The organism is Bartonella sp. TS82HLJMH (genome assembly GCF_042193495.1).
Taxonomy (GTDB): domain Bacteria; phylum Pseudomonadota; class Alphaproteobacteria; order Rhizobiales; family Rhizobiaceae; genus Bartonella; species Bartonella grahamii.
Map to the genome: position 1 here is coordinate 1 of NZ_JBHILU010000005.1, position 57,671 is coordinate 57,671.

The window sequence follows — 57,671 nt, forward strand, 5'->3', positions numbered from 1 at the left end:
AAGTTTTTATTTTTAAGCGGAGATAACTTACCAGCACTCGACATCCATAAGCATGACTGTTCTAGCTGGGAATTCACATTAGAGCCACGCACGCAATATGGCACCATTGAAGCTGCTTATTTTGATCGCTCAAAAGGGCAGCAATGCCAAGTCAAGCATCAGACAGGGTTTACTGGTCCCGTGCGTCGTCTACGCACTTGTTACACCAGTAAGGAAGAGGCTTTGGCTGCTGCTGCTTCCGAGTCGGACAGGTTGTGTCGTGCTGTGGGCAGTGGCTCCTTAACCTTCGAGGGACGCCCTGAAATCATGGCGGATCAACCTCTGCTTCTTCAAGGGTTTCGTGGGCAAATCAATGGTCCATGGAAAGCCGCTACCGTCACCCACTGCTATGAAAAACAAAGCGGATACACCACAGAAATTACACTCGAAGCGCCAGACAAGGGAAAAGAAAGCAACAAAGAATAGAGGCTGGTGGAAACAGAAAATCAAAGGATCAACTTGATCCTATTGCTCAAATAGAGGGAGAAGAGAGCAAAATCAAAAGTTCGCATTTTGGTGTGGAGGTAAGGAATAGGTGCAACTTGCACCTATTCCTTAAATCAGCAATAGGATCAAGTTGATCCAATTGCATGGATACAGCAATAGGGTAATGTTTACCCAATTCCTTAAAGGAGCAATGGTGCAAAGATTGCACAATTGCAGACTGAAGAGGAATTCGGTCAAGTTGACCGAATTGCTTAAACGCTTCTTCTTCTTTTAATAATGTGCTTAGGATACAGAAAAACTATCACTCAATTTATGCTAAAAGAAGTCATACCATTTTATGCATGCTGCTTCTCAAATAATGCGATTCCAACTCAAGGAGTTGATCATCTCAAATTGCGATTTTGAGCAGAAAAGAAAAAGGGGCTTTAAATACCCTTTGAAAGGTCTTTGAAGACCCTTTGAGAACCCCTTTAAAACCCTTTGAAAAAAAATAAATTGGTACAAAACCTAGTGGCAAAATATACAAAACCTGGCGTCAAGCTACAACCGCTGACAAGCTACAAAGCTACATACATATAACCAAATTCTCTAAAGCACTATGATAAAAACGGTAGCGGAGGAGGGATTTGAACCCCCGACACAAGGATTATGATTCCTCTGCTCTAACCTACTGAGCTACTCCGCCAAAATAAGCAATCATAATTGTAAAGAATTACATCTTTTGCGGATATAAGGGGTAGAATAGTAAGATGTCAAGCATCGTTTTTAAGCTTTTCTCTTGTCATTCTATTTTATCCTCGATATGTAAAAGTGTAATTTTATATGATAAAGTAAGGTAAGGCATGAAAATGGTGCCACGTGTAGCGGTTTTAGGATGCGGTCATTGGGGTGAAAATCATATACGGACACTCCACTCTCTCGGGGCTTTGGCAGCAGTTTCTGATATTGATAATGATCGTGCTGCTAGTTTTGCAACGATGTATGGTGTAGAGCTTGTTACACCAGATGATCTTTTTACGCATCGAGATATTGATGCGCTGGTATTAGCTCTGCCGCCACAATTGCATACGCAAAATGTGCTCCGTGCTGTTAAAAATGGTAAAGATGTTTTGGTGGAAAAACCAATAGCCTTGAATATTTCTGATGCTAAACGCCAAGTTCAGGAGGCTGACGCTTATGAGCGAGTTTTTATGGTGGGCCATATTTTACGTTTTCATCCGGCTTTTGAAAAAATGTGTGAATTGGTGAAAAACGGAGAAGTGGGAGATGTGCGATATATTTATTCTCATAGATTAGGCTTTGGAAAATTTCACACACACAGCGATGCTTTATGGGATCTTGCGCCTCATGATCTCTCAATGATTTTGGCGTTGACAGGGTGTGAACCTTCCGAAATTCGTGGTGAGGGGGCTGCTGTCGTTGATCAGATTTCTGATTTTTCTCATATTCATATGACTTTTCCAAATGGTGTGCGTAGTCATCTTTTTACTTCACGCTTGAGTTCTTATCGTGAGAGACGTTTAACTGTTGTTGGAACAAAAGCTATGCTCGTTTTTGATGATATGGAACCGTGGAGTCGTAAATTGGCAATGCACTATTTTGCCGTTTGGAAAGAAAATCAAGAGTGGGCTTTTAGCATGGATGAGCTGAATTATATTGATGTTTGTGAAGATTTGCCGCTTACTTGCGAATTACGGCACTTTCTTCATTGTATTGAAACGCGTCAATCACCTCGTACAAATGGTGATGATGCTATTGCGGTTTTACGGATTTTAACAGCTGCTGGTGTCAATTATGATAGATAAAAGAGATAGGTAGCGCTTTTGCATTCTTGTGATGATCAATGGAGTTAATATGCAATTCATCGACCTTGGGGCGCAGCGTGCGCGTATTGAAGATAAAATTAATTCTGCAATTGCACATGTGGTCGCTAGTGGTAAGTATATTTTGGGACCAAAAGTAACAGAGTTTGAAGAGAAATTGGCAGAATATCTTGGCGTTAAACATGTGATTGCATGTGCTAATGGAACAGATGCTTTGAAGATGCCTCTTATGGCTAAAAATATTGGTCCAGGGGATGCTGTGTTTTGTCCTAGTTTTACATTTTCAGCAACGGCTGAAGTGGTTGCTTTGGTGGGGGCTAAGCCTGTTTTTGTTGATGTTTTACCTGATACATTCAATATTGATGTTGAAAAACTTTCTCGCGCTATCGAAATGGTAAAAAAAGAGGGATGTTTAAAGCCAAAGGCTATTATTGCTGTTGATTTATTTGGGCTTTCTGCTGACTATGTGCAAATTGCTCAAGTGGCAGCAAAGGAAAATCTTTTTGTAATTGAAGATGCTGCTCAATCTATGGGTGGAAGAAGCGGTAATACTATGTGCGGTGCTTTTGGTGATGTGGCTGCTACAAGTTTTTACCCTGCAAAACCATTAGGATGTTATGGCGATGGAGGAGCTATGATGACCAATGATGATCATTTGGCAGAACTTTTACGATCTATTTTGTTTCATGGTAAAGGTGAAACGCAATATGACAATGTACGTATTGGCATGAATTCGCGCTTAGATAGCATTCAGGCTGCAATTTTACTAGAAAAGTTTGCGATCTTTGAAGATGAAATGGAAAAGCGTGTAGAAATTGCTCAACGCTATTCCAATGGCTTAAGAGATATTGTTACAGTTCCAGAAATAGGAGAAAATATTCGTTCTGCTTATGCACAATATACGATTAAGGTAAAAGAACGTGATAAATTAAAAGATTTTTTACAAAAAAATTCTATCCCTACAATGATTTATTATAAAACTCCTTTACATCAACAGCCAGCTTATAAACACTTTCCTTATGTAAAAGATTCCCTTTCTGTTTCAGAGTCTTTAGGAGAGTGTGTTTTAAGTTTACCAATGCATCCTTACTTGACACAAACGGATCAGGATATGATTATCCAAAAAATAAGAGATTTTTATCACTCTTGAGAGCGTGTTTTATCCTTTAAATTATCGTAAGAGTTCTATTGGTGACCCATCTTAGAAGGTATTTTTTGTTAGAGTGTGTGACCAATGTTTTTGGTATTATTTACTTTCTAGGACCGATGAAATGTTGTCCTTTAGGGCGGTGATATGATTAGCAAGTGGAATCTGCTAGACAAGAAGATGCTTTTTAACAGAACGGTATGGGTTAAGAAATTTTGTCCTTTAGCTTAGCAAGAAAGTTACGTTTAATAAAAAGGATTTGGGTTATGAAAGTTACAATGAACCTTTGTTGGTTTTACTCTTCAATTCAAGGTGTTTTAAAAGATAACCTATTTAACGGGGCTTTTGGAGAGACAAGTGATTTTTTTGCGAATACGTGATGCGAGGTCATTTTTGCTTTTTGATTTTTGAATCAATGTATTGATGGGTGATGTATTCCCCTCTTGTAGCGCTATTTGAGCTGCCAATGTTGCTGCAAGTTCTTTTGTTTCTTCACGGAGTTCTTCCAGCAATTGGTGGTTAGCAGTCGTGTCAAGCTCATGAGTTTGGATTTTTTGTAAACGTTGCTGATAGTGTGCGATTTTTTCACGCATCATTTTTCTTTCCTTTGAAAGTGTGTATTGTGGCGAGATTTTGTTTGATTGCTATCGCTTCTTTGGTGAGAGTGTCTTGTGTGGGGAGGCATAGCCGATAAAATTGTTCTGTTATTTGGCTCAGTTGTATTTTTTGTTGGGCGTATTTTTTTTGCAAAAACTCGTACTTTTGTTGGTTGTTTGCTAATTCTACAGCATGTTGTGCACGAAGAAAATCGTGATTTGCTTCTATTTCCGCGAGTGATAATGGCATTTGCGCACAAACATCTTTATACGCAAAATGAACGGCTTTACGCCAAATAAAAGGAGACAAAAGGACTAGTACCCAAGAAGTGAAAGCAACTCCAAGAATAAAAAAAAGAAACAATTGAATAAGCATAATACCTCTTTTCAAATAAGAATACGTTTAAAACGGATTCCATGTCGGCCTAGGTGTTAATTTTAAATATCCTATATTGATACCAAGGCGTGCGCCGATTCCTGTACGTATTGGGATTAACAAGGTATTATGGTATTTGAGGACATGAAAACCAACACCTGCAATTAAATAGGCCGAACCTGAAATACCACCATAGCGTTTCCATAAATTATTTATGCTATTAAGGTTGTAAACTAAGATCATTAAACGGGAGCCTTGGCCACCAAAATCCCATCCTACTGAGGGACCTTGCCAAAAAACTTTATGTTGACCATAGCTTTTGGTAAAAACCTTTCCTTCGCCATAGGTTAATCCAGCAAAAAAGGCACCAGAAGCTTCTTCTCCTAAAATATAGGCATTGGGATAACCGTATTGTGAAAAAATATTTTGAATTGCAACAGCCAGACCACTAGCTGTTTTTCCAAAAAAAAGATGACCAGAATCAATAATTTCTTGGAGTGAATAATGGGGTTCGTTTTGCTCTATTGGTTGTAGTTGAGCATGTGCAGTGTTTATGGTGATGAATAAAAGGAAGATTAAAGATATAAAATTTTTGTACCAGTATTTGAGCAGAGAGAGAGCCATGGAGTTTTCTCCTTTTATTAGTGATAAACAAAAAGATAATATTAGAATTTTCATTCTATTCAAATAAAAAATAAGATATAAGATTATTTAAATTCTTGAATTTATTTCTGATTTTTTTTTAGCATTATTGTTAATGTTTCCTATTATGCATCAGATATTAAGAGTTTTTCTTTAAAATAAAGTTTGTTTTTTTGAATCTAGGAGTTTTCAATCATTATGACGTTAGATATTTCTTTGAAGCCTATGGATCTTGCTGCTTTACTTTGTAGTCGTATTTGCCATGATTTGATTTCACCTGTGGGGGCTATTCAAAATGCAATGGAGCTTTATGATGAAGGAGGAGCTGAAGAAGATGCTTTACAATTGGTGCGTTTATCCGTTGCGAGTGCTGCTGCACGTCTACAATTTGCACGATTGGCTTTTGGTTTTGCTGGTGCAAGTGGAGGACAAATAGATACACGGGCTGCAGAGCAGGTTGCTCAACAATATATGAAAGAAGAAAAAGCAACTTTAAAATGGCAAGCTTCTTCTTTATTGTTACCAAAAGATGAAGTTAAACTTTTGCTTAATTTATTATTGATTGCAAACGCAACAGTTTCTCGTGGTGGTGAAATTGTTGTTATGATTTTGCAAGAAGAAAATAAACGTTCTTTTCGATTTGAGGTTTTCGGTAAAACTCTCCGTATACCCCCTCATTTTCTTGCGTTATTTCGTGGAGAAGTTCAAGAAGAGCTTATTGATGCACATGTCATCCAATTTTATTACACAATGTTACTTTCTCAGATGACAGAGATGAAAATAAATATTGATGAAAATGATCATTGTATTGTTTTAGAAAGTGTAAAAAAGCTTTGAATAAGAGAGAAGCGCTTAAGCCGTGTTGGGAAAAGTGGCTTCGATTGAACTTATGAGCAATAGGGTTATATGTGTAAATTCTGTGTGGTTACTTCTTAAGCTTTAAGCGCTTTCTATATGAGATTCTTGGTGTGCGAGTTTTCTACTTTTTTTAACAGAGAACAGATCTCAGGAAAAAATCTCGGCCCGCTACACTCCGAGATTTTACAAAGTGCATGTTCACTGCTTAAGCGGTTTTTCGTACGTTCTCTTCAACTGGATCACGTAATACATAACCACGTCCCCAAACTGTATCAATGTAATTTACACTAGAAGAGACTGCTTCCAATTTTTTCCGTAATTTACAGATAAAAACATCGATAATCTTTAGTTCTGGTTCATCCATTCCACCATAGAGATGATTGAGAAACATTTCCTTAGTAAGGGTGGTACCTTTACGTAAAGAGAGAAGCTCTAGCATTTGATACTCTTTTCCGGTTAAATGAACGGGGCGCCCTGCAACTTCGACGGTTTTTGCATCAAGGTTAACAGTGAGATCACCGGTAACAATAACCGATTGTGCATGTCCTTTAGAACGACGAACAACTGCATGGATACGTGCAATGAGCTCATCCTTATGAAAAGGCTTTGTCATATAGTCGTCAGCTCCAAAGCCAAAACCACGGACCTTGTCTTCAATGGCATTCATACCAGAAAGGATTAGGACAGGAGTTTTTATTTTTGCCAACCTTAGAGTCCGCAAGACATCATACCCTGACATGTCAGGGAGATTCAGATCAAGCAAAATGATATCATAATCATAGAGTTTTCCTAAATCGATACCTTCTTCACCCAGATCAGTGATATAAACATTAAAGTTAGCTGACTTTAACATTAACTCAATGCTTTGAGTAACTGCTCTATCATCTTCAATTAATAATACGCGCATTTTAGATCCCTCACTTCGCTCCTTCACGAATCATAAGGAGCATTTCTATTTTATAATCAGTTAGCAAAGCCACTGTTATAAAAACAATTCATGAAATCAAACACTTATAACAAAGTGTTTATGTATATTTCAGTAGTACGCGTAACAATCACTACTAAATTCCCCACTATCCATGATAGTGGTTAACAAAATATTTTTATTTTTGAAAGAGGCTACAAAATTATTTTAGAAAAATCGCATATTTTTTAACATAATAAAAAAAGAAGGGCTTTTTCTATAAACTTTAACTTAAAAAAATTTGTAAAAGAGCATTATAAATTACTTTTTTACAATTTCAGTGTTTGTTTACTGAGCTTTAAATTTCTTCATTTTATAATGTGGGGAAAAGTAAAGAAATAGTTATTGCTGCTTTAAAGCAGATTGTATTTTCAGACGCTTTAATGAAAGGCAAAAATTATTATAATTTCAAGTCAATAGACTGTTTTTGTCGGATAGACATATAACTAAAAGATATTTATTGGGTGTGAATGCGAGTTTTGAGTTGGCGCAATCAAGGAGTAATGAGTATGAAGCCACGAGAAAATATGGTGCGATTGAGGATGTTTCAAGTGCGTGGAAAACGCCGTGAAATTGCACAGCTTGAGATGATGATCGCAGAATTTGAACGAATGGTGTTAGAGCTGGAAGCACAGATTACTCATGAAGAACGTAAATCTGGAAACAATGATGTTCACCATTTTGCTTATTCTGCTTTTGCGCGTGCAGCGCGGCAAAGACGTGATAATCTGATCAATTCAATTCGTGATTTACAGCTTCAAAAAACAAACGCTGAAATTGCTCTCCATGAAGCTAATACAGAGCTGCAACGTGCACAGCTTTTGGAAGCACGAGAAAAGAAGATTGCTGCGGATGATGAGGATATTTTGATTCAATCTAATTCAATGGTTGGCTAATTTAACGGTTGGATGATAAAAGCAATTATTGAAAAATCCATTCTTTTAGATTTATCTTTTGGGTATAGTATAAAACAGCCAAATTTTTATCAAATTTGGCTGTTTTATAAGTTTTTTTATGTTATCGAATCGTAATCAATGGCAACTTAATGCCTGTAGTTTTGAATCTTGGTCGTTCGTAATCCCGCTAAACCGTGTTCATCGATCAAACTTTGCCATGAAAGAAATTCTTCTACAGTCAAAGTATAACGTTGGCACGCTTCGTCAAGACTTAATAATCCACCTCTGACAGCCGCAACAACTTCAGCTTTGCGACGAATCACCCAGCGTCGTGTTGTTTGCGGCGGTAGGTCGGCAATTGTAAGCGGACTTCCATCTGGCCCAATAACATATTTCATTTGTGTTTTTATCAAATTGGTCATTCGTATCCTCTACCTTTAGTCAAGGACTTGATTCGTTTATAGAGCATGAAATTTAAAAAAGAGCTAAACACGCTGAAAGAAAAAATTAATAAAGTGATTGAGCACGTAAAAAGAAGCTTAAGTGAAGTGTGTAGAAGAGCTTCTTGTAATATTTTTCAGATTTTAAAAAGAGCAAAAAAGGTTTTCTCTCAAACGATTGCCATTATGCCTTATTTCTATCATTCTTTTTTGTTTGCAGCAGCCTTTAAGAAAGTAATGCCTATGGTTGTGGAAAAGATAAAAAAACAATATAAAGACAATCAATCGTGTAAAAGTGCTGAAGAGCGTACATCAAAATGTTAACATATGGGTAGCCATTAAACAGAGCATTAAATAGAGAATGAATACATGTTTTTAAATAGTCTTGATTTACCAGGACAACCTGAGGATTCTCGCATTGTTGTTGCAATGTCGGGAGGGGTTGATTCATCGGTTGTTGCAGGTCTTTTGAAAAAGGAAGGGTATAATGTTATTGGCATTACGTTGCAGCTTTATGATCATGGGGCAGCAACGCATCGGGTGGGGGCATGTTGTGCAGGACAAGATATTGAGGATGCTCGCCGCGTTGCAGAAACATTAGGAATACCGCATTATGTTCTTGACTATGAAAAGCGTTTTCGCGAAGCTGTTATTGATCCTTTTGCAGAAAGCTATGCTCATGGAGAGACACCAGTACCATGTATTGCATGTAATCAAACGGTTAAGTTTGCTGATTTATTAGCAACAGCACGTGAATTGGGGGCAGATGCTTTGGCTACGGGACATTATATTCGTTCGCGTTCCCACGGAGCGCATCGAGCACTCTTTCGTCCTCTCGATAATGATCGTGATCAGAGTTATTTTCTCTTTGCAACGACACAAGAACAGATTGATTATTTGCGTTTTCCACTTGGTGACCTTCCAAAAGCCCGCGTTCGTGAAATGGCAGCAGAAATGGGATTTGTGGTTGCCAATAAGCATGATAGTCAGGATATTTGTTTTGTTCCACAAGGAAAATATTCAGATGTTATCGCAAAACTGCGTCCAGAAGCCGCTAATCCTGGCGTTATTGTCCATATTGATGGAAAGATTTTAGGTAAACATTCGGGAATTGTTAATTATACGGTTGGTCAACGGCGTGGTATTGGGGTGTCAACGGGTGAAGCGCTTTATGTAGTTTATCTCGATGTGGAAAATGCACGTGTTATTGTTGGACCGCGTGAAATGTTAGAAACACATAAGCTTTTTTTACGTGATGTGAATTGGCTTGGTGATGAGTCGTTAGATAATTTCCCTTCTCAAGGTATTGAGGTAGCTGTAAAGGTGCGTTCAACGCGTCCTCCTCACCTTGCGCGCTTACATTATAAAGAAGGTATTTTTTCCGTTGATTTATTGGAATGTGAAAATGGTGTGGCACCAGGGCAAGCTTGCGTTCTTTATGATGGAAATGGTCATGAGGCGCGTATTCTTGGGGGAGGATTTGTAACACATTCAGAACGTGCGGCCGATACTGAAATGATGTTGAAGCGCGTTTTATGCAATCTTGAAACAAAAGATTCTGTTTCCTCTGAACTAAAACAACAGCTTCATAAAACATAGTTGATTGATTTATAACGATAATTTTCAACCTTAAACTTGAATGAGAGACTTCCAGAAGGTTTTTTCATTGAGAGTTTGTTTTATGATTGGATCCATCAAAATTATGTCTTTTGCACGTCATGAGCGGGGTTAGGGGGTGGAAAGTATTGATAAGAAAAATATAAAATGTTTTTTAATCAATGCTTTCAAATGCTAGGGAACAGCAACATTATTGGGACTGATAGATAACATACAACATCGGATATGTTTTACAACTTAAAGTGTTATCATCTTTAGTGGTCAAAGTTGGTAAAATGGGCAAGTGCAATACCTGAGGCTGTGGCAACATTAAGGCTGTCAAAACCGTTAGTCATGGGAATACGTAAGGTTTTTGATTGTTGTAGTATATGGGGCGGTAAGCCATCGCCTTCTGTTCCAAAAATAAGTGCCATTCTTTTAGTTTTGTTGGCTTGCTTGAGAGTGTGTGAAGCAGAAGGGGAGAGTGCATAAAGATGAAAGTTTTTATCCTTTAGAGCAGCTATAATGTCATTTATATCAGCGTTTTGCGTATAGGGTACTTTTAAAGCAGCGCCGGCAGAAACTCTTATTGATTTACGATAAAGTGGATCGCATGAGGTTTTGTCGACAATAATGCCATTACTGGCAAAGGCTGCTGCATTACGAAAAATTGATCCCATATTATCGTGATTCGAGATACCACATAAAACAAGAATCAAAGCTTTTTCTGGAAGATGTTGTAGAAAACTTTGTAAGGATGGCAGTGTTTTGCATTTACCAATACCCAAGACACCACGATGAACATGGAAGCCGGTGATATTATCCATGACTTTTTGTGGAACACAATAAATGGGACATAGAGGCTGTGTTTTTTCTAAAAGCGGTAGAAGTCCAGAGAGACGGTTTGCTACGATGAGCAGTGAGATGGCAGAAAAATCTTTCGAGTGCAGTAATGCGGACAATGTTACTTTGCCTTCAGCAATAAATTGATGTTGCCGTCCAACAAGATCTTTTTCACGGATATTATGATAGGCTTTTAGGCGTGGATCATCTGTTTCATTGATTGTTATGATATTCAAATGCATGCGAGATTTTTAGTGTTTTTTTCTTATGATTTCTAGATGTTAGAATTTATTTTATTTTAAAAAAAGAGATAAAAAAAACATTATTTTAAAACTTATGGTAGAATTTGTGTTGACAATACACAACCGTAGGTATAGTATAAGAATACTGATACGGAATCATATATTTTTTCTCGTATCGGGTGCAGTGTCTTGGGTCCCCGCTATTTCCCAAGTTCTGTATGCCCTTAATTTCTAAGGGAAAAGAATCTGGGTCCCCAATGCCCAGATTCTTTTTTTGAGGGTAATCATTGTTCTTCTTTTTTATATCTCAATTTTTTAGTAAATCATATTTTAAAATGCAGTTGACCTGTAAAGTTACAGTAGAGTGCTAAGATATTTTTCTAAGGTTCAAAGATGGCTTATAGATGGGTTATAATGCGCATCATAAGACTGAAAAGCAATGCATGATCATGATACATTTGAGCAAAAAAGTTTTTCGTTTATGAGATGTGAGATGGCTTTAAGTTATTCAGAAAACGATTAATAATGAAGGTGATGTGTTTGATTGCTCTTGGGAAAGCTCTTTGTTTATTCTGTTCCTCTCTTCTTCCTTTATTGATTCTGTTTGTGTAACTGAGCAGTTTTTACGATAATAATGTGAGCTGAAGCGTTTATTGTATGCTGAAGCTTCTGTAATATTGAGGAAATATTGTCGATATGCCAAAAGTATAATTATATGGTTGAAAATATTAATCCCTTATTTCGTGAAGAAAAGGATGAGGTTCATGGATGTAAAAATCAATATACAAAGCTTAACTTTATACTCTATTTTTATTGCGTGTATTGTTTTTGCTTTGAAATATTGGGCATATCACATCACAGGTTCGGTTGCACTTTATTCTGATGCATTGGAATCAATAGTTAATATTCTTGCGTCATTGGCAGCATGGTGGGCTGTTAAAGTGAGTATGAAGCCAGCGGATCAGGATCATCCCTTTGGGCATCATAAAGCAGAATATTTTTCCGCAATTCTTGAAGGGATACTCATTATTATTGCGGCAATTGTTATTTTAAGAGAAGCATGGATAGCTCTTTCTACCGTTCAATTATTGCAGAAGCCTGGAATATGGCTTGTTATTCATCTTATTGCAACTGTCATAAATTGTATGTGGGGAATGGTCCTTATTTGGCAGGGAAAACATCATCGCTCACCGGCTCTTAAAGCTGATGGAGTCCATTTTATAACAGATGTTTTTACTTCGCTTGCAATTTTAATTGGTCTGATTGCTGGTTTTGTAGGAGGATGGGGAGTTTTAGATCCAATTTTAGCGATAATCGTTGCCGTTAATATTCTCTTGCAGGGATGGAAGGTGATTAGAAATGCTGTTCAGGGATTAATGGATGTCGGCGTTGAATTGAATGAAAGCATGCGGATTCGGGAGCTGATTTCTGCAAATGCATCTGGTGCGCTTGAGGTTCATGATTTACGGACGCGTGTTGCTGGGAGGGTTACTTTTATAGAGTTTCATTTGGTTGTGCCTGCTGTAATGCAGGTAGGAGAAGCACATAAAATTTGTGATAAAATCGAAGGTGTTCTTCAAAAAGAATTTGATAATGTGCGTATTTCTATTCATGTCGAGCCTGAAGATGAGGCAAAATTGCCTCCCGGTACAACGGTGGTACCTTTTATATAAAAAGATTTTTTTCAAATTGCCTGTCATGTTATGGAGATTGTTTTTTATGATGGGGCGATTCATACCTCTCGAAAATACAATGATACTCTTTCGTTGATTTTATTTTTGCATCAATCAATTATAAAAGGTTAAACAGAGTATTTAAGGCAAGATTTATTCTATTTCGTTAAAACACTATCATTTAAGGTGGGGTGAGATAAGGTATATAAAATTTGATCTATTAAGTGTTTTTAGAGTGTGGAGTAAATATTCAAAATAGGGCTTGCCGGTATATTCTTGTGTAAGTGAATCTCATGAAATGGTTCGCCGCTTAAATTCACTTAAGAGAACGGATTGTTTACAAACTGTCGGGAGTAGATGTTTTGTTTCTTAGGGCGAAGAGGAATGAAGCTTTCGTAATAAGTTTGATGAGATTTAATTATAAATTTTATATAAAAGTTATGAATAGAATTTTAAAGTCTGTGATCATAGATTAATCATCATTATTGTTGCTAATAAATGTGTTTTTTATCGATAAAATGTATTCTGTTTTGAGTGTTCTTTATTGTATGAAGGATGGGGGACTCATTAAAGAATAAAAAAACAAAAAATAATGCTCATAGCTCTACTCTTTAAAAGATATTATTGTCGTTGCTTTAGAAAATCGCAAAGCTGAACTAAAGAATTATGCTAAAAATAGAAACTGGTTTTTAATTGATGCCTTCATATTTTCATTCCAATCTAGCATCAAAAATTTTGCAATGACTTGTACAGTATTGGTGCATCCTAATCATAAATATGCTATCCTATCAGGGCTATTTTAATGTATAGATAACAAGAAAAAGCAAAGACTTTATGAGGAAAACAATGCTATAAAGTCAAAAATTTATACGCAATAAATTAGAAAGATAGATCGAATTTTTATAAAATACTTTATGAGACAACAACCAAACATATTTGGCTTTACTTTTACTTATTTTTACAAACGTTCGTCTATGTCTTTTACGTTATATTCGTAAAGACCAGATTAGTGGTAATCTATAGATACCCCTTGGTTGAGAATATGAAAGGAAAGCGTGATACTATAATAGAGTTTTGCCTATCTTTATCATTCAATTAGTAAAAGTGATTACAAATTCGTGATTTCTTCAAAAGTGGTTTTTTCATACCTATAAACAAAGTTAGATCAAAACGACTTTTTTCTCTAAAAATTGTAAACAAATATATTGTATCCATATAGCTTGAACGAAGTTAGATGTTGACATGAATAACTACAGTATATATTTGAAGAATAGGGAAGATATTTCATATCGCTATAATGTTATTAAAGAGCTCTTAAAACAATGATTCCTGGTGTTTTTTCAACATAATCCATAAAAGGAGAATCAACGACTTTTTCGTTTGCTTTTCGTGAAGAAGTATTTCTTAACATTGGACCTTTATCTGTCATGATAAAGAAGCCCACATGTGTTACATCCAATCCAGAAAGTTTCGTATAAATACCAATGAAATCACCAGACTGTAAACGACCTATAACCGCCTCATTAATAAAGTTACTTGGAATATATGTAATCGTGCGTTTCACAACTGGCAACCCAGGTAGATAGCTTCCACCATCAGCTTTTTTATTGAGATATTTTTCTATTTTTATCGCATGGGGACTTATTTCAGCGGTAATATCAGTAGCGAGTTTATATTCTCTATAAGCCCAGTCTGTAAAAAAATGTTTACGATTTAAAAAATGAATATTGCCGTTAATATAACGCGTTTTTATGACGTTATTTATGAATTCCGTTTGGGATGTTGATTTGCGCAATGCTTCAACATAATCTAGATAAGTGAAGCAATCTAAGCCTCTAAAATCAATAATCAGTTTTTCTGGTATATTTTCTGAGCCATGTAACATATTTGCTTGGTAAGGTGTCCCTAAAAAAGCTTCAGAAAGAAAGTCAATTAGTGCTCCTTTTTCCTGATAATTTGTTTCTGAACGTTTTTTGAGAAGAGCGTTTAATTTATTTAGAGTATAAGGATCTAGGTTTACGTTGGTTGTTTGTTGTGTTTTTATTTTATTTCCTAAAATACTCTCTTGTGAATCAGAATCCTGAACATCACATCCCGTTAGCAACATTACAATGAGAACTAATAGGGATATTTTTCGCATTCTATACACCATTTTTATATTAACAATTCATGACTAACTATTTCTAAAAGTGCCATTTTTTTAAATGCGTATCATGATCATCGTTAGATTTAACGGTAGCATATAATCATGGTTTTTAAGGTTACACAAATTGCAAGCAATATGAATAGTTTCTAAGATTATAGAATATTTCTCTATAATATACTTATTTTTTAAATAAAATGATTGTCAAATAAATATTTTTAAAAATATGACGAGCTTTTTATGTTGTTAGGCTATTCGGGTAATGCTGCTTTAACCTTATAGCACATTCTGAGGGTAAGAAAATTTTTTAATAGCTTATCGTTTAAAAGGTTTCAATTGCTATAGGATATCTAACGTATCAAATGGAATTGAGATTCCTGAAAACGGTGGTATGAGAAGGGGAAATGATGTCTGATAAAATCCATTATAATGTCTCTAAAACTATTGGAAATACTCTGTGTTTCATGAAGTCTTGTTTATGAGTTTGTCGTACAAATATTTTTTATGCATTGATAATGATACACCAATTAAAACGTAATTTTATAGTTTTATCTTGACAATTACTTAAATTTTTACTTTGTTATTATTTTGTATGTGACAAGTATATGGTATAGAATACTTTTAAAAGGAAAAGGGAGTAAAAAGATAGCGGGGGAGTAATTGTATGCGTAAAATAGTGTGTATGTTATGCAAGACCAAATGCTCAATCCGAATTTTGTTCAGCGTGGGCTCGTTTTAGTGTTCATCACTTTATTGTTAGATATTCTTGGCATTGCAATCATTTGTCCTGTTTTGCCTGAATATTTTTCTCAATTAACTGGAAAAGATGTCAGTACATCTTTTGTAGAAAGAGGAAAATTACTAGCAGCTTATTCAGTGATGCAGTTTTTGTTTGCTCCTTTTATTGGCAATCTCTCTGATCGTTATGGTCGTCGTCCTATTTTGCTTCTCTCTATTATCTGCTTTGCTCTTGATAATCTCATATGTGCTATAGCATGGAGTTATTCTATGTTATTTATCGGGCGTCTTTTGTCAGGGATGAGTGGTGCTAGTTTTGCAACTTGTACAGCTTATCTTGCGGATATATCCGATGATAAAACCCGTACACGCAATTTTGGCCTGTTAGGCGTTGCATCCGCATTGGGGTTTATTTTAGGATCGTTTATTGGTGGTTTTTTAGGTCAGTTTGGTCCGCGTATTCCGTTTTATTTTGCTGCTGGTTTTTCACTCATTAATTTTATTTTTTCTTGGGTTATGCTTCCAGAAACTCTTTCTCTATGGAATAGGCGCTTTTTTGATATTAAGCGGGCAAATCCCTTAGGCGCTTTTTGGCACCTGAAACAATATCCGATGGTTCTTTGGGTGTTATTGGTCTTTTTTCTTTATTGGTTAGCGGAATCTGTATGGTTAAGCATTTGGGCTTTCATTGCAAAAGAACGCTATGATTGGAGTTCTTTTTCTATTGGGCTCTCCTATAGTGTTTTTGGGGTAGGCCAATTTATAGTAGTCGCTCTCATTTTGCCTTATTTTTCTAAACGATGGAGTGATTGGCATATTGTTATAGTGGGGCTTTTGTTTGCCTCCGTTGCTATGCTAGGCTATACATTCGCGACGCAGGGATGGATGGTTTATATGGTTTGTGCGTGTACAATGCTTGAATATCTTGTTCATGCACCTATACGTGCTATTGCTTCAGCGCGGGTACCGACAAATGTACAAGGAGAACTGCAAGGAGCGATGACATCTGTTATTTCGTTAAGTTTAATATTTGGTTCTGTTTTTTATGTGTTTCTTTTTGAATGTTTTACAGATAAAAATGCACAGTTTTATTTTTCTGGTGCTCCTTTTGTTGGTGGCTTTTTTCTTCTTGTCGTTGCGACAGTTATTTTTGTCTTGCGGGTACGTTAATTTGTTGAGGGGAGCTGGTACGTACTATTTTGATAGAGAATGCACAAGATAAATAAAGTACATCATTTTATAGGCAAAAAGTTTTTTGTGATATTGTTTGTATAGTAGAGTCCGTATTTTTTCTATTGCTTGCAAATTAATATCCAGTGCTAATGCAGCAGCATATTGAAAAAAGAGATTAAAACGTATCTGCGTTAGATATATCAGTACTGTGCGAACAATTCCAAATTTTATATGGCAAATTGGAAGTAAAATATTGCGTATATTTGTTTGCATCACTTCTGGAATCGAAAGAAAAACTCATTTTTGAAGAATATAAAGTTGCAAAATTGAAAAGTCGTTTCCTGTTTTGCCATCACTTTTTTATTGGGCGTTACAGTTTTCAAAACCATCTACGGTAATATCTTTAAAAAAGTAGAGATTTGTTGCATGGTCTCACACTTTAGTTTTTTATTCTTTAATAGGAATTATGCTTCTCATGCAAAATAGAATGCTTAAAATTGTATTGTGAATCCAATACTTATTTGAAGCAATAGCTTTCAATGCGTTTGTGCCAATTTCATGATAGTGCCAATAAAGAATATAAGGTAAAAGTCACGGTTAATGGTATAAGATCTGCTGTACACTGCTTACTTTACGTATATAAAAGATGCAGCACCAATCATTCACTTTGCTAGTTTCCAATGTTCCGATAGCTCTGAGCTCTTGGTACGGTTAGGTGCTTTACTCTTTTTAAAAATGGTTTTTATCGACACACTTATCTTGCTTAGGGGGAAGCCAATGATTTTGATGAATACAATTCTAAGAGGAGAGGTCATGAGAAAAATTTAAGTTATTCAGTGCTCTCATCTTAGTTGCAAAATGATAAATAATAACACTTATTCAATAAGTTGTAGGTATACAAATAATATAGTTGTGTATGGGAAGATGATATAATTTAAAGGAGAGAAGCTAGAAAGTGAGATATTTTATTTTAAGATATTTTTTTATAATTCATAATGAGATCACAGAAATGCTGAAAGAGGTAGTGGCTATCTTGTGGTCCAGGAGAAGCTTCGGGGTGATATTGAACAGAAAAAACTGGTTTTCCAATGATTCGAATACCACAGTTTGAACCATCAAAGAGAGAAATATGTGTTTCTTGAACATGTTGTGGTAAAGAGGCAGAATCTACGGCGAAACCGTGATTCATCGATACAATCTCAACTTTTCCAGTGTTGAGGTCTTTAACTGGGTGGTTGGCACCATGATGTCCTTGGTGCATTTTCACGGTTTTTGCACCAACCGTAAGAGCGAGAAGTTGGTGACCAAGACATATTCCAAAAATTGGTAAATTATGATCAATTAATGTTTTGATCGTTGGAACGGCATATTGAGCCGTAGCTGCGGGGTCCCCTGGTCCATTAGAAAGAAAAACGCCATCAGGGTTCATTGCTAGAATTTCTTTTGCAGTTGTGTGGGCAGGTACAACAGTAATGCGTGCTTTTTGTGTTGCCATAAGGCGAAGAATATTGCGTTTAATACCATAGTCAATTGCAATGATATGAAGATTGTGCACATTATTTGTACCGTATCCTTTATTCCAGCTCCATGGTTTTTCATCCCATTGTATTGATGATTGAGATGTCACGTCTTTCGTAAGGTCAAGATTGACGAGACCGTGCCATTTTTGCGCACGTTTCTTTAATGAAGGAATATCAAAAATTCCATTAGAATCATGTGCAATGACAGCATTTTGCGCACCTTTTTCACGAATAAGAATTGTGAGCGCACGTGTATCAATACCACAAAGTGCAATAATTTTACGCGTTTTAAGCCATTGATGAAGATTTTCATTGGCACGATAATTTGAGGGATGTGTAATGTCTGCCTTGAAAATAGCGCCAACAGCACCATGACAATTGAGAGGGGAGAGATCTTCAATATCTTCACTATTTGCCCCTACATTTCCTATATGAGGAAAAGTAAAATTAACGATTTGTTGTGTGTATGACGGGTCTGTGAGGATTTCTTCATAGCCTGTGATAGCGGTGTTAAAACACACTTCAGCTTCAGCGATACCTGTAGCACCTGCTCCTTTGCCTTCAATAACGGTTCCATCTGCTAAGACTAAGAGGGCTGTAGGTTTTTTGATACTCCAAGGGTGGCTGGGTGAAGTCGTTTGTATCATAGTATGTATCCACAATTTATTCTCTGAAAGGTATAATGATCAACTTTACACAAAAATCATACCTTTAACAGATGCTGTGTATATTATTCTGGTAATGTTTCGCTTGAAATAGGCAGTATAAGTACATTCCATGAAGAGGTAAAGTCTTGTTTTAGCTTTTCGAAGATCGAGTCCTTAATTATTTTTTTATCCTCCATTGCAAGATGGATAAAGATTGGTTAAAAGGCTTTTTTTCTTGAACAAAATTGGATAAATTTATGTTGCGTAACCAGATTGATGGGGCTCTTAGGGCTGCTTTGAAAGCGCAAGATAGTGCGCGTCTTGCTACACTTCGTTTAATGAATGCTGCAGTTAGGGATCGTGATATCCTTTATTATGATCAAGGAAAGTTAGAAGTGGATGATCAGCAGATACAGTCTGTTTTCACTAAAATGCTTCAACAGCGTGAAGAATTGATGCGAGTCTATAAAGAGTCTGGTTGCTTGGAATTGGCAGAGAGAGGACAAGCAGAAATAGAAGTTATTCGTGAGTTTCTTCCTTATCAACTTAAGGAGATGGAAGTAGAACAGGTTCTTTGTGAAGCTTTGGCACAAACAAAAGCTGAAAAATTACGCGATATCGGCAAGGTGATGGCATGGCTTAAGGAACGGTATGCGGGGCAAATGAATTTTTCTAAAGTGTACAATAGTCTTCGTAAAAAATTGCAATAGATTTTATTAATTCAAGGGGATTAGAAAATATTTTTTATTGTGCGTCGCCTTTGTAAGTCAGTAGGATGTTGATAAATCTCATTTATCTTGTACATACATACTATTATTAAAAAATATTTTTTTGAAATAAACGAATCTTTTTTAGAGTCCATAGAGCAATAAAAACATCTTTTATGTATTATATTTTTCCTGTTCTTCAAAGCTGTTAGATCATTAACAAAAAAAAATTATAGAGTCTCTACTTTTTAAAAAAGATCTATTGTCTGCACTGTTAAAAATTTTAAAATAGGACGATTAGCTAATTGATACAGATTTCCAATTTTGGGAGTGTGTTGTTGTCTTTTTTGCTGTTTCAAAGCATTTTTTTGATAAAGAGTTGCCGTATTTTTTAGAGTGGTGATTATTCGGCAAGAAATTTAAATGTAGATGATATTTATCAATATGGTGTGTATCTTCTTAATTCAAGCGCTGGTTTTAATGATAAGAAAATCAGAACTTTAAAATGTTTTTTCTATAGAAGATATTTTTAAACTGAGGGATGAAATGAAAAGATATTTTTAAAATAAGTCTTTGTTTGTAATGTGTTTTGAGCTGATTTTGAAATTCTTTTCTCTGATTAAATCCCTTATAAGCTATATAAAATCTATAAATTATGCAGAATAAGATGAGTACCCTTTATTTGTGGGGATACAGTGGTGAATCTGTTAAAAATAGTTCAGTTAGCAACAATGGCTTACCCGTTAACCGCAAACGGGAACGGCGTCCCCATAGCACACCTTGTTGACCAATATGAATGTAATCGCGGGTTAATTTGTCATGGTTAAATAAATAATGTCCTAGAGGTACAGTTCCCAAATGCATCAAGGTCTGATTGTGTAGGAGGGTTTCTTGCGGAATTACAGTGCGTCCAAGGAGCCAAGGTTTATTATCTCCCATCAATATGATTTCGCGTAGCCAATAACGCGCACTTTCGGGGAGATGTTCTGCTTCGTCTGTTAATTTATCTCGCGTAATAAAACATTCGCGTTGTGGTTGAACTTGGAGGCAGGTACAATATTTCTTTAATCGAAGCGTCATTGAGCCCGATTCCATGAGCCAATCGCGAATGTTTTCTGGTATTAGAGGATTTTGATCAGAGAGCCACTTTAGAGGTGGTAAGATGAAATCTTCGAGATCAAACATCATTTTACTCCACATTTAAAGTCTTACTCCATATGTTATGTTGGGCGAACTAAATAGATAGCTCTATTCTAATACAAGGAGTATAAAAGCAGCAAGATTTTAACAGGAAGATATGCGGGAAATACATATTATAGGATCATTTTCATTAAAAAAGCAAAATAAGGTATTATGTTTTATCCAAGGCGCTTTCACACAATGCATTACGGAAATTTCTTTATTGCATGAGAGCAATGGGAAAAGTGTTTTGTGCTTTAAAATTCGTTTGTAATGCATATAAAAAATCATCTATGTCAGATGATATAAAGAGGAAACTTTAAGAGACACAAAACTTTATTTTATACTTTAGAAAGTGAAGAGATATTCAAACCTTTTGAATTGAGATGTAAAGGAGATCGTATTCTTTATAATCAAGAATTTTATAGTAAGCATATATTTTTGAAAACTTTAAAATAGATTATATTATTGAAATTGTAATAAATTACTTCATATTACAGAATGTGTAGTCATTTTATAATAAATTTATATTCATATGTATTTATAGTATATCTACTTTAGATATTCTTTTATTTCACAGGTTAGAGAGAATTTCTTTATCATTTTTTGCTTACCTTCTCTCTTTACTTCTTAAGAATGCAAAAGAGCTCTTCGATTTTTTCGGTAAAAAAGGTATTATTGATAAAGTGTATAGGATTTAAGTGCTGTGCGGTAGAATCTTTAATCATCGTTAGTGATTTTTGTAACCTTATGGATTGTTATTACAGTGAGATGAGCTAGATTTGCGCACACGGTACAAAAATAAGTTCGTATTTCGTTAAAATAACGCAACATATCTCTCCTGATATGCGTAAGTTTATATAGGTATGAAATGGTGCGTTATAAAGGTTTTTACTGCATTTCGTTTTAAAATACGGTGATGGTGTATGCCCAAAATTGCAGCTTAAGCATCTCACCATCATATCAAAACTGGTAACAACGAGTTACAGGGAAATATTTCAAACTTTTCTAGTTGTTTCCCAGTTTTTTATTGAATCCCTAAAAAGGTGTAAAAAAATAAATGCTCTATGATCGAATTTTTTGTCCTATCCATATAAGAATACAGGCTCCTATAAAACCTGAAATAAGATAGCCAAGCCAACCAGCAAAACTTACACCTAAAAGACTAAAAAGAAAGCTTGCTAGCGCAGCGCCAATAATCCCTAAGATGATATTTAACAATATTCCTGTTTGGCTTTTCATAATATACTGTGCAGCCCAACCTGCGATCCCGCCGATAATAATAGCTGCAATCCAACCGATGTTTGCATCTTCCATGATACTCTCCTTTGCCTGAATTTAAATTGTAACTAGAGTAAACTTTATAAAAATCAAGATTTATCCCTTTTTTATCCAGTGGAAAGGATATTTCTGTTAGAAATTTTACTTATTATTTTTCTTTATATTAAAATAATATTTACATTTATATCATAATAATACTTAACAAGCGTAAATATATAACACATTTTAATTTATAAATAAATTAATTAATTGAGAAATATGAATAAAAGAAGAAAATATTAGTGAAAATGCTTTAAGAAGGCATAAAGTTTATTTATAAGCTTTTTTAATCTCTCTCTTAAGTTAAAAAAAACAATTGTGATTAAAGCAATAAATAAGATGGATATTTAAAAGTTTGGAGCTTGCCAATTGATATCAATGATGTTTGAAATGAAATTAAAACTGTTTTGTTGACACGTTATAGAATGGCTGTATAGGTTGAGCTTCTACCAATTAGGCACACCAAAACGCAATTCTCTTGATATAAATGTTGCATTTTTGTGGGGCTTTGCATTCCTTATAGAGTATTTCTGTTTTTGCTGCTACTGTGGGGCAATTCCTTTTTACAAGGCGATTTTAGGTTGGAACCATTATACTCTTGACTTTCTCTTTGTGTGTTTAACAGTCTTGGTTTTGAGATGATGAGGCATTTTTACGTCTTTCTTCAAGAGTTCTATTCTACATGCTGCTTTGTTTATAATGTGCAAGCAAATGACTTTGAGTAATTCATCATGAATAGATTTTAAATGAAAGAAATTTACGATGAAGAAAGCTCATTTAAATTGTCAAATAATAAAATATTTTGATTAAATCAATATCTTGACCATATTCAAAATCGAGTAATCGATATGATGTCTTTCTTATTCAAGTTATTTAAAAGTTTAAGGTTTTTCTGTTTGTTCTTCAGCAGGGTTGCGTAGGCGAGAACTTTTAAGAAGCCCCTGTTCTTCTAAAATGGGGTAGATCATTGAGGTCAAAAGAGAGTTGATTTGTTTGAGGTCGCGGACAGTGTCGAGATGAAGACTGGATGATTCTATATTTTTGAGACCCCCTTCACGCAAACGTTTAAAATGTTTTAAACTCATCTCCTTTTCTAAGTTTCGTAGTTGATCTTTTTTTTGTACCAATAGGTGTGCAGTGTGTGTATCACGTGAGACGAGAACGTTAAATGCTATGTGCGCGTTGGCTAGTACAATGGCGTGGAAACGAAGGAGATCATTCCAGCCCTCACTGCTGAACTGTAAACCTTTTTGTTGTTTCTTTTTAACCAGCATCAGCATATTATGAATAATGATATCGCCTGCTTGGTCTAATTTTATACAGGCGCCTAGAAGTTCTTGCGTTTGAAGAGCTTCTTCGTCAGATAATTTTTGTCCCGCTAATCGTGCAAGATAAAGTTTGATGGCGATATGTTTTTTGTCCAATATGGTGTTGAGTTGGTTGAGTTCACGAATAATATTGGGATCAGGATTTTCATAAAGTCCCATGATTTTTTCTAGCATGATGTCTACAAGATCACAAATATGAATGACTTCACGCATGACATTCGAGAGAGCGAGAGAGGGGCGTTCAAGCACACTGTCATCAAGAGCTGTTTGATCCGATAAATTGAGCGTTTTGTCGGCTTGCGTTTTTTTTGCACTTATATGAACAATTTGAGTGGTTAATTTTAAAACCCATTTTGAAAGCGGTATTCCAGCAAGGAGAATAAAAACATTAAAAATAATGTGGGCGTTGATCACTTGAGTAGGGGCGTTATTGCCAAGCCATGTGATGGGAGGGCGAAAGGAGAGAAATAAGATAAGTACAAGGATTGAACCGGCCCCACGCATGAGTAAATTTCCTAAGGGAACGAGGCGGGTATTAGGAGAGGCGTTGCGCGTTAAAAGTGGTGCTATAAGAGAAGAGCCAAAGTTGACACCAAGAACCATGACAACACAGAGTTGCGTATGGATAAGATCGTAGTTGGCAAAATTGACCAGCAAAATGATTCCTGCAATAGATGAATGTAATAGGTAGGTTAAGCCAGCAGCCAACAAAAAAGTGGAAACAGGATCGGTTGAAAGATAACGAATGATGCTAGGCAAAATTTCGCTTTCACGTAAAGGTTCTGTCGCTGTACTTATCATCTCTAAAGATAAAATTAACAGACCAATACCGATGACAATACGTCCTATTTGACGCCACTCACGTTTTTCTGTTGTCATGAAGATACAAGTGCCAATTAAAAGACAAAGGGGTACAACAAGTGTGAGATCATAGGTGAGAATTTTAACAACGATTGCTGATCCTAATTCTCCTCCGCGTACAGCCATAAGTCCCGCTACTCCAGAGACAAAACCAGATTCAACGAAAGAACCAACAAGGAGCGTTATTGCTGTAGAGCTTTGTAAAATCATTGCTGTAAAAAGCCCAAAACTTACCGCAAACAATGGTTTTGAAATGACGTGGCACATTTTATATTTAAGTCTGTCACCATAGGCGCGTTCAATTCCTGTGCGCACCATGCGTGTGGCCCAGAGAAGCAAAGAAATAGCGCCGGCAAGATGAAGGAGTACCAATGAACCATTCATGATACTTTATTCTTTCTCTGTTATTATGAGTATGTTTGCCTCAAAATTGATAAATTAAAGTTTATCGTTTTTATTTCGTTTTTGCTTTTAATACTTGATTAAAATCATAACCGCTTGGATTTTGAAAAACCTTTAGACCAAAACAGGGAAGAATGGAATAAAGGTGATCAAAAATATCACCTTGAATTTGTTCGTAGTCTATCCAAACGGTGGTGTTCGTAAAGCAATAAATTTCCAAGGGTAAACCATTTTCTGTAGGAGGTAATTGCCGTGCCATAAAGGTCATATTAGGGTTGATGTTTATATGTTGTTGTAGATAAGCAAAAACATAAGCACGAAAAGTTCCAATGTTGGTTAGACGGCGCGTATTGGCTAAGACATCATGATTTTTATCTAATTGAGCGTTCCATTGGTCAATTTCTGCTACTTTTTGCGTGAAATAATTTTCTAATAAATTAAATCGGGAAAGATATTTTTGTTCTTCTTCTGTGAGAAAATGGATACTTGATTGATCAATAAAAAGGGAGCGTTTGATGCGTCTTCCACCCGATTCTTGCATTCCACGCCAATTTTTAAAAGGGTCGGTCACAAGTTTACGGATAGGAACTGAGGTGATGGTGTTGTCGAAATTTTGAACTTTAACAGTATGCAGGGCAATTTCAATAACATCACCATCGGCACCGAGATTGGGAATTTCAATCCAATCACCAACGCGAACCATGTCAGTGGATGAAATTTGAATACCGGCAACAAGAGAAAGAAGCGTATCTTGAAAAATTAACATGAGAACCGCGGCCATTGCACCAAGACCGGAGAAAAGAATAAGAGGGGAGCGGTCAATCAATGTAGCGACCATTAAAACTGTCGCAACAGCAAAAAGTGCAATTTTAGCAATTTGAATATAACCTTTTATTGGTTTTAACCGTGCTGTTGGTCGTTGTTCGTAGAGGATGTTAATGACATTCAGACAGGCAGAAATTGTCAGAACAACAAAAAAGATAATGAAGGCGTTAGCAACATTACCGATGACAGTACTGAATGCATTGGGCAATGTTGGTATAAAATTAACACCAACCGAAATAATAAAGGCTGAAATGATATTCGCTATGTATTGAATAGCATTATTAATATCGATCGTTGTATTTTTGGGGAGAAAAGAAGAGAGTTTTTTTGCTCCGTGAATAAGTAATTTTCGTCCTAGAAAGTTGACTAAAAGGGAAAATATAGTAAGAATAATAAGCCAAGAAATAGCCTCTAACCACGGATATTGAACAATAAATTCGATCACTTTTCCACTCTCCATTTCTAAAATTATATGCAGTTAAGAGTTTAAAATTTTACAACTGCTTAAGAGGAAGTATTGGAATTATGCTCTAAAGTCGTTAAATATGCAAAAAAGAATTTTCAAACTCTGTGAGAGATAATGCGTTTTCCGCCCGATTTCCTTAATGAACTGCGTACTAGACTCCCAATTTCAACAGTGATTGGTCAACGGGTGGATTTTGATCCTCGAAAAAGTAAGCCTTCACGGGGAGACTTTTGGTGTTGTTGTCCATTTCATGGTGAAAAAACGCCAAGTTTTCATTGTGATGATCATAAAGGGCGCTATTATTGTTTTGGTTGTGGTGTAAGTGGAGATATTTTTACCTTTTTGTGTGAGCTTGATGGATTGCACTTTTCAGAAAGTGTAGAGCGTTTGGCTGATTTTGCGGGAATAAAACTCCCTATTTTGGATTCACAAAGTCATAAACGTCAACTGGAAAAAGCTGAGCTTTATGATGTGATGAAAATTGCTACAGATTTTTTTCAATATAATTTACGCGATAAAGGAGGTGCGCAAGCACGTCGTTACCTGGATGCACGTGGTGTGACACCAGAGCTCGTAGAGCGTTTCCGCATTGGTTTTGCACCGGTAAGGCGTACAGCTTTGAAAGAAGCTTTGAGTGCACGGGGCATTTCAATAAAGCAAATGGAAGAATGTGGACTTCTCACAGTGCATGAGGGGAGTGCGGATTCTTATGACCGATTTAGAAATCGCATTATGTTTCCTATCGAAGATTTGCGCGGACGTGTGGTGGCTTTCGGAGGGCGTGCATTAGAGAAAGAGACACGAGCAAAATATCTTAATAGCCCTGAAACAGTGCTGTTTCATAAAGGAAATATACTTTATAACGCGATAGCGGCTCGCAAAAATAGTCGCTTTGTTGGCGATGAAAAAAATCATTCACTCCTTGTTGTTGAGGGGTATATGGATGTCATTGCATTGACTAAAGCTGGTTTTGAAGGAGTCGTAGCGCCTTTAGGGACAGCATTAACGGAAGCGCAAATTGAGCTTTTATGGCAGATGGGGAAGGAGCCCATTTTGTGTTTTGATGGTGATGATGCTGGTTTAAACGCTGCTTTTCGTGTTGCTGATCGTGTGTTGCCTCTTTTAAAGGCTGGGGTTTGTGTACGCTTTGTTTTGTTGCCACAAGGAAAAGATCCTGATGAAATTGTTTGTGCAGGTGGAGCACAACTTTTTTCTTCTTTTTTGCAAAAAGCAATTCCTTTGAGTGAGCTTTTATGGTGGCGAGCTACCTATGGAAAGCATTTTGAAACTCCAGAGACACGAGCAACGCTAGAAAAACAACTAAAACAACAAATTTTTACGATTAAGGATGAAGATGTCCGTCGTTATTATTTGCAAGATGTAAAAAAACGCCTTTTTGATTTTTTTCGTCCCTCTTTTTCGAAAAAAAAGGGAGAAGGGCGATATGATCAATCTTCACCAAATAGGATCTTTAAAGATCAATCCTTTTCTCTGTTAGCAAATTCTGAAATAGTACGAAATTCTTCGCAATCTATTCCTTTGCGAGAAGCAGTGATTTTACTCACTTTAGCTTACTATCCTGAGTTGTGGTATGAAAATTTTGAAATTCTTTCTGAGTTAGAATTAAAAAATACTCAATTGATGTGCTTTCATCAAGCTATGTTGGAAATTCTTGGGAATCAACAGCTTCATGATAAAGAGACGATGGTTGCGCTCTTAGAAAAAAGAGGGCAAAAGGCTTTGTTAGAGCGTATGAAACATCTTGTGCAAAATATTGGTATGCGTATTATCTTTGGTAGAGCCCCTATAGAGGATGCACGTGCGATATTAAAACAAGCTGTCTACTTGCATCTTCAAGAACACCACCTACATAAGAGATTACAGGATATTAAAGAGCAACTTGTAGAAAATCCTAAGAGTGAGGTTTTTGATCTGCTTCGTGAGGTAAAAAATGAGCTGGAGCAGATGCAGGCAACAGAAGCGTTAATTGAAGGGTTTGGAAGTTGGTTGGATGAAAAAATAGACGGGAATACACAAGATACGGTAAAATGATTCGCTTTTTTAATGCGAATCAGTCACTTAAATTTTAGATGAGGAAGTTTATGGGAGTGACATTTTCATAAAGATGGCAATTAAATTTTAGGAAAAGCGGGTAAATTTTAGGAAAAGCGGGAAATTGGTTCTTACGATAGGGTACAGAGATTATCTCAGAAGGGCTGAGAGGTGTCGGGGAAACTTCTGGGGTTTTCCCGTGTTTTTGTCTGGATATAAAGTTTGTCTGGATGTCAGGGCATATACAAAATGTATTCTTTCCAATAGTAATCTCTTAAAAGGAAGTATATATGAGAAACTATTGGTAGATTTTAGTGAGAACAAAAAAACTGGTCACATGGAAACTGTGGTTACATGGAAACTGTGAAGTGATCGAGTGGAGTTATGGTATGGCAACAAAGGTTAAACAGAAAGATAATGCAGAAGTAACAAGCCAAGCGAGTTTGGATGGTCCTCTTCTTGATTTTTCTGATGATGCCATCAAGAAAATGATTAAACTTGCCAAAAAAAATGGTTACGTAACAATGGATGAACTCAATGCTGTTCTTCCTTCTGACGAGGTTACATCCGAACAAATTGAAGATATCTTGGCGATGTTCTCTGAGATGGGGGTTAATGTTGTGGATGATGAGGATGAAGTTGAGTCTGAAAATTATGAAGAAGAAGTTACGGTAGAGGGTGGTGATTTAGTAGAAGCCTCTAGCCACGCAATTGCAACGACAACGAATAAACGCGAAGTAACAGATCGTACGGATGATCCGGTGCGTATGTATTTGCGTGAAATGGGAGCTGTTGAGCTTCTTTCGCGGGAAGGCGAAATTGCCATTGCTAAGCGTATTGAAGCAGGGCGTGAGACAATGATTGCGGGACTTTGTGAGAGCCCTTTAACTTTTCAGGCTCTTATTATCTGGCGTGACGAGTTAAAAGAACAGCGTATTCTTCTTCGTGAAATTATTGATCTTGAAACGACGTATGCTGGTCCAGAAGCAAAGCAGGCTCCTGTTATTGAGCGAAGTGAAGTTAATAAGACAGAAGAAGAAAAAATGTCTTCTGGTATACGTAATATGGGGGAGAGCGCAGGAGAGAGAAACATTGAAGAAGATGATGAAGAAGATGATGACGATGTTAACTTATCGCTTGCTGCAATGGAAAATGAACTTTGTCCTCAAGTTATGGAAACATTGGATTTTATTGCTCAAACCTATGTGAAATTACGAAAATTACAAGATCAGCATGTTGAAAGCAGTTTGGCAGAGCGTAAAGAGGGGGCCCTTACATCTTCTCAGAAGAAGAAGTATATTCAATTAAAGGGTGAGTTGATTCAAGCAGTAAAATCTCTTTCTTTAAACCAAAATCGTATCGAAGCTTTGGTTGAACAGCTTTATGACATCAATAAGAGATTGATTCATAATGAAGGTAAGCTGAAACGGATTGCCAACAGCTATGGTATTGGCCATGAGGATTTTTTAAAAGAATACCAAGGGCGTGAATTGGATGCAGATTGGATGAATTATATTGCTGCTTTGCCTACACCTGGTTGGAAAGAATTTTCGACGCGTGAAGCAAAAGAAATCCAAAAACTGCGAAGTGAGATACAAAATCTTGCGCAAGAAACGGCTATTTCGATTGGTGAGTTTCGTCGGATTGTTATGCAGGTGCAAAAAGGTGAACGCGAATCAACAATTGCGAAAAAAGAGATGGTAGAATCTAATTTGCGTCTTGTCATTTCAATTGCAAAAAAATACACTAATCGTGGTTTGCAGTTTCTTGATCTTATTCAAGAGGGCAATATCGGTTTGATGAAGGCTGTGGATAAGTTTGAATATCGGCGCGGCTACAAGTTTTCAACTTATGCAACATGGTGGATTCGTCAGGCTATTACACGTTCAATTGCTGATCAGGCGCGTACTATTCGTATCCCTGTTCATATGATTGAAACAATTAATAAAATCGTTCGTACTTCGCGTCAGATTCTCCATGAAATTGGACGAGAACCAACACCAGAAGAATTATCTAGCAAGCTTTCTATGCCGTTAGAAAAAGTACGAAAAGTTCTTAAAATTGCAAAAGAACCCATTTCACTCGAAACGCCTGTTGGTGATGAAGATGATTCCCATTTGGGTGATTTTATTGAGGATAGGAATGCGTTATTACCAATTGATGCAGCTATCCAAGCTAATCTGCGAGATACGACAACACGCGTTCTTGCTTCATTAACACCGCGGGAAGAACGTGTGTTGCGGATGCGTTTTGGAATAGGGATGAATACAGATCACACGTTGGAAGAAGTAGGACAACAATTTTCAGTTACAAGAGAGCGTATTCGTCAGATTGAAGCAAAGGCACTTCGTAAATTAAAACATCCTAGTCGTTCGCGAAAATTGCGCAGTTTTCTCGATTCTTAAATAAAGGAATTCTTGTGCATTTTAATAAATCCCTCTTTCTTCTTAATGAAGGGGAAGGCGTGTCGCCATTGTACTTGGATGCTTTTTTGAGAAAAATATGGGAAGAATTGGAATAATCCAGAAATTTTACGATGTTTAATGTTTTTCTTAGCTTTTGAATTTTGTATTTTTCTTTCTGAAATAGCAAATGTAGGGCAAATACTGGTGTGATAGTCATTTGAAAAAATGAACGAAAAACATTATTTTGCGTGTAGTGGCTCGTTTCTTAAGAAATAGGATCTATTAAGAATAAACTTATATTGCAACATACGGACTTTTTGATGAGAAATGTGTATTCGTTGCGGAATTTTTCTATCATTTTAGGTGACGCATTTTATTCTTTGTCAGTTTATAAAGGGATGTTTCAATAGATTATGTTCATTTATATGCGCTATTTTTTGAATATTCTCTTTTTATTCAGATAGATTTTAAGACAACGGTTTAAAGCATACATTGAGTTGAATCTTTTTAAGAGACAGAAATAGATGAAATCATAGAAATTAAACGTTTCATTTTTTATAGATCGTCTTAATTAAAAAAGGTGTGTCTGAGTTTATGAGTGGAGAACTTCCCTTTTGGAAAGTAAAGAAATTAGAAGAGATTTCCATTTCTGAGTGGGAGAGCCTTTGTGATGGCTGTGGCCGTTGCTGTCTCCATAAAGTTGAGGACGATGATACGGGTGACCTTTATGCAACCAGTATTGCTTGTCGTCTTTTAGATGGGGAAACTTGTAGGTGTCGAGATTATGCTCATCGTAAATCAATTGTACCAGACTGTATATCGTTAGACATTACGACAGTTAAAACAGCGCGTTGGCTTCCAGAAAGTTGTGCTTATAGATTAATTTATGAGGGAAAAGATCTCCATTGGTGGCATCCATTGGTATCAGGAGATTGTCAGACGGTACATACAGCGCATATTTCTGCACGCGGACAGATAGAGGTTTACGAAGACGAATTATTATCTGAGGAAGATTATCTTCATCATATTACTGGTCTTCTATGTAAAGGCCAGTAATATGATTTTTTATACAACAGTTGGTGACTTAATCGATCGCAAAGACGACAGTGACGCTCACATTATAATTTAATTCACCACCTGCAAAATTTGTATTTGCGTAGCTTGCATCTGCTGCTCTACTCATGAGACGTGGTGTTGGGTGGTAATAATCATCCTTTTCATTGATTTCAATAATTTTTCCTAATTTTAAATCGGCTGCTTGCGCTATCGTTTGCGCTTTTTCAATGGCTTCAGTAATGGCTTTTTTACGTGCTTCTTGATAAAATGGTTTTGTATCTGCGTTGGTAAAAGTAATGCCGTTAACTGAATTAACACCTAGTGTCATCGCTTGATCAAAGATTTTACCAGCATTGGTAAGATCACGAATGCGCACGGTTAAAGAATTTGAAACATGATAGAGTTTTTCATTATTCTTTTTTTCGTGGTGTTTATCAGAAGTCGACTGATAAATGGATAAACCTGATGTTTGCAAATCATTTGCTTGGATGCCATTGTTTTGAAAAGCTTTTATAATATCATTGATGGATTGATTATTGGCAGCTAATGCCTTTTGGGCAGTTTTGTCATAGGTAACAACGGCTAGATTAATAATTGCCATATCCGGTGCTGCTTGACTTTCTCCGATTGCAGTCACTGTAATCGTTGCATTTTTCATTTTATTTTCTTCAGCGTAAGCACGTACAGTCAATGATGTGGCTAAGAGTGTAAATGCTAATATAACTGCTTTAACCAGAGAACCCTTCAGTGGTTGAATTTTCTTTTCTATCATATCTATACCTTTATATTTGTCAGTTAACTATTCTCTCATTTTTAAGAGTTCTTGTAAAGAAATTAGGGCGCAGAAAAAAAAACCAATAGAAAAGAGAAAAAGATGGATTATAATTCTTGTCAGCTCTTGTATCATAGGGCATTTTAGTTTAGAGAGAAACAACCTATATGGGGCCTGTAGCTCAATTGGTTAGAGCCAGCGGCTCATAACCGCTTGGTTGGGGGTTCGAGTCCCTCCGGGCCCACCAATAGGGAAATGGCCAATAGAAAAATGGATAGCTTATATAAAAATTTTAAGATTCTACCTTTTTCGTTTTTTATTTATTTTCCTGTTTGTTCTAAAATTCTTTGTCATTGTTTGTTGCTGTTTTTTTCTATCAGTCGCTTTAATATAAAGTGATGGTATGTTTTTTGAAGTGCTCTCATTTAGAAACATTGTAGCATTTGGATTAACTGATATGTGGCACTATTTACTCTCTTAATTCATATACTGTTTTGTACTTTTTCTGTATGATGTTCTTCATAAAATAGAAGGCTAAAAGCTTCATTGGATAAGTTTATTTATGCTTATTCTGCAAATAAACAGATCCCAATAAAACAAATTTTAAAGATTATACCTGTTTAGAACAAATGGCTCAAAAAACATTTAGTGTAAATTTACTTTTTTCTGAGTGATGTTAATGTCTTTCAGATGTTCGAATAGCATTATCATGATGAAGGGTTGTATATAAAAGAATGTGGTCCATAGGCGATCGTATGTTTTGTGGGGTCAACGATGATAACATTTGTTGATATTTTCTTTTTCCCAAGAGAGGAGTTCTATTTGATTTTTGAGAAATATTGTTTACAGTGACGGTGGCGTGTTCTCTGAAAAGAATTTCATCAATTGTTCTTTGAAAAGTCAATTGAGTGATTGTTTCTATTGCTTTGCATCATCCAGATTTTATTGTAATAAGCGTTTTATTATTCTGTAAAATGTTTTCTATGATATTGGAAAATTCGTTACAATGCCATTTTCTGTTTTTGTGTATTTTTCGCTTAATGCTCAAATTATAGAGTTTTCATGTGATCCAAATTATTATTGAAGAGCAGAAGTCTTTTTTGATTTTACTCTCATAAGGGACTGGCAATATTTCCGTAAACCTAGCACTTTTTGGTATTGCTAACATTTTTCTCCTATTGATTGTGTAGAGTTTTATCTTTGTTATGAGTTTTCTCTCTTATGAAAAATTATTAGCAGAGAGGGTAAATTTTTTTGGAAAAGTATACGTTTCTTCAAAATCATACTTTGAAAATATAATTCTTCATTTACATAAGGGAATTTCCCTCTTGTTGTAAATTTGCAATACAATTTACGTACAAAGATTATGCGTGGTGATTCGTTTTATTTTTTAATAGTATCATTTTTGTTTATGATAGAAACTTATATTAGTATTCACAAGGTGCGTTTAGAGGGGAGGTTACCTATAAACGTGTTACAGAGTTCTAGGTAGTATAGCTCTGTTTATAAGAATTTATTCCTATAACATTGTTATATTCTTGCTTTGCAATATTGTTTAAAAAACATAGATGGTGCTATGTAGAATAAAATTGTGATATATTTTTTTCAAAAAAGCTTTTTCGTGTTCTCTTATATAGAGTTCAGGAGTGTCTTCAGGGATATTTTCACATTAGTTTGTTATTGGTCCGAATCACAAGATATGCGTAACATTATTCGCATTTTTGATAGATCATACCAATTTTCATAAGAAGATCTGGATCGTGTGATGCTTTCTGTTTCACTATGGTACATGACTAATAAAACTTCATCTGATTTTGTAAAATAAGTTTGTACACAATTGCTTCCATACTGCCTATTGCAAATATTTTTTTCTAGGGTATGAGATATATTTAAACGCTTTAGCGTTATATAGTTTGACTACATGGAGTATAACTATGAAGAATGATAAAAAATTTGAAACAACTTTATCTGATATTATTGTGAAATGGGAGTCTTTATCGACGTCTCAAAAGCAAGCGATATTGGATAGAGTAGAAAATTCTACAGATTCTGCTCGTTCAACAGAACATTTAAAGCTTCAATCTTCTTTTTATCTCCAGACGAAATCAAAGTTATGAGTTTTAAGTCTTCATCGGAGATGTTGAAACCAGTTATTACATATATGGCACTAGCATTTCCCAGTGTGTTCAAAATAGCCATGAGTTTATCTACTGAAGGCCTCTTTCCTCCATTTATCATTTGTTGGACGTAATTTTGTCCACAGCCTGCAGCTCTGCTTATTTCAATCATTGTTCGTCCGTCACTTTTAATCAATTCAACTAAGCGTTGGAACCAATCTTTTTCAGTCTTTGTCATTTTTAGACCTTTACATATTTACGCTATAGCGTTAATATTGCGTTGCGAATCCAGAATATATGATACAAGGAGCGTGAAAATATCCATGTGTAGCTCTTCGCTAATGAAGCATATAGAGTTGTTTTTAACTAATAACAAAATGTCCCCATACACTTTCAGATTCGAATCAATAAAAAATGGTTGCTTAGTTCCACGGTTGTGAAAAAATAAATGTGTATACCAGAAACGGCAATACACACTCGTATGTTTATGAGACTTCACTGTGATAGTATACGTAGCAGCATTATAAATCAAGATATACCCCAACATCAGAATTTGTAAAAAGAATTCTGCTTTGAGGCGGTGTGTGAGTATAACGAAGCTTTAGAGCCTTAAGAGATAGGATAATGGCTGTAGAAAAAATGTAAATTCATAGGCAAAGAATACTGATTTCTCCTTTATTGTAATAAATTAGATCACTATCAGATGGTATATCGTATATATGCGTTAAAAAATTTGGGAAATATCAAAAAAGTGATCTTGGATATTTTATTAAATAGGAAGGTAATCTGAGTCACATAGGTGGTTGTTTGGTAGGGTGTATACATTCGATCAATGCCCTTACGGGGATGAGTGTATTTTAAGGCAGCTGCAGTTTATAATGAAGTCTGTGTTTACAATGATATTGTTATTTATAACAATGTATTAACATATGGTTGTGTAGTCGTTCCTAAGAGTTTACATGTTTATGAAAGATAAGAACTTTATAGTTATTTGAATATGAGTGGAGATGCATATGTTTACGCTAATGCGGTCTTTTTTGATCAAGTTTTGAATGCTCAATGTATTGAATTTTATGGTGATACTCGTGATTATAGAAAGGCTCGAGTTTATAGTGATGCTTTAATTTATTGTGATGTAAAGATTTTTGGGAAGGCAAAATTTTACAGAAATGCTGTGCTTTGTGACACTGATGATTTTTGTAATAATGAAGAACTTTCATATATAGCCGCATTCCCCATGGTGTAAAAAGGAAGATAGGAACGATTTGGGCAAGGCTTGTACGATTGCGTTGCGTCGTTAGTTTTATTTGACGTTCCTTATTTTTTGTTTTTTGTGTCAATAAATGTGTCGCAAATAATTTGGTGTAAGCGTGTAGATTTAGCCGTTTTCAGAGATTTTTTTTGCGTCATTTATCAATGGCTTTAATAGAGAAAATAAGAATGCCAAGAGTGATTGTTCACACTTGGAACATGCAGTTTATTGCATTCTTTTTTTGATTGAGGATGAAACAAATTAGTCAAGATGATCACTTGAGCGACAATTAAGGGAGATCCAAATGAGTATAAACGAAATTTTATTGGGAGCAATGGTTGTTGTTTTGTTGTGCAGTGGGGTTATATTTCGGTTTTTTTTATATTATCGCCGTCAAGTGAAAGTTTTAAAAGAGGAATCTAGAAGAATAAAGCATGAGTTTTTAAGAGATTCTATGAAGATGACTGAAGAACGAGATAGAGCTATTAGAGAGCAAAGTATGGTGATTAAAAGACGTGACCAAGCAATTGAAAAACTGAAAAAACAAATTAAACAATATGAAAAAAATGAAAAGAAATATCAAAAAATGCTTAAATCTGAAGATGATAAAGAATGATTGTATTTATATTTTGCATTAAAGGGCTTGGAAATGTGTTAGGAAGATTGGAATGACGAGAGAGATAAACTTTAATGAAGCCAATTATGGTGCTGATGGAGAGATTGTATTGAAAGAGAATATTCAAGTTTACTCTGATTTTATGAAAACATTTAAGTTTATAAGACAGAGCGTCTTGGATTATAAAATAAGAGTTTATGATGATAAACCAGTTTATAGGTATGCTGGTTATTAAAAGGCGCGTCTATACAATCCAGTATTCTGGAAACAATTTTGCACGTTCCTTTTAGATATAAGGTATAAATGCTACGATAGTTTCAGCTAATATGTCTAAAAAATTGCATAATAATAGAAAGAAAGAGATATTTTCTTTTTATGAAGATGAAATGGGTAAGTTAGTTATGATTATCAAATGCAGAAGAGGAATATGAACATAAAAGATATTAATATTCTCATTGATAAATTATCTTTATGTGTGTTTATTTTTATGAAAAATACAAGACTTAAGAGACTTTCTTTTTGATAAATGCTATAGAGACTTAAGTATGATTGAAAACCAGCATAATAATCTGCAAGAATGTGATTGTTATTTGTGAGTATTAGAAATAATACAAAACCTCCTCCCATTGAGGGAAAAACGATAACTTTTTATTTGTCACAAAAGCAACTCAAAATCCACCATTACACAAAATAAACGTTTGTTTTAATGGTAAAGAACGTCAGGACTGTAGTTCTCTAATAAGAGCCTTATGTGTAATTTCTTTGATTTGTTCAATATTGATTAGGATATCTTGTTTTGTTGGATAACCTTTACTAGAAAAAGCAATTTTTTGTGCATCTCCTGAGATTAAACGCCAGTACCATTGATTATGAACTCCTTGAAACACCTCAAAATACATGCTTCCCACCTCATAAAATAGCTGATAATTTTCAGGATAAATATTTAACTAATCCGTTTGTGAATACTAATGTATGCCTCTATAGGAAGTCGTCAATATATTCCCCTTAAATTTTCTGACCTTAAAAAATAATTTCTATGAGAGCTATTATTCTTTTAACAAGAAAAAAATTCTTGTCAATAAGATATGAATGAGAATTTTATACTATAAAATTATTTTTTTTAATTTAAAGACACTATACTTTCATTTACAATGCGAATATTTTTATTGTCATTACAAAATTTCACCAGCATGGATAAAGTAAAAAACATTCTTCTCCATACTGGTAGAGTTTTATCATTTCTTGCTTTTTCTTTTGAAACAGACGTTTATTGATTAGCTATAACCTCTTTTTGGGATACGCTTCGAATGAGTAAATCAATGAATAAGCTAAGGGTATAAGAATTGACCATTTTAGCTTTCATATCGATCAGAGAGGTTGTAGTTTTAGGGTTAAGGCCATTTGATAAACCTTGTCTTGACAAATATTGCTGCAATTTTTCATAAGAACTGTTGATTTTTTCTTGATTTAGTTTTTCATTACGATCACTATTGGCAAGTGTTTCTTCCAGTCCTTCGATTTTTTTAATAAAATAATTCCAGTCAAAATCACCTTTTGTATATTCGGTGTCAAACATTTTTCCTTGACCAGTTAAAAGCCAATTAATATTGACACCATATAACGTGCGGTATGTTTGTAAGACACTAAGATTGGGTTCTCTCTCTCCACGCTCATAAAAAGCAATGGAGTTTTTTGTCATGCTAAAATTTTTAGCTAAGGTTTCACGCGATGGATCACCTAAAGCAAGACGTACATAACGTAAACGTTTTCCAAATATGGTTTTTGATTCAGTTTCAGGACGTGCCACGAATTATCTCCCTCAGTAAATCATCATGGTATAAATCATTAAATAATAAAAGCACACTATGTATTAATATTATATGATATAATGTCAATATTTACAGCTTTAATTTCTCTTTATTTTTTATTTTCGTGGATAGAAAGAAATCTTTCACTTATTATATTGACAATTGATATTCATTTCAAAACAAAATTCTTTGTTTGCTACATTTGTCTCTTGCTTTTTTTGAGAGAATTTTCATGTAACTTTACCATATATATACATTCTATACACCTCTGCATCAATAGATGCAACTTTAAAGAGATGCAAAGTTTGGATTTCTGGGTGTGCTTTAGATGAATTAGAAAATAGACTTTGAGGAATGATAATGGCCCTATTACGCTATTTTGGGTTTGCTTTTTTTTTCACGATTATTGGTGTCTTTTTAGGAGGGGTTATTGGTTGGTTTGAAACGGACAGTATTACTGGTTTTCTTAAATATTTTTTTATTTGCTTTGTTTTAGGAGTTTTGGAAATTTCTTTATCTTTTGATAATTCTATTATCAATGCGCGTGTTCTTGGTAGAATGGATCCCTTGTGGCGTCGTCGTTTTCTTATATGGGGCATTTTGATAGCTGTATTTGGGATGCGAATTATTTTTCCATTATTGGTGGTTGTCGTTGCTGTTGGGATTAATCCAATTGCGGCAGTCAAATTAGCGATATGGGAACCACATCGATATGCTGAAGTTTTAACCGATGCGCATATGGGGATTGCTGCTTTTGGAGGAACTTTCCTTATGATGGTTGGCTTAAAATATTTTTTTGATTCTGAAAAAGAGGTACATTGGCTTAATGTTATAGAGAGACCTGCTCAAAAGTTTGGGGCGCTTGTTGGGATTGATATTGCAATTGTTTTGATTTTGATCTTATTTGTTTCAGGGCAGATTGACACAGAAGATAAAATAACTTTTTTATTGGCAGCCCTTTATGGACTTTTGACCTTTATCGGTGTTGAAGTTGTCGGTCATCTCTTGGATACCCCTCAAAAGACTTTAACAACAGTAACTCACGGGGGAGTAGGGGCGTTTCTTTATTTAGAAGTTCTTGATGCTAGTTTTTCTTTCGATGGCGTGGTTGGTGCTTTTGCCTTTTCACACAACCTTTTTATTATTGCGATAGGTCTTGGTATCGGTGCATTTTACGTTCGTTCTATGACAATTATGTTGGTTGAATCAGGAACATTATTGCATTATCGTTATTTGGAGCATGGTGCTTTTTATGCAATTTTGGTTCTTGCAGTGATTATGTATCTGCAAACGATTATATCGGTTCCTGAAGTTTTAACAGGACTTGTGGGAGTCTGTATTATTGGAATGGCATTATATTCTTCGATTCGTTTTAAGCATCGTCAATTGGATAAATATGTTGTGTCTAAGTAATGGAGATTTCTTCTTTTCTCAGGCTTTTATTTATCGCATATCTTTGAATAGAAAGAGGTCTTTTATGCAAAATAAAATACTATTTTATTTTATTGCTTATTTGCGTTTTTGTTTTAAAGTTGAGTCCATTGCATGATACTACCCATGAAGGGAATAGTGTACAATCTCTAGGGTGCTTTTTGACCTAAATATAAGATAGAAAGCTGATGCTATACTTTTTACCAGCTTTCAATATTATGACAAGTTCTTGCATTTAATGGTTCATAAGAAGCATTTTTATTGTTTTTTTGAATGATTTTTATTCATACATTGATTCTCTTTGTAACGTGTAAGAGAATGGTTTTGAAACAGGTTTGAAATCAGAGAATTTACGATATTCTGAACTCTCACTTAAATATGTGAAAAATAATTTATCCTTTATAAATCAGTATATTATGGTAGTAGATTAGAGAAGAACATTTTAAGAGACCATTAAAAGTTCTATACCAGCTTCGTTCATAGTTTTAAGCATAGTGTTTAGTGATCCGTTTACATCAATACCAGCACAGGCATTTAATGAAACACTGACTTTAAAACCGCATTGTATAGCGTGAAGAGCAGAAAATCCGACACAAAAATCAGTTGCTAAGCCACATATAATGAGCTTGGTAAAACCACGTTCTTTGAGATAAACTTGTAAACCTGTTGGTGTTTTTTGATCATTTTCAAGAAAAGCAGAATAGCTATCCATTTTTTGATTATAGCCTTTTCTAAGGATAAGTTGTGCTTTTTCTACTCTAAGAGATGTATGAAATTCTGCTCCTTGTGTTCCTCGTATGCAATGATCAGGCCAAAGTATTTGAGGACCATAGTCAAGAATGATGGTATCATAGGGCTTTTTTTCAGGATAGCAGGAAGCAAAGCTGCAATGGTTTTTTGGGTGCCAGTCTTGGGTTAAGATAACGTGGTCAAAATGATTTATAAGATTATTGACGGCGGGTAAAATAGCATCACCTTGTGGTACGGCAAGTGCTCCACCCAGTAAGAAGTCATTTTGAACATCAATGACGATTAAGGCTTTTTTTTCCATAAATATATTCCTATATGAGATGATCTTTTATCGTATTTTTAAAAAGCTATATTTCGTCTTGAAGTTTTGAAATAATTTGCTGAATATTGATATTATTTTTATAATTATCAAGCCAAAAGAGGGGGATGGATAAGTTTTTACAATTGGTTTTATAGTTTTTTACGAATTGTAACCACGTACCAATGGGAAGTGCACTGTAGTCATTTGTTGCTACGTGTTGATGCAAAGCTTTCATGATCATTGGGCTTGGAACATCAGATCCCATAAGGCGGCGATCGTTTTGTAAACGTAATTTAAGCCATATCAAGGCAAGGGGGGAAGACCATTGTTTCCCGTAGCAAAAAATCGATGAAAAAAGGGAAGGATTTTTTACTGCGTAATATAAAGCCCATAAAGCGAAGAAAGAAGGTGCATAGAGAATTGCTTTTCTTTTTGGTACCATATTACATTGATAAGTTGGTTTAATACGATAAAAATACAATGTTGTATCTGGTATGGAAAAGAGAGGCAATGTTTGATAACAGGTTTCAGGTACAGCTAAAAAGATTTGCTTTTTTCTTTTTGGGGGGATGTTTTTTTGCATTCAGGACCATACTGGGGCTTGTGAGATTAGAAAAAATGTACCAATATAAAGCGAAAAGCTTTTGATACGATGTAAGTGCTATTTACTGTACAGTTTCAAAAAGCAAAAGCAGTTTTTCAAAATCCTAATCTTTAATATCGCACAATATAAAGAGAAATTTATGGCACGTCAATTTATCTATCATATGGCTGGGCTTAACAAGTCTTACGGCAATAAAAAAGTTCTAGAAAATATTCATTTGTCTTTTTATCCAGATGCGAAGATCGGTATTTTAGGGCCGAATGGTGCAGGGAAGTCAACTATTTTACGTATTATGGCTGGGCTAGATAAGGAATATACGGGAGAAGCATGGATTTCTGAAGGAGCACGCTGTGGCTATCTACCACAAGAACCTTTGCTTGATGCGAGCAAAGATGTGCGTGGCAATGTGATGGAAGGTGTTGCAGATAAACAAGAAATTCTTGAGCGTTATAACGAATTGATGATGAATTATAGCGAGGAAACGGCTGATGAAAGTGCACGACTTCAGGACATTATTGACAGTCAGAATCTTTGGGATTTAGAAAGTCAAGTGGAAATGGCTATGGCTGCTCTTGGTTGTCCGCCAGCCGATGGGGATGTAACAAAACTTTCGGGTGGTGAGAAGCGGCGTGTTGCACTTTGTAAATTGCTTTTGTCAAAACCTGATTTATTACTTTTGGATGAACCGACAAACCATTTAGATGCTGAAACGACGGCTTGGCTTGAAAGGCATCTACGTGAATATCCTGGGGCTGTGCTTTTGATAACCCATGATCGTTATTTTCTCGACAATGTGACGGGTTGGATTTTAGAGTTAGATCGCGGGAGAGGTATTCCTTATGAGGGGAACTATTCTGCTTATTTGGGGGCTAAAGCTAAGCGTTTGGCTCAAGAAGGCCGTGAAGAGGCAGCACGTCAACGTGCTTTATCACGTGAGCAAGAATGGATCGCTTCTAGTCCAAAAGGGCGACAAGCAAAGTCAAAAGCTCGGATTAAGGCTTATGATGAGTTGGTTCAAGCAGCACGTGAGCGCCGTCCTGGAGAGGCGCAAATCATTATCCCTATTGGAGAAAGATTAGGACAGGTTGTTATTGAAGTTGATAATCTCTTTAAAGCTTATGGTGAGCGTGTATTGATTGATTCTCTTTCTTTTAAACTTCCTGCTGGTGGTATTGTCGGCGTTATTGGGGCCAATGGTATGGGAAAGTCGACCTTGTTTAAAATGTTGACGGGACAGGAACAGCCCGATTCAGGTCAAATACGTATCGGTGAAACAGTTCACATGAGTTATGTGGATCAGAGTCGCGATTCCTTGGTGGGGAATAAAACTGTTTGGGAGGAGATTTCTGGTGGAAATGACATTATTAAATTAGGCAAATATGAGATGAATAGTCGTGCTTATTGCGGGGCTTTTAATTTCAAGGGGGCAGATCAACAGCAGAAGGTGGCAAATTTATCAGGAGGGCAGCGCAATCGCGTACATTTGGCGAAACTTCTAAAAGAGGGGGGGAATGTGCTTCTTCTTGATGAACCGACAAATGATCTTGATACTGAAACATTGGGTGCATTGGAAGATGCATTGGAAAATTTCGCTGGTTGTGCAGTTATCATATCGCATGATCGTATGTTTCTTGATCGATTGGCAACACATATTTTAGCCTTTGAAGGTGATGGCCATGTAGAATGGTTTGAAGGTAATTTTGCTGAATATGAGGCTGATAAAGTTCGTCGTCTTGGGGCGGAATCTCTTAATCCTAAGCATGCAAATTATAAACCTCTTACACGCTAGAATTTTTTATCTTATCTCAACGTTTTTGAAAAAATGGTGTATTTTATTGCATTTGTTATTTCATAAATAAAGTGTATGTGTACTCTGTGGAAGTTTTTATTCATTGAAAATAGTAAGAGGTACTTTATGAAATTATGACCTAAATAGGGTTATTCTACTCATGATATATAACCGATTATTGCTTGTAAAATTGCAATGAAAAGGAGGGGATGAAGAGTATAGCACTATTTCTACAAATGCTCTGGTCATTGAGCATTATCATCTTTACTTAATAAAAATGCAAGCTGGCACCGTCATGTTATTTATTTTCTCTCAATAGTGTGCAGCTCTTGTTTTGAGATGACCATAAAAGGTATTTTTATCCATATGTTCTCTCCGTTTATGAGCTGTAAGAGAATAATTTGGATTGATTTATCATGAATAGGTTTGAAATGAGAAAAATTTACGGTATTCCGGTTTTTTATTCAAGTTGAAAATGATGAATTGTTATTATAAATCAATGTATTCTCATTATAACAAGAAGCAGGGGGATAAGATCTGTTCGTTTTTTACAGTAGTCTATTTTTTTCATAGTATAATAAAATAGAGAGAACAAAATAGATGAGAATATGCTTTTTATGCTTTACTTTTTTTTCTATAAACAAATGTTTATAGGAATATTTAAGGGATAATTATGAAAAAAAGTGCAAGTTTAGATGCAATGATTGTGCTGCTGAAAGCGGTCGCAGAAGTAAGCCATTTACGTGTTCTTACGCTCTTGCGCCATGAAGATTTAACAATTCCTGATTTTATGTTTATTCTTGATCAGTCGCAAGCGTGTATATCACGATATTTATGTTTATTGTACGAAGCACGATTGATTGAGCGTTATCAGAAGGGAGATAGCCTTTATTTTAAGCTTTGTCATGATTTTTGGGGTAAAGACATTGTGATGGGTGTTCTTTCGGTTTTGCCAAAGCATGATATGTTGTTAGCGTATGATTTAGAACGTTTGAAGGATGTTAAAAAGCAGCGTCAAAAAACGAGGAAGAAGCATTTCTTACAAAATACGTTGCAATGGGATGTATTACGGTCATCCTATATGGCAGATCATGGTGTGGAAAACGCTTTACTTGAAATCATTGGCGATAAACCATTTCAGACGATGCTGAATATTGGAATAGGTGGAGACTCTGTCTTAAAATTGTTTTCTAATCTTTATACGCATGCGGTTGAAGTCGTGCTTGATAGCAATGTTTTTCACTTGTCTGTTGGGGATACAACTTTTGATTTAGTTATTCTTCATAGGGTTTTACATTTTCTTGAAAATCCTGAAATATTTTTTCATGAGATATCAAGTGTTTTGCGTCCTCATGGACGTTTATTGATTGTGGATTTTGGTTATCATGAAATTGAGTCTTCATATTCTGATCAAGCACATATGCGTTTTGGATTTTCGGTTTTACAAATAGAACAATGGCTTAAAAATACGGGACTTGTTCTAGAACAAACGGTTTGTCTTACTCCTATACAAAATGAAAACAGTGAGGAGGGTATGGTTACGCTTTGGCTTGCTCGTGATCCGCGTTTATTAGTTGATGATATCAAAGATAAACAAGTCGATTTTGCATAAATCGCGTTTGTTAACGTGCTTTATTCTCTGATTTTTCTCAAGAAATAGCGTAGAGATAAAACTTTATTCAATCATTGATAATCTATTGTTTTTTACATTTGTATTATGTTTTATATGAGAGTATTGGTATTTCATAGGGGCTTGGCGGCTGTGCGCTTTGTAATGAAAGCACCTTCTATAGAGTTAAGCCTATGAGGATCGTTTTTTAAGGTGTGTTGATATCATATTTGTTTTATTAGCCAATATATTGATTTTTTTAGACTTCTTAGACTTCAATGAGAGTCTTGAATATAGAAATATTTTTTCATTTCAAATTTCCTGTTCCAGAATCTAAAAGAGTCTGTTTGTCTGTTACAAGAGAAGATATTTATCTAAATAATACCGTTTGTAAAAGGAAATACATCGTTCATACATATTTCTAAATATGAGAGCAGCTGCACTATGATATAATACCGTACAATATAATATAATATAATATAATATAGTTATGGCTCATACCTTCATAAATGTCAAAAATGGTGGTGCCCAATAGATCTTAAGATGTCTCTTTAAAACAGGTGCTTAGATAAGAAGTACCTTGGAATTTTTAGTGAGGGATGCAAAAAGATGCTCTAAAAAGACGAAAAAGTAAAAGGGTAAGACAATGCATGATTTTCATTATTTAAAACACAGCGTTATGAGTGTGTTTGAAAGTCGTAAAGGCAAATGAAAGGGACAGTAAAGATGGCAATAGGTTTTTATCTTTGGGCTTTTATATTTCGTTTAAAATAAATGATGGCTTTTTTAAGATTACTCAAACAGACGTAAATATTTTTGCTCTAATTGGGCATATAAAAGCTGGAACTGTTTACATGGTTCTCATTTGCTCTAATCTTTATCTCAAACATATTACCATGTTAGGAGAAGGTGTTGATCTACAAGTAATAGCAAAAGTAAAAGCTTGGTAGATGACGTCATAAAATTACTCATAAATTAGTAATGGATTGGAGTGATATTCTGAATTTTAAAAACATTTTGTACAACAATGGTTATAATAGCGTACCTGGCTTTACGTTTATTTATTCCTACAAGCATTCATATATGGCGTTCGTTTATGTGTTTTGCATTATATTCATAAAAATAAGATTGATGATGATCTATGAATAGTCCGTGGCTGAAAGTAGGAAAGAAAAGCGTGATATTACACTAAAGTTTTGTATCTCTTTATCATGAGAAGTATGAAGGTTATTAAAAGGGCTATTAAATAAGTTCATTTTTCTTGCCAAAAGTGATTTTCTTTCTTTTTATGCTTGCTGCTCATCTTATGATGCAGCCCGTGAGGATAGCGTAAAATTGATAGGGCATCATCGTTTTATGTTTCTTCTTGTTTGTGATGTGCCATAGTATGGCTATTCATTTATTCAATAGACGAAGATTGAAAATAAGGGAATCTTACGTTCTTGAGATCTTTCATGTAAGTTGAAAATGATGAGTTATGATTGTAAATCAATGAATTGTTTACGTTAGAAGAACAGACTATCACAATTTTTGAGCATAGAAACTGCTTTGTGTATTATTTTACGGGATCATTTAAATGATAGAGATTAAGAGAAACTGTCTGTATTGATCTCGGTTTGTTATGTTAAAATGCGTTAGAGACTGTTGGTTATTGTAAAATAGTTTATCGTTATTTGGAACGATTATAGGACGTGATTCGAAACAAATACCTTTAGAGTTCTTATTTTTTCATAAAATTAAGCTGTTTAAATTCTTCATTGATTGTTACATGAGAGATGCGACAATATTTTAATAATCATTTACAGAATTTTTTATGAAGATAGATAAGATTTTATTTCTCTAATTTATTGTTTTCTTGCAAGAAGATGTTTTTCATTTTTTACGGTTATTTGTGTAAGATTTTAAAAATCTACATTTTTCTTTTTGTGGTGATTGCTGTTGGAAAAGTGATTCTACTTTTACATAGTTTGATTTTTATAGGGTGGATACGTAGAAATTACGTTTTTTTAATTATGATCATCAGAGTTATGAAAGAAACTATTTAAAAGTTATAATGATCGTAGATTCCAATTGATGCTTCTTGAAATAAAATTGCTTCAAATTGGGTCATTTTAAACTTTTTTTGCCTAAATTTAAACATTTTTAAACAATTTATAACTCTTTTATGTTTTTTTGCGTAGAAGATGATAAGAATTTCTTGTTGTTTAAAGAATTTTATTCCATAGCAAGAATATTGCATCGGCTATCTTAGTGGTTGATGTGAGAGGACGATCGGGGAACCTCCTCCCCCCCCCCCGCGTGGATCCCCTAGATTGTCTGGCCTGACTGAGGATTTCCTCAGTCAGGCTTTTTATAATTGTTTTGGGGATGTTGTAGTGTGTTATTAGGGGGGAAGTGTAAGATCTGTTATTGTTTCGCCTATACTACCTAAATACATAGAGGGGCAGGTCTTGTTGGGCGGATCGTGTTAGCGTATTCATTTTCAATAATTTGATTTTTCTTTATTGAGGCATCGTTGAATGCTATAAGGAGAATCATAAAAGGAATCTATGTTTGTGTTCTGTGATCTTTAGGTAAGAGATAATGGAATCTTTTTCGCGTCGTATTGTTTTTATTTTATTTGTATTTTTTATTTTTGGCGCTGTCTTTTTTGCTTCTCGAAGCGGTGCTGTTTATCAGTTTTTTTCCGGCCGCTCTTCTTTTTCTTCTCAGAAGCTTGATGTAACAGAGGAGGAGTTGTTAGAGAGATTGTCTGTATCTTTTCCAGATATTATCAAGCATCTTTCTAAGATGAGTCCTCAACAGCAAGAGTTGTTTATTGCGCAGCTGCGTCGTGATGTAATTGCGCTTGCTTTTAAAAGTGGTCAGAGTCGTGAGCAGGCTCACAAATCTGGTGAAACTGTTGCTATGGCTCTTTCAAAAGCGATTTCTCGTCCTTCCATTGCTAATGCTTATTTTTAGCTGTTTTTTTAATCGCGCTTTCGGGTTTTATTTTAAGCAGCAAGAGCTTTTCATGAATTTTTGAAAAGTGCGAGGAGATAATCAATTTGTAGGATAATTAGCAAAGTTTATCTTACTCAAAAGGTAAGCAATCGGAGTATAAGGATAATGTTGTAATCATTACAGGAGTGATAGCAAGTCTACTAAGGGTGTTGGTCAAGTTAATTGCATTATCAATCGCTACAATGGCAAAAGCAGTATTGACTATAATAAAACGCGTTAATCGTATTTTATATGCCAGTTATTTTTTTTATTTGATATAGGCAAATAGAAAATTTTAAAGGATTTAAGATTTCTTTGTTCTACGGGTTTTAGGATATTTATTCACTTGTATGATTTCTGAAAATGAGGTGCAAGGCTGATAAGATGATAGTCTGTGACAAAGAAAAAATATTTGAATGAAGATGAGAGGTCTATTTTCATTTAAAAAGGCTTTGAGGGTATTAAGTTTTCTAACATTTTTCAAAAAACAGATAAAAGTAATTGTTAAGCTTTGTTGTAGAGACAAAGACGGATATAACTTTTTTAGCATATTGTTTTATAATAATAATTTGTCACTTTCATATTGAGTGAGAATCTTAAGAATTGTAAAATTCTCTCGTTTTAAATTTATTCATGGTGAAAAAATCAAAATCAGTTTCTTGTGGACGACAAGTGGGAGGCTTGTGTGGATAAAAGCTTCTTTGAGGCATCTTGAGAGCTAAAAGTCTGTTGCAATATTTTGAATTGGTAAAGAGTATGATGGTTTTAGTATATTTATGAATTTTTTATGCGCAATGATGGTGGCGGGATTTGTTTTATGATTTGTTGGGGTTTTATCGGACATAAAGAGTGCTGTGGGTGTTTATTAACCAAAGAGAAGTGTTGATAACAGTTTATATTTTTTGTGAAACTTTTTTGATATTGAGGATCTTCGGTAAAAAGATGTTCTTGTCTCTCTTTAAGATGCTATTTTTTTAATATAAAAATTGAGTGATACAATAGTGATAGCAGAAATTTACAGATTATATCATTTTATTTAATACGCTATAAGATTAATTATAGTCTCTTTATTTTTTTTATTTTATGATATAGATAAATCTATAATTTGTGCATAAAGAGATTTTCTTTTATTGCAGAATTTTATCTTGAAATTGTCTTACTCTTTCCTTTTTCAAGCCGTTCTTTTGCTTTCTTTTTTTGTACAATACGTTTGCAAATTATTTGCGGCTAGAATTTGAGAATGTTTGAGTGAAGAGAAAGAAAATGCAATTTTTGAAAATCTTGTTAAATACAGCGTGTGCTGTATTTTTTGTATTTGATATAAGTTGGACTCATAGTGTCTTAAATGTTGCGGAATCAGGAGAAGTCTCAGTGATTGTTGCTTCTAAGATTCCTGATCGTCCTTATGAGTTTCTTATTCAGAAACTTGCGAATAAATATAATGTTCCCGTTAATTTAGCACATGCTGTTGTAAAAGTTGAAAGTAATTATAAGGCAGGTATAAAGGGGGCTGCTGGCGAAATAGGTTTGATGCAAATTAAACCCTCTACGGCACGAGGGTTGGGCTTTAGTGGTTCTGTACAGGATTTGTACGATCCTGCGACCAATCTTGAATATGGTATGCGTTATTTGGCACGGGCGTATAAACTCAGTGGCGGAAGTACGTGTGGTACAATCCTTAAATATAACGCAGGTCATGCTGCAAAAAAAATGAATTCCATTTCGGCGAAATATTGCGCAAAAGTAAAAACTTATCTAGCTTCATTAAAATAAAAACATCTTTTTAGACAGGTTTGCTATAAAATATTTTAAGATGCTATTTTCATGGAGCAGAAAATGTTTTATAAATTAATGCGTCAGTCGGCTGGGCAGCCGCGCTTGTCTAATGCTGAAATGCGGCAGGTGAGGAAAGTCCGGGCTCCATGGAAAGACGGTGCCGGGTAACACCCGGCGGGGGTGACCCTAGGGAAAGTGCCACAGAAAGTAAACCGCCTATTTTTATAGGTAAGGGTGAAAGGGTGGAGTAAGAGCCCACCGCGCATTCAGTAATGAATGTGGCAAGGTAAACCCCACCGGGAGCAAGACCAAATAGAAATGACGTGCAAAATTTAATTTGCAGCCGATTTCCGGGCGAGTCATTCGGGTAGGTTGCACGAGGCGGATGGTAACATCCGTCCCAGATGAATGGTTGCCATGTAAAGTGTAAGCTTTACTCTACAGAACCCGGCTTATAGGCCGACTGATATTTCATGATGATACGCGATATTTTATAAGATCGATTATATATGGTCTTTTATGGAGTCTATGTGTTTGAAATGGACACTTGAGCAAAGAGTGTTTTAAAAAATTATAACATTTCTTTAAGTATAATGCGTTAGGATCTGTCTTGGGATAACTTTAGTTTTTTCGTTCATTGTGATTAATATGAAAGTTGAAGGCTAGGTTATTCTAAAATCAGTTGCTATGAGAGAGCTGTTGATTTGAGACAGCATAACTTCAAGACGGATTATTTTGATAAAGCAGGATCAAAGAGCTGAGCGCCATATTCCAGTGTTGTTGCAGCCAGTTTTGGCTGGGCTTATGCCATTGGTTGGAGCAAAAGTGATTGATGGCACCTTTGGTGCTGGTGGTTACACGCGCGCTTTGTTAAAGGCAGGAGCGGAGGTGATTGCTCTTGATCGTGATCCTCATGCGATTAGTGCAGGACAATCGCTTGTTGAAGAATTTTTTCCACGCCTTCGTTTGGTCCATATGGCATTTTCACAGCTCGATTGTGTCGTTGAAGAGAAGGTGGATGCAGTTATTTTGGATATTGGTGTTTCTTCAATGCAGCTTGATGAAGCTGAAAGGGGATTTTCTTTTCAAAAAGATGGTCCATTGGATATGCGAATGGCTCAGACTGGTTTTACAGCCAGCGATGTTGTAAATCACTTAAAAGCAAGGGATTTGGCACGTATCTTTAAGATATTAGGAGAAGAGCGTTATGCGGGGCGAATTGCACGGATGATTGAAAAGCGTCGTGTTGTTCAGCCTTTTTTGCGTACAGGTGATTTGGCGTATGCTATCGAAGCGTTGATAGGACGTAAGCCGGGAGATCGTATTCATCCGGCAACACGTGTGTTTCAGGCTCTTCGTATATATGTTAATGATGAAATTGGTGAATTGGCATGTGGTTTATTTGCTGCTGAACGCGTTTTAAAAGCGGGAGGTCGTTTGGGCGTTGTCAGTTTTCATTCTCTTGAAGATCGTATGGTCAAAAGATTTTTTTCAGTTCGTTCTGGAGAATGTATGAGATCACGTTATCTTCCTGAAATAAAAACGGCTCCAGCAACATTTTTTCCTTTGTTTAAAGGGGGGATAACTGCAAGTGAAGAGGAGTTACAGCAAAATCCTCGTTCACGTTCTGCGCGGTTGCGTATTGGTGTACGAACTGAAGCAGAGGCTCTTACAGCAGATATGAAATTATTTGGTTTAGCAGAGATTGCCAGTTTTGAAGGCGGCAAGAAATGACAGTTTTTCGTACATTTGATATGATCTTAGTGATGATTATGATTTGTATGGCAGGTCTTACTTATAAAGTAAAATATGATGTTCAAAAACGAATGAACGAAGTTCGTCATCTTGAGCATGAAATTGCTGCAGCAAAAAATACGGTAAGTTTGCTTCGTGCTGAGTGGGCTGTGATGATAAGGCCTTCACGCATGCAAAAACTTGCAAAACGTTATCAAAAAGAACTTGAGTTAGAGGTTATACAGCCGCGTCAAATCGTGGCGTTTAAAGATATTCCGGTACGGATACGTGATCAAATTGAAGAAGTGATTAAACAAAATATTTTGGAAGATAATCAGGATATTTTGACAAATAATCGGGCTTCTCAGATAAATGGTGTTGTCCAAAAAGGCGCGCAGTAATGAAATCGACTTTTTTATTCTCACAGAAGAAAAAGCGCTTAAAGAATTCGTTGAATAATCATAATGTTTCTGTTCGTCGTCCCTATTCTAGTCGTCCACGTTTGCTTTTTTCGTTGTTCTGCTTTTTAATTTTATATGGCATCATGGGGGCTTGCCTTATTTCTTATGGGTTGGAAGGTGGACAGATTGAAGAAGCAAAGGGGCCAGGAGTTCTTCAATTGATGGCACGGCCTGATATTGTTGATCGTAATGGTCGTTTATTGGCAACAGATATTAAAACGTATTCACTTTTTGCTGAGCCACGACGTATTATTGATGTGGATGAAACAATTGAATTGCTCTCAACAGTTTTGCCTGATCTTAATTGGCAGGAAACCTATAAGCGCTTAAAAAGAAAATCTGGTTTTTCTTGGATACAGCGTGGGTTAACACCAATGCAAAAGACGAAAATTATGGCTCTTGGTATACCAGGAATTGGTTTTCGGACTGAAATTCGTCGTTTTTATCCTGATGGACCTGTAACTTCCCATATTCTCGGTATGGTGAATGTTGATAATCAGGGGATTGCAGGTATGGAAAAATATATTGATGATGCGGGGTTGAGTGCTTTGCGTGCCGCTGGTCTTGCCATGGAAGAATCATTAAAACAAGTTCAGCTTTCGATTGATGTGCGTGTTCAGGCAATTGTTCATGATGAACTTATTCAGGCTATGAAGCGTTATAGGGCAATTGCTGCAGGAGCTATTATTTTAAATATACATACGGGGGAAATTTTGGCTTTGGCATCACTACCAGATTTTGATCCTGGAAATCCTATTGAAGCTTTAAAAAGTGATCGTCTCAATCGGATGACGGCAGGAGCTTTTGAAATGGGATCGATCATTAAAAGTTTTACAACCGCCATGGCTCTTGATTCTGATATTTTTCATTTAAACAGTATTATTGATGCTTCAAAGCCAATAAAAGCAAGTAGTGGGTATACTATTCATGATTTTCATGGGAAAAATCGTCCCTTAACGTTATGGGAGGTTTTTATTTATTCTTCCAATATTGGTTCTGCTAAAGAGGCATTGGCGATAGGGATTGATAAACATCGTGGTTTTTTGCAAAAACTTGGGTTACTGGATCGTCTTACAACAGAGTTGCCTGAAGTTGCTCATCCTATTGTGCCACATCATTGGAAGGATATCCATTCTATGACGATTTCTTTTGGGCATGGTATGGCAACAACACCTTTGCAAACAGCTGTCGGGGCAGCTGCTTTAATGAATGGTGGTTGGTTAATTGCTCCGACATTTTTAAAACGTACAAAAGGACAAACTTTGCACCATGCAAAACGGGTTTTGCAGGCTAAAACAAGTCAAAATATGCGTTACCTTTATAAATTAAATAGTGATATTGGTTCTGGACGTAATGCAAAAGTCGAAGGTTATCGTATAGGTGGTAAGACAGGAACAGCTGAAAAAGTTGAAAATGGAAAATATTCTAAAACAAAAAACTTCAATAGTTTTCTTGCTGCTTTTCCTATTGATGATCCTGTTTATGTTGTTTTAACAATTATTGATGAACCAAAGCCTGCAGAGGGACAGCGTTCAGCAACAGCGGGGATGAATGCTGGACCAATGCTTGCTAATATTGTTCGTCGCACAGCTAGTTTTCTTGGTGTAAAACCCGATTTTAAAAAAGAATATGAGCCTCTTTTAAGTAAAAAGAACAATTCAAGTTTCGTTAAACAACGGTAATAAAAGGTGCATCGTTATGTTGTTTGGAACAGTTTTTACAGAATGTCTTGAAGATCAGAATCTTTCTTCAATGGAAATAACAGGAATCAGTGCAGATTCTCGACAAGTCTTGCCAGGCTATGTTTTTGTTGCTGTTCAAGGAAAAAAAAGTGATGGAAGACACTATATAGATGCTGCGATAAAGCGTGGCGCACGAGCAATTGTTACAGATTGTCATGCTGTTCTTGAAGATTTATCTGTTCCCATTTTACGTGTTTCCAATGTTCGTCATAGTTTAGCGTTGGCAGCTGCACGTTTTTACGGTTCTCAGCCTGAAATGGTCGTTGCTGTGACTGGTACAAGTGGTAAAACATCTGTTGTCTCTTTTATTCGGCAAATTTGGACTCATGTTGGATTTTGTGCTGCGAGTATAGGAACGGTTGGGGTTGTTTCTCCTAAACGGAATGTTTATGGTTCTCTCACAACACCTGATCCGGTTGCCTTGCATCGTCTTCTTTGTGAAATTTCTCATGAAGGTGTGACTCATGCAGCTCTTGAAGCTTCTTCGCATGGGCTTGATCAAGGACGACTTGATGGAGTTTGTTTAACGGCTGGTGCCTTTACCAATTTAGGGCGAGATCACATGGATTATCACACGGGGGTAGAGGATTATTTGCGGGCTAAAATGAAGTTGTTTGATACACTTTTGCCTGTATCTGCTCCTGCTTTGATTTTTGCTGATGATGTTTATTCACAAAAGGTTATCGATGTTGTTACACAAGCGCGCCGTCGTGTCTTGACAATTGGTCGTAAGGGGCAATTTATCACGATTAATCGTGTTGAACATCAACGCTCAAAACAGTGTATTGAGTGTCGTGTGGAAAATAATATTTATACATTTGATTTGCCTTTGGCTGGAGATTTTCAGGTAGCCAATGCGCTTATGGCAGCGGGGTTAGCAATTGCAACGGGTGTTTCACCTCGTAAGGTTTTTTCTGCGCTTGAAACTTTGCAGGGGGCACCTGGGCGGTTAGAATTTGTCGGAAAGACAGAAAATAATGCGCCTGTTTATATTGATTATGCCCATAAACCAGAAGCTTTGGAGCAGGTTTTGCTTTCTGTTCGTCCCTTTACGCAAGGGCGTTTGATCGTTGTTTTTGGTTGTGGAGGAGATCGTGATCAAGGAAAAAGACCTTTGATGGGAAAAATTGCGGCGGATAAAGCGGATATTGTTATTGTAACGGATGATAATCCTCGTACAGAAATGCCAGAAAAAATACGCAAGGATATTTTACAGGCAGTGCCAAAAGCAATAGAGATAGCAGATCGTGGTGAGGCTATTTCTTACGCGGTGGGGCTTTTGAAAGTTGGTGATACATTAATCATTGCTGGAAAAGGTCATGAGGATGGCCAAATTATAGGGCAGACAACTTATCCTTTTTCAGATCGTCTGAAAGCGATAGAAGCTCTCGAGGACCGAAAGAAATGACAGCTTTATGGGATAAGAAAGCACTTGTTGCTGCAATTAATGGTGTTGTAATGGGAAGTATGCCAGAAACTTTTTCTGGGGTTTCCATTGATAGCCGTACTCTTGCGGAAGGTGATATTTTTTTCTGCATTAAGGGGCATCATCTTGATGGTCATGATTTTGCTGCGCAAGCTTATGAACGGGGTGCAGGCGTTCTTATTGTTGCGGAACACCGTTTGAGGGATATGAAAAAAATATCGGCTCCACTTATTGTTGTTCCTGATGTTTTGCAAGCCCTAGAAAAACTTGCACAAGCTGCACGCAAACGTTCAAGAGCTAAGATTATCGCGATAACAGGATCGGTGGGAAAAACAACGACAAAAGAAGCTTTGAAACAAGCACTTGCAACGACTGGGAACGTTCATGCGAATCTCGCTTCTTTAAACAATTGCTGGGGGGTTCCACTCACTTTAGCGCGGATGCCTATGGAGAGTGATTATGGTATCTTTGAAATTGGTATGAATCATAAAGATGAAATTCGCCCTCTGGTCAAACTGGTTTGTCCGCATGTTGCTCTCATTACGCATATTTGTGCAGGACATATGGGTTTTTTCAAAAATCTTGAAGAAATAGCAAAGGCAAAAGCTGAAATTTTTGAAGGATTAGATGAGAAAGGCATTGCCATTTTAAATGCGGATAGTGATTTTTTTTCTTATCTCGTTCAAAAAGCAAAGAAATGCGGTGTAAAGAAGATCTTAAGCTTTGGTGAGAGTAAAAATGCTGATTATCAAGCGCGAAATATACGTCTTCTAACCGATCGTTCTTCTATGATTGTAAGTATTAGGGAACGGGATAGGGAGGTTCAAATTGGTGCTCCCGGACGCCATATTGTGCAAAATAGTTTAGGGGTTATTGCTGCTTGTGATGTTATGGGAGTTGAGTTAGAGCCTGTTCTTCTTTCTTTTCGCCATTTTTCTTCTCAAAAGGGGCGAGGTGTTTGTTATCGACTGTCTTTATCAAATGGGGGTGAATTTTATCTCATTGATGAAAGCTATAATGCAAATCCTGCTTCTATGCGTGCTGCGCTTGAGCTTCTTGCTACAGGACCAATCGGTAAAGAGGGGCGGCGAATTGCTATTTTAGGAGATATGCTAGAGTTAGGGGAGTATAGTGAAAAGCTTCATCGTGATTTAATAAAGCCAATACGTCTTTCCGGTGCTAATCCGGTTTTTCTATTTGGTGAGGCGATGAAATCTTTAGTCAGTGATTTGTCTGCTGATGTTAAGGTTCATTATGCTGAAAATATTGAGAAAATTTTATCTCTTCTTTTAGCAGAAATTTCTTCTGGGGATCTGCTTATGGTTAAATCATCCAATAGCCTTTGTTCATCAAATATTGTGACTGCATTGCTTGATCGCTATAAAGCAGTTTCTTCATAGTTTTAAGAGGTTTTTTGTACCATGATGCTGTTTTTTTCTTCGTTTAGTGATTGGCTTCCAGGTGTGAATGTATTTCGTTATATTACTTTTCGCACGATAGCAGCTATGCTTACTTCGGGGCTCATCGTCTTTTTGTTTGGACCTAGCATCATTGCTTCTCTTAAATTGCGGCAGGGTAAGGGGCAACCGATTCGTGCTGATGGTCCTCAAACACATTTTAAAAAGGCTGGAACACCTACAATGGGTGGATTGATGATTTTAACCGGCATTGTAGTATCGGCATTTTTGTGGTGTAATTTATCGAATATTTATTTTTGGGTATCGCTATTGGTTATGCTTTCTTTTGGGGCAATTGGATTTTATGACGATTATCTTAAGGTCACAAAACAAACAGACAAAGGATTTTCTGGGACAGCACGGTTAAGTTTGGAGTTTTGTGTTGCCGCAATTGCTGCTTTTGTCATCCTGAAAATTGGTTCATCTGGATTCGCTTTGCCTTTTTTGAAAGATTATCTTATCAATTTGGGCTGGTTTTTTATTCCTTTTTCTGCTTTTGTCATTGTCGCGACGGGTAATGCGGTTAATTTGACGGATGGACTTGATGGGCTTGCTATTGTTCCTGTGATGGTTGCAGCCTTGTCTTTTGCTCTGATTGCTTATCTTTCTGGTAATATGAATTTTGCTGATTATCTCCAAATCCATTATGTATCGGGAGCAGGTGAATTGGCTGTTTTATTGGGAGCTGTTGTTGGGGCAGGGCTTGGTTTTTTATGGTTTAATGCACCCCCTGCAGCTATTTTTATGGGAGATACTGGTTCATTGGCTCTTGGAGGATTATTAGGGACTGTTGCGGTCGCTACGAAGCACGAAATTGTTTTGGCTCTTATTGGTGGGCTTTTTGTTGTGGAAGCTTTTTCGGTCGTTATTCAGGTTGGTTATTTCAAATTAACAAGAAAACGAGTGTTTCTTATGGCACCGATACATCATCATTTTGAGAAAAAAGGCTGGACTGAAAGCCAAGTCGTGATACGCTTTTGGATTATTTCAATTGTTCTTGCTCTTATTGGTCTTTCAACACTTAAATTGCGGTGAGATTTTGATTTCTGTTGCGTGTTATAAAGGGCAAAAAGTTGCTTTATTTGGATTAGGGAAGTCTGGACTAGCAACGGCACAAGCATTGATGCGTGGCGGTGCAGAAGTGGTGGCGTGGGATGATAGTCCTTCAAGCGTGCAAATGGCTTTTCGGCACAATATTCCAACGCGAAATTTCCGTTATGAAGATTGGTCAGAATTTGTTGCATTGATTGTAGCTCCTGGAGTTCCTTTAAATTATCCTCAACCCCATTGGGTTGTTGAAAAAGCACGAAAAAAAAATATAGAAATTATCGGTGATATTGAATTATTTGTTCGTGCGCGCCATCATTTTTTACAGCATTATGGTTTTTGTGACCAAGATGTTCCGTTCATTGCGATTACGGGGACGAATGGGAAGTCAACCACAACGGCTTTACTTGCGCATTTGTTGGAAAAAATGGGCTATGATGTGCAGATGGGGGGAAATATCGGAAAGTCAATATTGACGCTTAAGCCATTTGTTAAAAAACGTATCTATGTGATTGAATGTTCATCATTTCAAATTGATCTTACTCCCTCTCTTCAGCCGACCATTGGACTTTTATTGAATTTAACACCTGATC

The 57,671-nt window shown here is 35.9% G+C and carries 47 protein-coding genes, 2 tRNA genes, 1 other RNA gene and 1 pseudogene (1 of these 51 running past the window's edge); 32 read left to right on the forward strand and 19 right to left on the reverse strand.

Going from position 1 to position 57,671, the window contains the following annotated elements; all coding sequences use genetic code 11:
• Positions 1-465, forward strand: a pseudogene (locus tag ACFIKO_RS03415) (late control protein); the annotation flags it as partial.
• 632 nt (positions 466-1,097) lie between these two features.
• On the opposite strand, the gene ACFIKO_RS03420 reads toward ACFIKO_RS03415, so the two are convergent.
• Positions 1,098-1,171 (reverse strand) — tRNA-Met (locus ACFIKO_RS03420).
• 163 nt (positions 1,172-1,334) lie between these two features.
• Here ACFIKO_RS03420 and ACFIKO_RS03425 point away from each other — a divergent pair.
• Together ACFIKO_RS03425 and ACFIKO_RS03430 are read left to right on the forward strand one after the other, a co-directional pair.
• The gene (locus ACFIKO_RS03425; RefSeq protein WP_375673359.1) at positions 1,335-2,291 is read left to right on the forward strand and encodes a Gfo/Idh/MocA family protein; all 957 of its coding nucleotides are present in this window, start codon (positions 1,335-1,337) and stop codon (positions 2,289-2,291) included.
• Between the two features lie 49 nt (positions 2,292-2,340).
• A complete protein-coding gene (locus ACFIKO_RS03430) occupies positions 2,341-3,459 on the forward strand; it encodes a DegT/DnrJ/EryC1/StrS family aminotransferase (RefSeq protein ID WP_375619674.1) in 1,119 nt (372 codons plus the stop codon).
• A 326-nt stretch (positions 3,460-3,785) separates the two neighbouring features.
• On the opposite strand, the gene ACFIKO_RS03435 is transcribed toward ACFIKO_RS03430, so the two are convergent.
• Genes ACFIKO_RS03435 through ACFIKO_RS03445 form a run of 3 tightly spaced genes read right to left on the reverse strand, consistent with a single transcriptional unit; the run spans position 3,786 to position 5,052 of the window.
• Complete coding sequence (locus ACFIKO_RS03435) at positions 3,786-4,052, reverse strand: hypothetical protein (RefSeq protein WP_026500327.1); 267 nt, start codon at positions 4,050-4,052, stop codon at positions 3,786-3,788.
• Entirely contained in the window at positions 4,042-4,428 is a 387-nt protein-coding gene (locus tag ACFIKO_RS03440; protein ID WP_375619673.1) for a hypothetical protein, read from the reverse strand. The genes ACFIKO_RS03435 and ACFIKO_RS03440 overlap by 11 nt, the downstream gene beginning before the upstream one ends.
• Before the next feature lie 27 nt (positions 4,429-4,455).
• Positions 4,456-5,052, reverse strand: a complete 597-nt coding sequence (locus ACFIKO_RS03445) for a DUF1134 domain-containing protein (RefSeq protein WP_375619672.1) — start codon at positions 5,050-5,052, stop codon at positions 4,456-4,458.
• Between the two features lie 216 nt (positions 5,053-5,268).
• On the opposite strand from ACFIKO_RS03445, the gene chpT reads away from it, so the two are divergent.
• A complete protein-coding gene (gene chpT, locus ACFIKO_RS03450; protein WP_375619671.1) occupies positions 5,269-5,907 on the forward strand; it encodes a histidine phosphotransferase ChpT in 639 nt (212 codons plus the stop codon).
• A 226-nt stretch (positions 5,908-6,133) separates the two neighbouring features.
• On the opposite strand, the gene ctrA is transcribed toward chpT, so the two are convergent.
• Complete coding sequence (ctrA, locus tag ACFIKO_RS03455) at positions 6,134-6,835, reverse strand: response regulator transcription factor CtrA (RefSeq protein WP_015856677.1); 702 nt, start codon at positions 6,833-6,835, stop codon at positions 6,134-6,136.
• A 566-nt stretch (positions 6,836-7,401) separates the two neighbouring features.
• Here ctrA and ACFIKO_RS03460 point away from each other — a divergent pair.
• Positions 7,402-7,788 carry a hypothetical protein gene (locus ACFIKO_RS03460; RefSeq protein WP_015856676.1) on the forward strand — a complete coding sequence of 129 codons (387 nt, stop codon included), beginning with the start codon at positions 7,402-7,404 and terminating at the stop codon, positions 7,786-7,788.
• A 146-nt stretch (positions 7,789-7,934) separates the two neighbouring features.
• On the opposite strand, the gene ACFIKO_RS03465 is transcribed toward ACFIKO_RS03460, so the two are convergent.
• Positions 7,935-8,210: a DUF1153 domain-containing protein gene (locus ACFIKO_RS03465; RefSeq protein WP_015856675.1), complete on the reverse strand. Its 276-nt coding sequence runs from the start codon at positions 8,208-8,210 to the stop codon at positions 7,935-7,937.
• Positions 8,211-8,255: 45 nt separating this feature from the next.
• Between ACFIKO_RS03465 and ACFIKO_RS03470 the strand changes: the two genes are divergently transcribed.
• Positions 8,256-8,552 (forward strand): hypothetical protein, encoded by a 297-nt coding sequence (locus tag ACFIKO_RS03470; RefSeq protein WP_375619670.1) that lies wholly within the window; start codon positions 8,256-8,258, stop codon positions 8,550-8,552.
• A gap of 45 nt (positions 8,553-8,597) precedes the next feature.
• The gene (mnmA, locus tag ACFIKO_RS03475) at positions 8,598-9,827 is read left to right on the forward strand and encodes a tRNA 2-thiouridine(34) synthase MnmA (RefSeq protein ID WP_273788025.1); all 1,230 of its coding nucleotides are present in this window, start codon (positions 8,598-8,600) and stop codon (positions 9,825-9,827) included.
• A gap of 272 nt (positions 9,828-10,099) precedes the next feature.
• Here mnmA and ACFIKO_RS03480 read toward each other — a convergent pair whose 3' ends face one another.
• A complete protein-coding gene (locus tag ACFIKO_RS03480) occupies positions 10,100-10,909 on the reverse strand; it encodes a TrmH family RNA methyltransferase (protein ID WP_375673294.1) in 810 nt (269 codons plus the stop codon).
• Between the two features lie 764 nt (positions 10,910-11,673).
• On the opposite strand from ACFIKO_RS03480, the gene ACFIKO_RS03485 reads away from it, so the two are divergent.
• Complete coding sequence (locus ACFIKO_RS03485; RefSeq protein ID WP_015856672.1) at positions 11,674-12,582, forward strand: cation diffusion facilitator family transporter; 909 nt, start codon at positions 11,674-11,676, stop codon at positions 12,580-12,582.
• Positions 12,583-13,885: 1,303 nt separating this feature from the next.
• Here ACFIKO_RS03485 and ACFIKO_RS03490 read toward each other — a convergent pair.
• Positions 13,886-14,722, reverse strand: a complete 837-nt coding sequence (locus ACFIKO_RS03490) for a DUF1460 domain-containing protein (RefSeq protein WP_375619668.1) — start codon at positions 14,720-14,722, stop codon at positions 13,886-13,888.
• A 690-nt stretch (positions 14,723-15,412) separates the two neighbouring features.
• On the opposite strand from ACFIKO_RS03490, the gene ACFIKO_RS03495 reads away from it, so the two are divergent.
• On the forward strand, positions 15,413-16,633 hold the full coding sequence (locus tag ACFIKO_RS03495; RefSeq protein ID WP_375619667.1) for an MFS transporter: 1,221 nt from the start codon (positions 15,413-15,415) through the stop codon (positions 16,631-16,633).
• 973 nt (positions 16,634-17,606) lie between these two features.
• Here ACFIKO_RS03495 and carA read toward each other — a convergent pair.
• Positions 17,607-18,803, reverse strand: a complete 1,197-nt coding sequence (gene carA, locus ACFIKO_RS03500; RefSeq protein ID WP_375619666.1) for a glutamine-hydrolyzing carbamoyl-phosphate synthase small subunit — start codon at positions 18,801-18,803, stop codon at positions 17,607-17,609.
• A 257-nt stretch (positions 18,804-19,060) separates the two neighbouring features.
• Between carA and ACFIKO_RS03505 the strand changes: the two genes are divergently transcribed.
• A complete protein-coding gene (locus tag ACFIKO_RS03505; protein WP_375619665.1) occupies positions 19,061-19,513 on the forward strand; it encodes a GatB/YqeY domain-containing protein in 453 nt (150 codons plus the stop codon).
• 675 nt (positions 19,514-20,188) lie between these two features.
• Here ACFIKO_RS03505 and ubiC read toward each other — a convergent pair.
• From ubiC to ACFIKO_RS03525, 4 genes are all read right to left on the reverse strand, one after another.
• The gene (gene ubiC / locus ACFIKO_RS03510) at positions 20,189-20,695 is read right to left on the reverse strand and encodes a chorismate lyase (protein ID WP_375619676.1); all 507 of its coding nucleotides are present in this window, start codon (positions 20,693-20,695) and stop codon (positions 20,189-20,191) included.
• Positions 20,696-21,754: 1,059 nt separating this feature from the next.
• On the reverse strand, positions 21,755-22,006 hold the full coding sequence (locus ACFIKO_RS03515) for a GlsB/YeaQ/YmgE family stress response membrane protein (RefSeq protein WP_015856666.1): 252 nt from the start codon (positions 22,004-22,006) through the stop codon (positions 21,755-21,757).
• Between the two features lie 884 nt (positions 22,007-22,890).
• Complete coding sequence (locus ACFIKO_RS03520; RefSeq protein WP_375619664.1) at positions 22,891-24,582, reverse strand: Na/Pi cotransporter family protein; 1,692 nt, start codon at positions 24,580-24,582, stop codon at positions 22,891-22,893.
• Between the two features lie 70 nt (positions 24,583-24,652).
• Complete coding sequence (locus ACFIKO_RS03525; protein ID WP_375619663.1) at positions 24,653-25,870, reverse strand: mechanosensitive ion channel family protein; 1,218 nt, start codon at positions 25,868-25,870, stop codon at positions 24,653-24,655.
• 135 nt (positions 25,871-26,005) lie between these two features.
• Here ACFIKO_RS03525 and dnaG point away from each other — a divergent pair, with 135 nt between their 5' ends.
• The 3 genes from dnaG to ACFIKO_RS03540 all read left to right on the forward strand — a co-directional run bounded on the left by dnaG (position 26,006) and on the right by ACFIKO_RS03540 (position 31,404).
• Positions 26,006-27,943, forward strand: a complete 1,938-nt coding sequence (gene dnaG, locus ACFIKO_RS03530; RefSeq protein WP_375619662.1) for a DNA primase — start codon at positions 26,006-26,008, stop codon at positions 27,941-27,943.
• 389 nt (positions 27,944-28,332) lie between these two features.
• The gene (gene rpoD / locus ACFIKO_RS03535) at positions 28,333-30,348 is read left to right on the forward strand and encodes an RNA polymerase sigma factor RpoD (RefSeq protein ID WP_375619675.1); all 2,016 of its coding nucleotides are present in this window, start codon (positions 28,333-28,335) and stop codon (positions 30,346-30,348) included.
• A gap of 594 nt (positions 30,349-30,942) precedes the next feature.
• Positions 30,943-31,404 (forward strand): YcgN family cysteine cluster protein, encoded by a 462-nt coding sequence (locus ACFIKO_RS03540; RefSeq protein WP_015856661.1) that lies wholly within the window; start codon positions 30,943-30,945, stop codon positions 31,402-31,404.
• 28 nt (positions 31,405-31,432) lie between these two features.
• Here ACFIKO_RS03540 and ACFIKO_RS03545 read toward each other — a convergent pair whose 3' ends face one another.
• Positions 31,433-32,176, reverse strand: a complete 744-nt coding sequence (locus tag ACFIKO_RS03545; RefSeq protein WP_375619661.1) for an SIMPL domain-containing protein — start codon at positions 32,174-32,176, stop codon at positions 31,433-31,435.
• A 170-nt stretch (positions 32,177-32,346) separates the two neighbouring features.
• Between ACFIKO_RS03545 and ACFIKO_RS03550 the strand changes: the two genes are divergently transcribed.
• Both ACFIKO_RS03550 and ACFIKO_RS03555 read left to right on the forward strand, forming a co-directional pair.
• Positions 32,347-32,423: transfer RNA gene (locus ACFIKO_RS03550), tRNA-Ile, on the forward strand.
• A gap of 1,687 nt (positions 32,424-34,110) precedes the next feature.
• A complete protein-coding gene (locus tag ACFIKO_RS03555) occupies positions 34,111-34,293 on the forward strand; it encodes a hypothetical protein (RefSeq protein ID WP_375619660.1) in 183 nt (60 codons plus the stop codon).
• Here ACFIKO_RS03555 and ACFIKO_RS03560 read toward each other — a convergent pair.
• On the reverse strand, positions 34,217-34,531 hold the full coding sequence (locus tag ACFIKO_RS03560) for a helix-turn-helix domain-containing protein (protein ID WP_007347852.1): 315 nt from the start codon (positions 34,529-34,531) through the stop codon (positions 34,217-34,219). The genes ACFIKO_RS03555 and ACFIKO_RS03560 overlap by 77 nt on opposite strands.
• A 759-nt stretch (positions 34,532-35,290) precedes the next feature.
• On the opposite strand from ACFIKO_RS03560, the gene ACFIKO_RS03565 reads away from it, so the two are divergent.
• From ACFIKO_RS03565 to ACFIKO_RS03575, 3 genes are all read left to right on the forward strand, one after another.
• Positions 35,291-35,539: a hypothetical protein gene (locus ACFIKO_RS03565; protein WP_375673297.1), complete on the forward strand. Its 249-nt coding sequence runs from the start codon at positions 35,291-35,293 to the stop codon at positions 35,537-35,539.
• A 310-nt stretch (positions 35,540-35,849) separates the two neighbouring features.
• On the forward strand, positions 35,850-36,161 hold the full coding sequence (locus ACFIKO_RS03570; RefSeq protein WP_375673299.1) for a hypothetical protein: 312 nt from the start codon (positions 35,850-35,852) through the stop codon (positions 36,159-36,161).
• Between the two features lie 52 nt (positions 36,162-36,213).
• On the forward strand, positions 36,214-36,396 hold the full coding sequence (locus tag ACFIKO_RS03575; RefSeq protein ID WP_375673301.1) for a hypothetical protein: 183 nt from the start codon (positions 36,214-36,216) through the stop codon (positions 36,394-36,396).
• Positions 36,397-36,880: 484 nt separating this feature from the next.
• On the opposite strand, the gene ACFIKO_RS03580 is transcribed toward ACFIKO_RS03575, so the two are convergent.
• Both ACFIKO_RS03580 and ACFIKO_RS03585 read right to left on the reverse strand, forming a co-directional pair.
• Complete coding sequence (locus ACFIKO_RS03580) at positions 36,881-37,060, reverse strand: DUF1508 domain-containing protein (RefSeq protein ID WP_142416545.1); 180 nt, start codon at positions 37,058-37,060, stop codon at positions 36,881-36,883.
• 368 nt (positions 37,061-37,428) lie between these two features.
• Positions 37,429-37,968, reverse strand: a complete 540-nt coding sequence (locus ACFIKO_RS03585; RefSeq protein WP_375619656.1) for a helix-turn-helix domain-containing protein — start codon at positions 37,966-37,968, stop codon at positions 37,429-37,431.
• Between the two features lie 361 nt (positions 37,969-38,329).
• Here ACFIKO_RS03585 and ACFIKO_RS03590 point away from each other — a divergent pair, with 361 nt between their 5' ends.
• Positions 38,330-39,382, forward strand: coding sequence for a DUF475 domain-containing protein (locus ACFIKO_RS03590; protein WP_375619655.1), 1,053 nt, complete (start codon positions 38,330-38,332; stop codon positions 39,380-39,382).
• A gap of 460 nt (positions 39,383-39,842) precedes the next feature.
• Here the strand turns inward: ACFIKO_RS03590 and pncA are convergent, their stop codons facing one another.
• Together pncA and ACFIKO_RS03600 are read right to left on the reverse strand one after the other, a co-directional pair.
• Positions 39,843-40,451 (reverse strand): bifunctional nicotinamidase/pyrazinamidase, encoded by a 609-nt coding sequence (gene pncA / locus ACFIKO_RS03595; protein ID WP_375619654.1) that lies wholly within the window; start codon positions 40,449-40,451, stop codon positions 39,843-39,845.
• A 46-nt stretch (positions 40,452-40,497) separates the two neighbouring features.
• Complete coding sequence (locus ACFIKO_RS03600) at positions 40,498-41,034, reverse strand: hypothetical protein (RefSeq protein WP_375619653.1); 537 nt, start codon at positions 41,032-41,034, stop codon at positions 40,498-40,500.
• Between the two features lie 160 nt (positions 41,035-41,194).
• On the opposite strand from ACFIKO_RS03600, the gene ettA reads away from it, so the two are divergent.
• From ettA to murD, 13 genes are all read left to right on the forward strand, one after another.
• On the forward strand, positions 41,195-42,844 hold the full coding sequence (ettA, locus tag ACFIKO_RS03605; RefSeq protein WP_375619652.1) for an energy-dependent translational throttle protein EttA: 1,650 nt from the start codon (positions 41,195-41,197) through the stop codon (positions 42,842-42,844).
• A gap of 673 nt (positions 42,845-43,517) precedes the next feature.
• Positions 43,518-44,456 (forward strand): ArsR/SmtB family transcription factor, encoded by a 939-nt coding sequence (locus ACFIKO_RS03610; protein ID WP_375619651.1) that lies wholly within the window; start codon positions 43,518-43,520, stop codon positions 44,454-44,456.
• A 686-nt stretch (positions 44,457-45,142) separates the two neighbouring features.
• On the forward strand, positions 45,143-45,403 hold the full coding sequence (locus ACFIKO_RS03615) for a hypothetical protein (RefSeq protein ID WP_375619650.1): 261 nt from the start codon (positions 45,143-45,145) through the stop codon (positions 45,401-45,403).
• Between the two features lie 1,633 nt (positions 45,404-47,036).
• A complete protein-coding gene (locus tag ACFIKO_RS03620) occupies positions 47,037-47,414 on the forward strand; it encodes a hypothetical protein (RefSeq protein ID WP_375619649.1) in 378 nt (125 codons plus the stop codon).
• A 1,284-nt stretch (positions 47,415-48,698) separates the two neighbouring features.
• Positions 48,699-49,208 (forward strand): lytic transglycosylase domain-containing protein, encoded by a 510-nt coding sequence (locus tag ACFIKO_RS03625; protein WP_375619648.1) that lies wholly within the window; start codon positions 48,699-48,701, stop codon positions 49,206-49,208.
• An 83-nt stretch (positions 49,209-49,291) separates the two neighbouring features.
• Positions 49,292-49,682: RNase P RNA component class A (gene rnpB / locus ACFIKO_RS03630), an RNA gene on the forward strand.
• Positions 49,683-49,946: 264 nt separating this feature from the next.
• Positions 49,947-50,945 carry a 16S rRNA (cytosine(1402)-N(4))-methyltransferase RsmH gene (gene rsmH / locus ACFIKO_RS03635; RefSeq protein ID WP_375619647.1) on the forward strand — a complete coding sequence of 333 codons (999 nt, stop codon included), beginning with the start codon at positions 49,947-49,949 and terminating at the stop codon, positions 50,943-50,945.
• Complete coding sequence (locus ACFIKO_RS03640; protein WP_375619646.1) at positions 50,942-51,346, forward strand: hypothetical protein; 405 nt, start codon at positions 50,942-50,944, stop codon at positions 51,344-51,346. The genes rsmH and ACFIKO_RS03640 overlap by 4 nt, the downstream gene beginning before the upstream one ends.
• Positions 51,346-53,088 (forward strand): peptidoglycan D,D-transpeptidase FtsI family protein, encoded by a 1,743-nt coding sequence (locus ACFIKO_RS03645; protein WP_375673304.1) that lies wholly within the window; start codon positions 51,346-51,348, stop codon positions 53,086-53,088. The genes ACFIKO_RS03640 and ACFIKO_RS03645 overlap by 1 nt, the downstream gene beginning before the upstream one ends.
• A gap of 16 nt (positions 53,089-53,104) precedes the next feature.
• A complete protein-coding gene (locus ACFIKO_RS03650; protein WP_375619644.1) occupies positions 53,105-54,556 on the forward strand; it encodes a UDP-N-acetylmuramoyl-L-alanyl-D-glutamate--2,6-diaminopimelate ligase in 1,452 nt (483 codons plus the stop codon).
• Positions 54,553-55,974: a UDP-N-acetylmuramoyl-tripeptide--D-alanyl-D-alanine ligase gene (gene murF / locus ACFIKO_RS03655; RefSeq protein ID WP_375619643.1), complete on the forward strand. Its 1,422-nt coding sequence runs from the start codon at positions 54,553-54,555 to the stop codon at positions 55,972-55,974. The genes ACFIKO_RS03650 and murF overlap by 4 nt, the downstream gene beginning before the upstream one ends.
• Positions 55,975-55,995: 21 nt before the next feature.
• On the forward strand, positions 55,996-57,066 hold the full coding sequence (mraY, locus tag ACFIKO_RS03660) for a phospho-N-acetylmuramoyl-pentapeptide-transferase (protein ID WP_375619642.1): 1,071 nt from the start codon (positions 55,996-55,998) through the stop codon (positions 57,064-57,066).
• Positions 57,067-57,070: 4 nt separating this feature from the next.
• Positions 57,071-57,671, forward strand: partial view of a UDP-N-acetylmuramoyl-L-alanine--D-glutamate ligase gene (murD, locus tag ACFIKO_RS03665; protein ID WP_375619641.1) — the beginning only. 794 nt of this gene lie beyond the right edge of the window; 601 of the gene's 1,395 nt are visible here — the first part of the coding sequence; the start codon lies at positions 57,071-57,073; its stop codon lies off the right edge, out of view.

Excerpts from the sequence above, each read along its gene's own strand:
- ettA (WP_375619652.1), top strand. The coding sequence starts at position 41,195 with ATGGCACGTCAATTTATCTATCATATGGCTGGGCTTAACAAGTCTTAC.
- murF (WP_375619643.1), top strand. The coding sequence starts at position 54,553 with ATGACAGCTTTATGGGATAAGAAAGCACTTGTTGCTGCAATTAATGGT.
- ACFIKO_RS03560 (WP_007347852.1), bottom strand. The coding sequence starts at position 34,531 with ATGACAAAGACTGAAAAAGATTGGTTCCAACGCTTAGTTGAATTGATT.
- ACFIKO_RS03590 (WP_375619655.1), top strand. The coding sequence starts at position 38,330 with ATGGCCCTATTACGCTATTTTGGGTTTGCTTTTTTTTTCACGATTATT.
- ACFIKO_RS03565 (WP_375673297.1), top strand. The coding sequence starts at position 35,291 with ATGAGTGGAGATGCATATGTTTACGCTAATGCGGTCTTTTTTGATCAA.
- ACFIKO_RS03430 (WP_375619674.1), top strand. The coding sequence starts at position 2,341 with ATGCAATTCATCGACCTTGGGGCGCAGCGTGCGCGTATTGAAGATAAA.
- ACFIKO_RS03480 (WP_375673294.1), bottom strand. The coding sequence starts at position 10,909 with ATGCATTTGAATATCATAACAATCAATGAAACAGATGATCCACGCCTA.
- ACFIKO_RS03610 (WP_375619651.1), top strand. The coding sequence starts at position 43,518 with ATGAAAAAAAGTGCAAGTTTAGATGCAATGATTGTGCTGCTGAAAGCG.
- ACFIKO_RS03465 (WP_015856675.1), bottom strand. The coding sequence starts at position 8,210 with ATGACCAATTTGATAAAAACACAAATGAAATATGTTATTGGGCCAGAT.
- ACFIKO_RS03435 (WP_026500327.1), bottom strand. The coding sequence starts at position 4,052 with ATGATGCGTGAAAAAATCGCACACTATCAGCAACGTTTACAAAAAATC.
- ACFIKO_RS03640 (WP_375619646.1), top strand. The coding sequence starts at position 50,942 with ATGACAGTTTTTCGTACATTTGATATGATCTTAGTGATGATTATGATT.
- ACFIKO_RS03470 (WP_375619670.1), top strand. The coding sequence starts at position 8,256 with ATGAAATTTAAAAAAGAGCTAAACACGCTGAAAGAAAAAATTAATAAA.
- ACFIKO_RS03515 (WP_015856666.1), bottom strand. The coding sequence starts at position 22,006 with ATGGAAGATGCAAACATCGGTTGGATTGCAGCTATTATTATCGGCGGG.
- chpT (WP_375619671.1), top strand. The coding sequence starts at position 5,269 with ATGACGTTAGATATTTCTTTGAAGCCTATGGATCTTGCTGCTTTACTT.
- ACFIKO_RS03575 (WP_375673301.1), top strand. The coding sequence starts at position 36,214 with ATGACGAGAGAGATAAACTTTAATGAAGCCAATTATGGTGCTGATGGA.
- ACFIKO_RS03555 (WP_375619660.1), top strand. The coding sequence starts at position 34,111 with ATGAAGAATGATAAAAAATTTGAAACAACTTTATCTGATATTATTGTG.
- ubiC (WP_375619676.1), bottom strand. The coding sequence starts at position 20,695 with ATGTTTGATCTCGAAGATTTCATCTTACCACCTCTAAAGTGGCTCTCT.
- mraY (WP_375619642.1), top strand. The coding sequence starts at position 55,996 with ATGATGCTGTTTTTTTCTTCGTTTAGTGATTGGCTTCCAGGTGTGAAT.
- mnmA (WP_273788025.1), top strand. The coding sequence starts at position 8,598 with ATGTTTTTAAATAGTCTTGATTTACCAGGACAACCTGAGGATTCTCGC.
- ACFIKO_RS03440 (WP_375619673.1), bottom strand. The coding sequence starts at position 4,428 with ATGCTTATTCAATTGTTTCTTTTTTTTATTCTTGGAGTTGCTTTCACT.
- dnaG (WP_375619662.1), top strand. The coding sequence starts at position 26,006 with ATGCGTTTTCCGCCCGATTTCCTTAATGAACTGCGTACTAGACTCCCA.
- ACFIKO_RS03505 (WP_375619665.1), top strand. The coding sequence starts at position 19,061 with ATGTTGCGTAACCAGATTGATGGGGCTCTTAGGGCTGCTTTGAAAGCG.
- ACFIKO_RS03545 (WP_375619661.1), bottom strand. The coding sequence starts at position 32,176 with ATGATAGAAAAGAAAATTCAACCACTGAAGGGTTCTCTGGTTAAAGCA.
- ACFIKO_RS03540 (WP_015856661.1), top strand. The coding sequence starts at position 30,943 with ATGAGTGGAGAACTTCCCTTTTGGAAAGTAAAGAAATTAGAAGAGATT.
- ACFIKO_RS03425 (WP_375673359.1), top strand. The coding sequence starts at position 1,335 with ATGGTGCCACGTGTAGCGGTTTTAGGATGCGGTCATTGGGGTGAAAAT.
- ACFIKO_RS03620 (WP_375619649.1), top strand. The coding sequence starts at position 47,037 with ATGGAATCTTTTTCGCGTCGTATTGTTTTTATTTTATTTGTATTTTTT.
- ACFIKO_RS03600 (WP_375619653.1), bottom strand. The coding sequence starts at position 41,034 with ATGCAAAAAAACATCCCCCCAAAAAGAAAAAAGCAAATCTTTTTAGCT.
- ACFIKO_RS03490 (WP_375619668.1), bottom strand. The coding sequence starts at position 14,722 with ATGCGAAAAATATCCCTATTAGTTCTCATTGTAATGTTGCTAACGGGA.
- ACFIKO_RS03495 (WP_375619667.1), top strand. The coding sequence starts at position 15,413 with ATGCAAGACCAAATGCTCAATCCGAATTTTGTTCAGCGTGGGCTCGTT.
- ACFIKO_RS03445 (WP_375619672.1), bottom strand. The coding sequence starts at position 5,052 with ATGGCTCTCTCTCTGCTCAAATACTGGTACAAAAATTTTATATCTTTA.
- ACFIKO_RS03520 (WP_375619664.1), bottom strand. The coding sequence starts at position 24,582 with ATGAATGGTTCATTGGTACTCCTTCATCTTGCCGGCGCTATTTCTTTG.
- rpoD (WP_375619675.1), top strand. The coding sequence starts at position 28,333 with ATGGCAACAAAGGTTAAACAGAAAGATAATGCAGAAGTAACAAGCCAA.
- ACFIKO_RS03570 (WP_375673299.1), top strand. The coding sequence starts at position 35,850 with ATGAGTATAAACGAAATTTTATTGGGAGCAATGGTTGTTGTTTTGTTG.
- ACFIKO_RS03460 (WP_015856676.1), top strand. The coding sequence starts at position 7,402 with ATGAAGCCACGAGAAAATATGGTGCGATTGAGGATGTTTCAAGTGCGT.
- carA (WP_375619666.1), bottom strand. The coding sequence starts at position 18,803 with ATGATACAAACGACTTCACCCAGCCACCCTTGGAGTATCAAAAAACCT.
- ctrA (WP_015856677.1), bottom strand. The coding sequence starts at position 6,835 with ATGCGCGTATTATTAATTGAAGATGATAGAGCAGTTACTCAAAGCATT.
- ACFIKO_RS03645 (WP_375673304.1), top strand. The coding sequence starts at position 51,346 with ATGAAATCGACTTTTTTATTCTCACAGAAGAAAAAGCGCTTAAAGAAT.
- ACFIKO_RS03650 (WP_375619644.1), top strand. The coding sequence starts at position 53,105 with ATGTTGTTTGGAACAGTTTTTACAGAATGTCTTGAAGATCAGAATCTT.
- ACFIKO_RS03580 (WP_142416545.1), bottom strand. The coding sequence starts at position 37,060 with ATGTATTTTGAGGTGTTTCAAGGAGTTCATAATCAATGGTACTGGCGT.
- ACFIKO_RS03485 (WP_015856672.1), top strand. The coding sequence starts at position 11,674 with ATGGATGTAAAAATCAATATACAAAGCTTAACTTTATACTCTATTTTT.
- ACFIKO_RS03625 (WP_375619648.1), top strand. The coding sequence starts at position 48,699 with ATGCAATTTTTGAAAATCTTGTTAAATACAGCGTGTGCTGTATTTTTT.
- pncA (WP_375619654.1), bottom strand. The coding sequence starts at position 40,451 with ATGGAAAAAAAAGCCTTAATCGTCATTGATGTTCAAAATGACTTCTTA.